Origin of the sequence: Burkholderia sp. 4M9327F10, assembly GCF_005503145.1 — a bacterium.
In the GTDB taxonomy this organism is placed as follows: domain Bacteria; phylum Pseudomonadota; class Gammaproteobacteria; order Burkholderiales; family Burkholderiaceae; genus Paraburkholderia.
Genome location: NZ_SCNV01000004.1, coordinates 57672 through 113658, shown reverse-complemented (window position 1 = coordinate 113658; position 55987 = coordinate 57672). Strand labels below are relative to the sequence as shown.

Genomic DNA, 55987 nt, shown 5'->3' with positions numbered 1-55987 from the left:
GCGAGTGGATGAAGGTGTGTATTGGTCAGCCGGCAGTACCCGCGGCGTGTCGGGTCATTATTTGAAGCCGTGTTCGCATGTGCCCTGCGGCACCGTGTCCTTTTTTATGGGCCGGGCCCTCTCAGGCAATTCTCCCCGCCATTTTTCCCGCTCCAGCGTGCTTGTGAAAACACAATAAAGCGCGGCATGCCGCTGCCCTGAAACGTCCTTTGCGTCCGACAAACGTAAGGCGTGGGCAGGCTTTGCCGCTCTGGAGCCGTTCAATGAAACGAATGTTGTTCAACGCGACGCAGCAGGAAGAGCTGCGCGTAGCTATCGTCGATGGGCAAAAACTCATCGATATCGACATCGAAACCGCCGGGCGCGAACAGCGCAAAGGCAATATTTACAAGGGCATCATCACCCGCATCGAGCCCTCGCTCGAAGCCTGTTTCGTCAACTACGGCGAAGACCGCCACGGTTTTCTGCCGTTCAAGGAAGTCGCCCGCCAGTATTTCCGTGACGGCGTCGACATGCGCTCCGCCCGTATCCAGGACGCCCTGAAGGAAGGTCAGGAACTGATCGTCCAGGTCGAAAAGGAAGAACGCGGCAACAAGGGCGCCGCCCTCACCACCTTCATCTCGCTGGCAGGCCGCTATCTGGTCCTGATGCCGAACAACCCGCGCGGCGGCGGCGTGTCGCGCCGGATCGAAGGCGACGACCGTCAGGAACTGCGCGAAACCATGGCGCAGCTGCAACTGCCGGAAGGCATGAGCATCATCGCGCGCACGGCCGGCATTGGCCGTTCCGCCGAAGAGCTGCAGTGGGACCTGAACTACCTGATGCAACTGTGGCGCGCCATTGAGGCCGCGTCGCAAAGCGGCTCGGCCGGCCAGCCGATGCTGATTTACCTCGAATCGAGCCTCGTGATCCGCGCGATTCGCGACTATTTCCAGCCGGATATCGGCGAAATCCTCATCGACACCACCGAAATCCATGACCAGGCCCGCGCCTTCATGGACATCGTGATGCCGGACAATGTCAGCAAGGTGAAGCGGTATCACGACGACGTGCCGCTCTTCTCGCGCTTCCAGATCGAACACCAGATCGAAACGGCGTACTCGCGCACGGTGCCGCTGCCCTCGGGCGGCGCGATCGTGATCGACCACACCGAAGCGCTGGTGGCGATCGACGTGAACTCGGCGCGCGCCACCAAGGGCGCCGACATCGAGGAAACCGCCGCCCGCACCAACCTCGAAGCCGCCGACGAAGTGGCCCGCCAGTTGCGTCTGCGCGACCTGGGCGGCCTGATCGTGATCGACTTCATCGACATGGAATCGGCCAAGAGCCAGCGCGAAGTCGAACAGCGCCTGAAAGACGCGCTGAAGCACGACCGTGCACGTGTCCAGATGGGCAAGATCTCGCGCTTCGGCCTGATGGAGCTGTCGCGCCAGCGTCTGCGCCCGGCCCTCTCGGAAGGCAGCCATGTCACCTGCCCGCGCTGTAACGGCACGGGCCATATCCGCGATACCGAATCGTCCGCCCTGCAGGTGCTGCGGATCATTCAGGAAGAAGCGATGAAGGAAAACACCGCGGCAATCCATTGCCAGGTGCCGGTCGAAGTGACCGCCTTCCTGCTGAACGAGAAGCGCGCCGAAATCAACAAGATCGAGTCGCGTTTCAAGGTCAATGTCGTTCTGATCCCGAACAAGCACCTCGATACGCCGCACTACAAGCTCGAGCGCCTGCGTCACGACGACGCGCGCCTCGACGATCCGCGCGCTTCGTGGAAGATGGCCGAAGAAGCGGCCCGCGAACTGGAATCGGAAACCGGCTACAGCAAGCGCACCGAGGAAGTGAAGCCGAAGCAGGAAGCAGCGGTCAAGGGCATTACGCCTGAAAAGCCGGCGCCGAGCGCACCGGTTCGCCCCGCGGCACCCGTCACGCCTGCGCCTGTCGCAGTTACGCCGGCTAGCGGTGGCTTTATCGGCTGGCTGAAGAAACTGTTCGGCGCGGCGCCCGCCGCACCGGCACCGGCAGCACCGGCCCCGGTTGAGCAACCGGCGCGGCAGGCGCGCGGCGATCGTCCGGAGCGCGGCGAGCGCAACGGTGAACGCGGCGGCGACCGTAACCGCAACCGCCGTGGCGGCGCGAGCGGCCGTGATGGCGCGGCACGCGGCGAAGGCGCAGCGCTCGGCGGCCGTCAGGGCCAGCCGTCGCAGCGTCGCGAGGAACGTGAAGGGCGTGAGGTTCGCGAGGGCCGTGAGGCACGCGAACCGCGTGGCGGCCGCGAGCCGCGCGAGGGTCGTGAAAACCGCGACAACCGTGGCGAGCGCGAAAGCCGTGACAATCGCGGCGAGCGCGGTCAGGACCGCGCGGACCGTGGCGAAGCCGTGGAAAACGCGCCGCGCGCCGAGCGTGGCGAGCGCCAGGAACGCGGTGAACGTCGCGAGCGAGGCGAGCGTCCGGAACGCGGCGAACGTCGCAAGCAGCAGCCGGAAGCCGCCGAAGCACTGAGCCAGGACGAAAACCAGGCGGATCTTCTGACCCAGAACCAGGCCGGTACCCTTGAAGGCGGCGCCCCCGCCGATCAGGAAGCCGTCGCCCGTGATGGCGAAGAGCGCCGTCGTCGCCGTCGCGGCCGCCGTGGCGGTCGTCGCGAGCGCGAGGAAGAAGGCGTGAACGGCAATCTCGGCGTTGAAGGTGTCGAGTCTGCCGAAGGTGTCGAAGCGGAAGGCGAGGCTACCGGCGCAGCAGTCGAGACTGTGGCCGAGGCGCCGCGTCACGAAGCGCCGGCAGCCGCACCGGTTGAAGCAGTCGTCGCAGCCGTGGCAACGGAAACCACCGTCGTCACCGAACTGCACGCTGCAGCCGAAACGCCGGCTCTGGCCGCTGAACAGGCTGCCAGGAGCGAAGCGTTTGTACCGGCGGCCGCAGAACCTGCTGTGTCCGAAGCACCGGTTGTTGCACACGCTGAGCCGGCACACGTTGCGTTCGCACCCGCGGCACCGGCAGCACCGGTTGCTCCCGTCGCACCAGTAGCACCAGCAGCACCGGTCGTCACCGAGGCCGCAGCCGCGCCCGTCGAAACGACGAGCGCAGCCCCTGTGGCGCCGGCGGTCGAAGCTGCGCCGGTTGAAGCGCCCGTGCACGCCCCGGCAGCGGTCGAGCCGGCAGTCTCGACGACCGTGGCAGCAGAACCGGTTGCCGCTCCGGCGCCTGTCACGCAAGCCGCCCCGGCCGCTCCCGCGGTCGAGGTTGCAGCCCCGGTGGAAGCACAGCCGGTGGCCGAAGCCGCTCCGCAAGCGGTAGCTGAGGCCAGCGCCCCGGCCGCACCGCAACCGGCAGTTGAAGCGGAAGCGGTACAGGCACCGGCATACGCCCCCGTGCCAGCACCGGTTCAAGCAGCCGAGGCGGCTCCGCTCGCGGCCGCTCCGCAAGCAGCCGCCCGCAACGGCCTGTCGCCGGAAGCCCTGCAGCCGGTGCTGGAAAGCGCCGGCCTCGTGTGGGTCAACACCGACGCCGCCAAGCTGCGTGCCGCCCAGGAAGCCGCTGCACAGGCCGTGAAACCGGCCCGCGTGCCGCGCGAGCGCAAGCCGCTGCCGCCGGTGGATAGCACGCCGATGCAGCAGGTCGAAACGGCAAAGCACCCGCAGTAAGCCGCCAAACCGGGCGCCGCAAGGCGTCCGCGTCGAGCCCAAAGCCCGCCCTCACCGGCGGGCTTTTTGCTGCCCGCCCTGCGGGTATTCGCCCCAATGTAGGGGGGCGGCCCTTCCGCTAAAATGGAAGACTGCACTCATTTGAAGCAATCCATGTCCCGACGCATCATCCCTGTTGCCGATCTCAGCGCGGTGCCGGTCATCTCCGGCCCCGTGCAGACGCCGAGCGGCGTGCTGCGCGATACGTTGTCGCGCCCGCTGCGGGATCTGCGCATCTCGGTGACGGATCGCTGCAACTTCCGCTGCGTCTACTGCATGCCGCGCGCGGTGTTCGACAAGGATTACTTGTTCCTGCCGCACAGTGCGCTCCTGAGCTTCGAGGAAATCGAGCGGCTCGCCGGCTTATTCGTCGCGCATGGTGTGGAAAAGATCCGCCTGACCGGCGGTGAGCCGTTGTTGCGCAAGAACCTGGAATTCCTGATCGAGCGGCTCGCCCGGCTCACCACACCAGAGGGCCGGCCGCTCGATCTCACCCTCACCACCAACGGTTCGCTGCTGGCGCGCAAGGCGCGTGGCCTGAAGGACGCCGGGCTGACCCGCGTCACCGTGAGTCTCGATGCGCTCGACGACGAGCTGTTTCGCCGCATGAACGACGCCGACTTCGCGGTAGGCGACGTGCTCGAGGGCATCGCTACCGCGCAGGCGGTCGGCCTTGCGCCCGTGAAGGTCAACATGGTTGTCAAGCACGGCACCAACGACTCGGAAATCGTGCCGATGGCGCGCCATTTCAAAGGCTCCGGCAGCGTGCTGCGCTTCATCGAGTACATGGACGTGGGCACCTCGAACGGCTGGAACATGGCCGAAGTGCTGCCTTCCGCCGAGGTCGTGGAAAGGATCGCCGAGCATTTCCCGCTAGCGCCGCTCGAAGCGCACAGCGCGGCCGAAACCGCGCAGCGCTGGGGCTATACGGACGGCAGCGGCGAAATTGGCGTGATCTCCAGCGTGACGCGTGCGTTCTGCGGCGCCTGCACGCGAGCCCGGCTTTCCACGGAAGGCAAGCTGTACCTGTGCCTGTTCGCCTCGGCGGGACACGACTTGCGTGCGCTCTTGCGCAACGGCTCGAGTGACGCCGAGATCGCCTCCGCGGTGGCCCAGATCTGGCAGGCCCGCACCGACCGTTACTCGCAGTTGCGCGGCAGCGGCGAAGCCGCGTCCCCCGCGCCGCAAGAGCGGCGCGTCGAAATGTCGTACATCGGCGGCTGAGGCCGTCTTGCCAGCCGCTCTCAATCCCACGCCCGCCAACCTCACCGGCCTCGTCCTCGCCGGTGGCCGCGGCACGCGCATGGGCGGGGTCGACAAAGGCCTGCAAACCCTGCACGGCGAACCGCTGGCGTTGCACGTCGTCAGGCGGCTCGCGCCGCAGACTGGGGCGATGCTCATCAGCGCCAATCGCCATCCCGAGGTCTATGCGGCGCTCGGCGCGCCCTTCGGGGCGACCGTGGTGGCCGATACCCTGGCGGACTTCCCCGGGCCGCTCGCGGGTTTACTGGCCGGCTTGCGCGCCGCCCGCACGGCGTTCGTGCTCAGCGCACCGTGCGACTCGCCCGGGCTGCCCGCCGATCTGGCAGCCCGTCTCGCGCAGGCCCTCGACGCGCAGCAGGCCGATATCGCCACCGTCACCACCACCGATGCGAGCGGAAAGACATCCATTCACCCGGTCTTCGCGTTGCTGCGCACGAGCCTCGCCGACGACCTCTCAGCCTTTCTGGAGGCGGGTGAACGCAAGGTCCGCGCGTGGTACGCGCGCCACAGGACGGTCGAAGTCGCCTTTCCCGATGAGCGCGCGTTTTACAATATCAATTCTTTGGAAGAACTTGCCGAGCTCGAACGTCATTGAGACGTTCCAGAGATCGTAGCCGTTGTCCTGCTCCAGCCGCACGGCAACCACCGGATCCGTATCCGGCCAACCGCATCCGGCCGCGACGCTTCTCCATTCATGACCACGCTTAACGAATTTTCCAGTTGCGTCGCGCAGTACGATCCTCATGCGTTGCCGGTCACGGCCGCTCAGGCGATCGTGCGGCAGTGGGCCACGCCGGTCAGCGCCGTCGAACGCGTGCCGCTGCACGATGCGCTCGACCGCGTGCTGGCCGCCGACATCGTGTCGCCGAACAATGTGCCCGCGCACGACAATTCGGCTATGGACGGTTATGCATTTCAGAGCACCGCGCTCGCCAGCCAGGCCGACGCTTCTGCCGATGCTATTGAACTGACCGTCGCCGGCAAGGCGCTGGCCGGGCACCCGTTTGGCGGTACCGTCGCAGTATCCGAATGCGTGCGGGTCATGACCGGCGCCTCCATGCCGGCCGGTTGCGACACCGTTGTGCCGCAAGAGCTGGTCACGCGCAGCGGCGAGACGATCCGCTTTGCCGCTTCCGCCGTGCGCGGCGGGGCCAACCGGCGCCTCGCCGGCGAGGACCTGGCGCTGGGTAGCGCGGCACTGCGCGCCGGCCGTGTCCTGCGTGCCTCGGACCTCGGCCTGATCGCTTCGCTCGGGATCGGCGAAGTGCCGGTACGGCGGCGCCTGCGGGTCGCGTTCTTTTCGACCGGCGACGAACTGCGCTCGCTTGGCGAGCCACTCGATCCGGGCTGCGTGTACGACAGCAACCGCCACACGCTGTTTGCCATGCTGCGGCGCATGAACATCGACACGCTCGACCTCGGCGTGGTGCGCGATCAGCCCGCCGCGCTCGAAGCCGCGCTGCGCAACGCGGCAGCCAGTGCCGACGTGGTTCTGACCTCAGGTGGCGTATCGGTCGGCGAGGCGGATTTCACCCAGCAGTTGTTGCAGACCTTTGGCGACGTCGCATTCTGGAGTCTGGCGATGCGCCCGGGACGCCCGCTCGCCTTCGGCCGCGTGTGGTCGGGCGAGCGCCCCGGTCTCGGCCTGCCTGCGCTATTCTTCGGACTGCCGGGCAATCCCGTCGCCGTGATGGTGACGTTCTATCAGATCGTGCGCGAAGCCCTGCTGGTCATGTCGGGCGCCACGCCGCAAGCGGCGCCGATCCTGCCAGCCCAAAGCCGCGAGCTGATCCGCAAGCGCGCGGGCCGCACCGAGTATCAACGCGGCATAGCCGAGCGCGATGCACGCGGCCAATGGCATGTCGCGCCAACCGGTTCGCAAAGCTCGGGCGTACTTAGCTCGATGAGCGAAGCCAACTGCTTTATCGTGCTCGAGCACGAGCGCGCTGACGTAGCCGCTGGCGAAAGCGTCGCTATCATGCTGTTCGACGGCCTGATCTGACACGCGCACCGGCTGCCCGGCCTGTACCCTTACCCTCTACTCTCACTACGACCAACGGGTTTGATCTACATGAAAAAACAGATCTCTTTCATCGCGCCGGGACAGACCGCCAAGGCGCTGATTCTGGTGTATCTGACCTTTAGCGTGCCGATCGTGTTGCTCGGCGTACTGGTCGCGTTTATCCGCTATCACTCGCTCGAGCTGAGCACCGTGTTCAGCGCGCTGTTGCTGAATGCGATTCTCGGTTTCGTGCTGCTGTGGATTGCCTGTCATGCGTATAACTGGGTGGCGTCGCGCTTCGGCGGCATTGAGATCCAGTTGAGCGACGTGCCCGAGGAAGCGTAATGGGCACCACAATCCGTGCCGCCACGCCCGCCGATGTCGGCGCGATTTTCTCGTTGATGCTCGAGCTGGCTGAGTTCGAAAAGCTGACGCATATGTTCGTCGCCACCGAAGCCGGTGTGCATGATGCATTGTTCGGCGCGCGGCCCGCCTCGGAAGCGATGGTCGCCCAGGAAGAAGGTGGCCGCATCGTCGCTTATGCGCTGTACTTCCATAACTTTTCGACCTTCCTTGGCCGGCGCGGTCTGTATCTGGAAGACCTGTATGTGCAGCCGTCGCAGCGCGGCACCGGTCTCGGCACGCGCATGCTGCGGCAACTGGCGGCGCTCGCCGTTGAGAGGCAATGCGGCCGCTTCGAGTGGACCGTGCTCGACTGGAACCAGCCGGCAATCAGCTTCTATGAAAAGCTGGGGGCGACGGTGTTGCCCGACTGGCGCGTCGTGCGCATCACGGGTGACGCGCTGGAGGAACTGGCGGGAACGGCAACGCTGAAGGCCGAGTGAGAGCGGACCGCAAGGACCGTCCTACTCGTCCGCATCCCCGCCAAGCAGCGCATCTCCCAGCAGGCCGCTCGCCTCATCCCCCGGCAACGCTTCGACGTCGCGCAGCTTGCGGTTCATCACCCGAGTGCGCGTTTCCGCCGCTTCGATCGAACGCGTCACCGTCTCGAGCTGCGACTTCGTCTTCGCCAGCACATCGCCGAACTTGCCGAATTCCGTCTTCACCGCGCCGAGCACCTGCCACACTTCGCTCGAACGCTTCTCGATCGCGAGCGTGCGAAAGCCCATCTGCAAGCTGTTGAGCAGCGCGGTAAGCGTGGTCGGCCCGGCAATCGTCACGCGGTAGTCGCGCTGCAGCAGGTCGGTGAGGCCCGGCCGGCGCAGGACTTCCGCATAGAGGCCTTCCGTGGGCAGGAACAGCAGCGCGAAGTCCGTGGTGTATGGCGGCGCGACATACTTCTCCGCAATCGTACGGGCCTCGGCGCGAATGCGCGCCTCCAGCGCCCGCGACGCTTCTTCGACCGCCAGCGGATCGGCGCGCTCCTGGGCATCGATCAGACGCTCATAGTCCTCGCGTGGAAACTTGGCGTCGATCGGCAACCATACCGGCACCGCTTCGCCGTCCGCTTCGCGACGGCCCGGCAGCTTGATGGCGAATTCGACCCGGTCGGCGCTTTTCGGCACCGTCGCGACATTCTTTGCGTACTGATCCGCGGTCAGCAACTGCTCCAGCAGGGCCTCGAGCTGCACCTCGCCCCACGTGCCGCGCGTCTTGACGTTGGTCAGCACCTTCTTCAGATCGCCGACACCCGCGGCCAGTGTCTGCATTTCGCCCAACCCGCGATGCACCTGCTCCAGACGGTCCGACACCTGCTTGAACGATTCGCCGAGACGCTGTTCAAGCGTGGCGTGCAGTTTCTCGTCGACCGTGCGGCGCATCTCTTCGAGCTTGGTCGCGTTGTTCGCCTCGATGTCCTTCAGACGCTGTTCGATCGTCGCGCGCACTTCGGCAAAGCGGCGGTCGTTCGTCTCCATCAGTTGTCCGAGCTGTTGCGCGAAGCCGTCGATCTTGCCGTTCTGCAGCGTCGTCATGCTGGTGAACTGCGTGGCGAGCGTCTGCTGAAACTGTGAAAACCCACCATTCAGTTCCGTGCGCGAAACGCGGGCGGTTTCCTTGATCTCGCTGCGCAGCTCGCGCTCGAGACGCTCAAACGCGCGCGCCTGCGCCTCGGCGGTCGAACCGATGTGATCGCCCAGATCGTCGAGATGCGCCTCCAGATCGCGGTGGCGGCCGCCACGCATCAACACGAGTAAGGCAATCAGCAACGCGACGGCCAGCACCGCGACCGCCGCGAGCAAACCCATCATCATCATGAACGCGCCTTGCCGATGACCTCGGGATTGATCGGGTTGGCCGGACGGCCGGCATGCGGCCCTTCGCCCAGCGCGGCGATCAGGTTGTCGGCGGCGAGATTCGCCATGGCGCGCCGCGTCGCTTCGGTTGCGCTTGCGATGTGCGGTGTCAGCACGACGTTCGGCACGGTGAGCAACGCGGGGTTCAGCTTCGGCTCGCCTTCGTAGACATCGAGACCGGCCGCGGCAATGCGCTTTGTACGCAACGCCTCGACAAGCGCCGCGTCGTCGACGATGCCGCCGCGTGCGATATTGGTCAGCGTAGCCGTCGGCTTCATCTGCGCGAGTTCCGCTGCGCCGATCGTATGGTGATTCTCCTTCGTATAAGGCAACACCAGCACGACGTGATCGGCCCGCCGCAACAGATCCGCTTTCGACACGTACTCCGCGTTCAGCTCGGCTTCGATCTCAGGCGCAACGCGCGAGCGGTTGTGATAGATCACCTGCATGTTGAAACCGCGCGCGCGGCGCGCCAGTGCCTGACCGATGCGGCCCATGCCGATCACGCCAAGCGTCGAGCCGTACACGTCAGTGCCGAGAAAACCGTCATAGGCCCACTTCTGCCACTGCCCGGCGCGCAGCCAGTGTTCAGACTCGGCAATGCGCCGGGCGGCCGCCATCATCAGCGCCCAGCCGAAATCGGCGGTGGATTCGTTGAGCACGTCCGGCGTATTGGTGCCGAGCACGTTCGCCGCGTTGAACGCGGCCATGTCGAAGTTGTTGTAGCCGACCGCCATGTTCGACACCACCCGCAAGCGCGGCGCCGCTGCCAGCACGGCCGCGCCGATCGGGTCGCCGGCGGTCAGCGCGCCGTCCTTGTCGGCAAGACGCCGAGTCAGTTCGTCGGCGGGCAGCACCTCGCCGTTGTTCCAGTCGACCTCGAAATGCTGTTTGAGGCGTTCGATCACATCCGGAAAGATCGGACGGGCAACAAGGATCTTCTGCATTGCAATTCTCCGAATAGCGCAGCGGGACCGTCGGCGGCTCCGCCGTCGTCAAGCGCTGAAGACTAAAAGAACAGCCAGGTGGTCAGCAGAAACACCGGCACGAGAATAACGACCGACCACGCAAGATACGCAAAAAAGCTCGGCATGCGCACGCCGCGCGACTCCGCGATGGCCTTCACCATGAAGTTCGGCGCGTTGCCAATATAACTATTCGCGCCCATGAACACCGCACCGGCCGAAATCGCGGCCAGTGTGGTGGCGCCCGTGGTCATCAGGGTCTGCGCATCGCCGCCGGCCAGGTTGAAGAACACCAGATAGGTAGGCGCATTGTCGAGGAACGACGACAGCAAGCCCGTTGCCCAGAAGTACATGGCATCGTGCGGCTTGCCCGATGCATCGTTGACCAGATGCACGATGCCGGCGAACGCGCCCGCGTCGCCCGCGCGCAGAATCGTGATGACCGGCGCGATGGTCACGAAGATGCCGGCGAACAGTTTCGCCACCTCTTCAATCGGCGCCCAGTTAAAGGCGTTGCCCGCGCGCGCCGCACGCGGCGTCACTGCCAGCGAAAGCAGCGTGACGCCGATCAGCGCCACGTCGCGCAACGCGTTTTGCAACGCCACGTGCGTGCCAAAGACGTCGAACTCGATACCCGGCTTCCACAAGCCGCTCATCAGCACGAGCGCGATCACCGCGCCAAGCAATACGAAATTGACCTTGCCGTCGATGCCGAGCATTGGCGTGTCCGGCGTGGGATCGAGAAACGGCGAGCGCTCTTCTTCGCGGCGATGGAAATAGTACGAATCGAGCACGTAGAACATGACAAGCAGCACACCGCATACGAACAGCATCGGCAACGCCAGATGCGTGGTGGTCCAGAAAAAGCCTACGCCATTGAGAAAGCCGAGAAAGAGCGGCGGGTCGCCGAGCGGCGACAGCGAACCGCCGGCATTGGCAACCAGAAAGATGAAGAACACCACCACATGCACGACATGCTTGCGATTGTCATTGGCGCGCAGCAGCGGGCGGATCAGCAGCATGGCCGCGCCGGTCGTGCCCATGATGCTCGCGAGCGCGGTGCCCAGCGCAATGATGGCCGTATTGGTGCGCGGCGTGCCGTGCAGATTGCCGCGCACGCAGATACCGCCCGCTACGGTGTAGAGCGCGGTCAATAGCACGATGAACGGCACATACTCTTCGAGCATGGCATGAACGAAGGAGCCGAACGCGATACCGGCGCCGAATGTCACAGCAAACGGGACGAGGAACACGATCGCCCAGGCCGCCGCGATCTTGCCGAAATGGTGATGCCAGAAGCTGGGCGCGACGAGCGGAAACACCGCGATCGACAGCAGCACGCCGGCAAACGGCAAACCCCACCACGCCGACAGCGTCGCGCCGTCGAGCGTCGCAGCCGCTGCCAGTCCGGGCCATAGCGCCATTGCGGTGACGAGCCCCATGCTCGTCCACACGGCATGTCGCTTCATATTCGAATCCTTTGGTTGTACGGGCCAATACGGCCCTAAGCGGCTCTAAGCGAAGCGCGCTACGAACAGCGCGCGGGAGATACGGAAGGTAGATAAGCCAGCCGGGGCCGGTTCATGCGCCGCGCACAATGATCGCGTGGACCCGGTACGGCCCGTGCGCGCCGAGCACGATGGTCTGCTCGATATCACCGGTACGCGACGGTCCCGAGACGAAATTGACCGCGCGCGGCAGTTCGCCCCGCTCTGCGCGAATCAGGTTGAATGCGTCTTCATGACCGGCGACGATGCGCGATGCCGGCACGATTGCAATATGCGTTTCGGGCAGCAGGCCGGCAGACGCATAGGTTTCCGGTCCCGACAACAGCACGAGTGTGCCGGTCTCCGCCGTCGCGCAGAAACAACCGGTCATGCCGACCACGTCGCCATCTGCCGGTTTGCGAAATTCCACGGTAAGACCCGCTTCGGTCCAGTTGAGATCCTGCAGCGTTTGCCATGCGATCGCGCGCAGCGGCAGGCTGTGCTGCGCGAGATAGCGCTGCGCGGCGGCGGGCACATCGCTCAACGCTTCCACAGTCTCGACGGTAGTGGCCATCTCCTGCGCTTCAGCGGCAAAGCGTGCGGCGAGATCCTCGGGCATGGCGGGCCGTGGGCCTTGCGGATGGCGTTCGAGATAGCCGGCTGCGGCTTCGCGCTCGGAGGCGGCCGGCTCGGCTTCGCGGCCCTGGGCTGCGCGGATGCGCGCCAGGATGTTGCGGCGGGCGATCGATGTATCCATGGGCCAAATCCTCGCGAATGTCTCGTTACGATAGCCATGCGGCATCGCAAGGATTATACCGGCCACCTCGCGCGCAAACACTCGGCCAGATGGCTAAAACGGGCGCCTCGACGGCGCCCGCCGCACTGCTTACTTCGAGACCTCTTCCTCGTCCGGTTGCGCGATGCCGAACACCTGGCGCAGATAGGCAAGATAGGCCTTGTCGTCGCACATGTTCTTGCCCGGCGAGTCGGACAGCTTGGCGACCGGCTGCCCATTGCAGCGAACCATCTTGATGACGATCTGCAGCGGGTTATAGCCGAGGTCGTTGGTCAGGTTGGTGCCGACGCCGAAGGCAAGTTTGCAGCGGCCACGGAAGCGTTCGTAAAGTTGCAGGACCTTCGGGATGTCGAGCGCGTCGGAGAACACCAGGATCTTGGTGCGCGGGTCGCAGCGGTTCGCCTCGTAGTGCTTGAGAAGGCGCTCGCCCCAGTCGAACGGGTCGCCCGAATCGTGGCGGGCGCCGTCGAACAGCTTGCAGAAGTACATGTCGAAATCGCGCAGGAACGCCGCCATGCCGTACACGTCGGAAAGCGCAATGCCGAGGTCGCCGCGATACTCCTTCGCCCACATCTCGAAGCCGTAAATCTGCGAGTCGCGCAAGCGCGGCCCGAGCGCCTGACAGGCCTGCAGATACTCGTGCGCCATCGTGCCGAGCGGCGTAAGGCCATGCTTCATGGCGTAAAAGACGTTGCTCGTGCCGGTGAACTGTTCGCCGAGGTCGTCTTTGAGCGTCAGGATCACCTCTTCGTGCCAGCGCTTCGAGAAGCGGCGGCGTGTGCCGTAGTCGGCGATCTTGCAGGCCGCGAACTCGGGGCGCGCACCGAGCAGCTTGATCTTTTCGGACAGACGCTCGCGGCCTTCGCCATAGGCCGGCTCGCGCTGTGTGTTGCGGAAGTAGACCTCGTTGACGATCGCCAGCACCGGGATCTCGAACAGGATCGTATGCAGCCACGGACCCTTGATGTCGATCTCGATTTCGCCATTTCCCTTCGGCGACGCGGTGACCGAAATGTACTTTTCGTTCAGATGGAACAGCGCGAGAAACTCAATGAAGTCGCCCTTGATGAAGCGCATGCGCCGCAGATAATCGAGCTCGTCGTCGGTGAAGCGCAGATCGCACAGCTTGCGCACTTCGTCGCGAATCTCATCGATATACGGCACGAGATCGACATTCTGGGTCCGGCAGCGGAAGCGGTATTCCACGCTCGCGGCAGGGAAATGATGCAGAACGACCTGCATCATCGTGAACTTGTACAGATCAGTATCGAGCAGCGAAGTAATAATCATGATGGTGCGAACCGGACTGCAGCAATAACGGAAGGCCCGAACGGGGAGCCCATGCGCCTGCGGCACGCCCCTGCGCGCCGACCGTATGCATGTTACCCGAATGCGCACACCGGCATGGCGCAGGCGGGTTGCCCCGGGACCATAAACTAATCACAAAAACGTCTAAACCGGGCGGACCACTCCTGCATACGCTACTTGACGTTACGTTACAATAGCGCTTTTGGCGTCTCGCCTCCCCGATACCGCATGCAGGAGCTGCCTGAATGACTCACGTTGTGACCGAAAGCTGCATCAAGTGCCGCTATACCGACTGCGTCGATGTGTGCCCGGTGGACTGCTTTCGCGAAGGTCCCAACTTCCTCGCGATCGACCCCGATGAGTGCATCGACTGTGCTGTGTGCGTCGCCGAATGTCCGGTGAACGCCATCTACGCCGAAGAAGACGTGCCAGGCGACCAGCAGGACTTCATCGCGCTGAACGCGGATCTCGCCAAGAACTGGCCGAGCATCACCAAGACCAAGGCTCCGCTGCCCGAGGCCGACGAGTTCAAGGACGTAAAGGAAAAGCTGGCCCTGCTGGCTCGCTGAACCTGTACGGTCGGTGGCAACAGCCAGGCCGGGGCGCCCCGCAGCGGCACTCCGGTTCAACACACGGACTCGCTGCGGCCCAAGCGCCCAAGCGGTTCGGATGAAATTGGGATACGCCTAGGGTATTGACAGGTTCCCGAGCACCTCCTACAATTTCGTCTCTCTGCTGTTGTTGTTCCCCGATAGCTCAGTCGGTAGAGCGCCGGACTGTTAATCCGTAGGTCCCTGGTTCGAGCCCAGGTCGGGGAGCCAAGAATTGCAAAGGCCCGTTAACCAAAACGGGCTTTTTTATGTAAAGGTTGTACTGCTGTTCCTCGATAGCTCAGTCGGTAGAGCGCCGGACTGTTAATCCGTAGGTCCCTGGTTCGAGCCCAGGTCGAGGAGCCAAAAAATTCGAAGGCCCGCATCCGTGCGGGCCTTTTGTTTTTTGCGCTACCCGTATCACGCGGGCGTCTCACCGTCAGTCCGCTCTCCTGAACAGTGCGCGCCGCACTCACCCGCGTCATGCTTGCCGTTATACGATGGCGCTTTCCCTTCGCGATCATTCCGGTATGCCGATGAACTCCTCCTTGTTGCGTGTCACGTTCGCCCTTGCCGCCGCGTCCCTCGTCAGTCCGCTCGCACACAGCGAGGAAGTGGGCAGCGTCAACACCAATTTCCACGTGACCGGCTCGGACCGCGTGGTGGTCGAAGCCTACGACGACCCGCTTGTTCAGGGTGTCACCTGCTATGTGTCGCGCGCCCGCACCGGTGGCATCAAAGGCACGCTTGGCATCGCGGAAGATCCGACCGAAGCGTCGATTGCCTGCCGCCAGGTTGGGACCATCAAGTTCACCGGGCCGCTCAAGCAGCAATCCGACGTGTTCTCTGTCAGCATGTCGTTGATCTTCAAGACCCTGCATGTGGTACGTATCGTCGATCCGAAGCGCAATGCGCTGGTCTATCTGACCTACAGCGATCGTGTCGCCAGCGGTAGCGCCAAGAACAGCGTGAGCGCCGTATCGATGCCGGCCGGCACCACCATCCCGCTCAAGTAAAGGCCAGCCTTGCGCTAGCACCCAAAATACCCGGAGCACCCCATGCCCGGCTCGCGCTAAACTGACGAGCCAAGCTGGATTTTCATCATGACCGTGACCCGTTTTCGCGATTCCGCCCACTACTGGCGCACGCCGCTGTTGCCGGGCGCGGATCTGCTCACGGCCGAATATCACGATCACCAGTTCTCGCCGCACTGGCACGACGCGTACACCATCCCGGTGATTGTCGCGGGCGCCGAGGGCTATCGCTATCTGGGCACGGACTATGTTGCCGAGGCAGGCAGCGTGCCCATCATCAACCCGGGCGAGCTGCATACCGGCGCACGGGCAATCGAGGAAGGCTGGCGGTATCGCGTGCTGTATGCACCGGTGGATTTTATCCAGCAGCTCGCCACCGACGTCGCCGGCCAGCCCCAGGCGCTGCCGTGGTTCGAACCCGGTGTGATCCGCGATCTCGACCTCGCCCAGCGGCTTGCGCGGGCACATCGCCTGCTCGAAGCGCAAGCCGACCCGCTCGCAGCGCAAGCCGCGATGCTCGACGCCCTGTCGATGCTGCTGGTGCGCTACTCAGGCAACCGGACCAGGCCCGCCAGCCTCGCCGCCGACGACGCACGCGTGGCCACCATGAAGGAATGCCTGACCGGCGACCTTGCCGCCCCACTGTTATTGGCCGAGCTGGCGGGCGCGGTCGGCTTGTCGCCGTTTCATGCGGCGCGCCTCTTCACCCAGACGACTGGCTTGCCACCGCATGCGTGGCGCAATCAGGTCCGGCTGCAACGGGCGCTCGCGCCGTTGCGCGCGGGCGTCTCCGTCACCGAGGTGGCCGCGGCGAGCGGCTTCACCGATCAGAGCCATTTCACCCGGCACTTTAGGCGCATGTTCGGGGTGCCGCCGGGGCGCTGGCAGTCGGCCTGAGCGGCGGATCACACAAGCGCCCGGCGCGGGCCGCACGCACTGCCCAAGCGGCAAAAGCACACTGCAGAAGCACAAGCGGCGCGCCGGGTCCGACACCGGAACGCGCCGCCAGCTCACGCCATAGCAAGAACGTACAAGCCCTCCCTGCCCGGCAGCCCTTATGCTCGATGCACCAAGGAGGCAAGATTGACCCATCCCAAGCACCCAGCCCGATTCCAGGAATTGACCGCCGGCGCGCGCGACATCATCCCCATGATGGTCGGCGCGGCGCCGTTCGGCGTGATCTTCGGCACACTCGTCACGTCCGGCCCGCTGCACCTGTGGCACGGGCAATTGATGTCGCTCGTCGTCTTCGCCGGTTCGGCGCAGTTCATTGCGTTAGGCCTGATTGCCGGCCACGCGAGCTTTGCCGTAGTGTGGGCAACCACGCTCGTCGTCAATCTGCGCCACGTGCTGTACAGCGCCACGCTCGCGCCATACGTCTCGCATCTGCCGTTGCGCTGGCGCCTTGCGCTCGGCGGCGTGCTCACCGACGAAGTCTTCGCGGTCGCCTGGGCGCACTACCGGCACCATCCGCCCGGTTCGGTAAGCCCGTACTACTTCCTCGGCGCAGGCCTCGCCATGTACTTCAACTGGCAGGTCTGGACCCTGGCTGGCCTGCTGTTCGGCGCGGCATTCCCCGGCTTGCAGTCGCTCGGGCTCGATTTCGCCATGGTCGCCACCTTTATCGCGATCGTCGTGCCGCAGCTCGTCGCGCTGCGTTATTTCGCCGCCGCCGTCACAGCCGGCGCGCTGGCGTTCTTCTGGCAGGCGTGGCCGTACAAGCTCGGACTGCTCGCGGCCGTGCTGGCGGGGGTCGCGGTCGGCGTGCTGCTGTCCCTGTCGCACCCCAGCCGCTCGCAGCGGCGCACGGCGGGGGTGGCGCAATGAGCTACGTCGCTTTGATTCTCGGCATGGCGCTCATCACGTGGATGATCCGCGCCGCTGTGTTCGTGCTGGGCGACCGGCTGGTGTTCCCACCGCTCGTGCGCACCGCCCTCGGTTTCGTGCCGGTGACGGTGCTCACCGCCCTGATCGTGCCCATGGCGGTCTCGCCGCACGGTGGCGGCGCCGAACTCACCTGGCGCAATCCGCAACTGGTTGGCGCGCTCGCCGCAGTGGCCGTCAGCGCCCTCACACGCCGGCCGCTCCTGACCATCGCCGTCGGCCTGACGGTCTTTTTCGTCTGGCAAGGCGTCGTGCTGAAGTAGAGCGCGCCGCCTGGGTTCCGCCATCAGCCTTGTGCAGCGCCGCAAACGGCGCTGCACCCTGCGGCAAAAGCACGCTGCGCCCTCAAGTTTTACCCCGGTTCGCCGTTATGCAGTCGAGGTCCGCGCTTCGGGAAGTGACTCCCGCTGGTACGCGGCAACGAGCAGAAACAAGCTGGGTCAACCGCGTCGAGCATCGACGTCGCCCTCTCACGGGGGCTGTTCGCAGAAGGCGGCACTTTTGCGGTGCAGCGCGGGAAGACCAAACGGGATAACACATGGGTCAGATCACCCTTTCACTCAAAGACGAAACCGTCGCCAACTTGCGCAAGGACTTCGACGCTTTTTTGCGCGTCTCGCTCAAGCTCGACCCGCAATTCGCGACACCGTCGTTTGAGGACTTTCTGCGCGCCAAGCTGCTCGACAACATGGTGCCGCTCACCGAACACGCGGTGAAGCGGATGTTGCAGGGCGGTCAATACGCGTGGGCCAAACGCACGCTGGACAAGGAATTCCCCGATGTTGTCGCGATCCTGATGCAGCAGGCGACCGAGTTCGGCTTTGGTTTCGCGTCGCGCTCCGAGTGGACGCCCGAGGAGCTTGCGAAGCAGTGCCGCGACTGGGCGGCGGCGATCGTCAAGGAATCGGAGGGCGATGAGTCGCTGGTGGATCCGCTTGCGGCGCAGATCAAGGGGGCGGCTCAGGACATCCAGGCGCTGGAGGAAGCCATGCAGACACCGGCGTGGCGCCTTGTCGAGTCGCTGCGGCAGCGCGTGTACGAAGCGAAGGTGGCCTGCGAGACCAGCATCGGCAGCACGGCGCGCGAAAAGCTCGGCGAACTGCGCGGTCTGCTGCGCCTCGGCATCTCGCACGGCTCGTTCCAGAAGCAGGAAGCGCAGCAAATCATGGAATATCTGCGCCTGCTAAAGCCGGAAATCTTCGTGGAAGAGCCCTACGATGTCTTCTCGCGACTCGCCGCCTGGCTGCGCAATTTCTTTACACCGCCGCCGCGGCAGCAGGCACCGCAGCAACAGCAGCCCCGCCAGTCGCGCTAGGTTCGCCGGCGACGCCCGATGTATCAGGCGGGCTCAGGCGGGCATGAGGCTGGCAGCGGCAAGCTGCCCCGCTCCCGTCCACCGCCTGCCTTCAGTCCCACATTTTCCTCAGCTTTGCCGCAATCTCGAGCTTCGCCTGCGCCGCGGCGGCGAGCCCGGCTGCGCTCGGCGCCACCGGTTCGGGCACGCGCGGCCACGCATAGGCGTCGAAGAGCGGCAGCAGGTGCACCGGGATGAACCGCGTGCGCGACGCCCAGACGTGGCGGTCGCCCAGATGCGTCTGGTTATGCACGTAGAAGCGCTGCGGCACGACGATATGCAGATCCTCCTTCGCGCGCGTCATGGCCACATAAAGGAGGCGGCGCTCTTCGTCGATCTCCTCTTCGCTGCCGGTGCCGAGATCGGAAGGAATGCAGCCGTCGACGCCATTCAGAACAAATACGTTGCGCCACTCCTGACCTTTCGCCGAGTGAATCGTCGAGAGAATCAGGTAGTCCTCGTCGAGTAGCGGCACGCCCGATTCGCCACTGGTGGCGTCCGGTGGGTCGAGCGTCAGCTCCGTCAGGAAGCGCTCGCGCGATGCGTAAGTGCCGGCAATGCTCTCCATTTGCAGCAGATCCGCGTGACGGATGGCGGCGTCTTCGTGATTGCGCTCGAGGTGCGGTTCGTACCAGCGGCGAATCAGCTCGAACTCGGCCGGCCACGGCGAACTCCGGTTGCACAGGCTCGACATCAGCGCGACAAAGGGCCGCCAGTCTTCGAGTGCACGCGGTGGCGGCGCGAAGGCTGCGAGAGCGCCAGCAGCCGCATCAGGTGACGCTGTGGACGTGCCGGTGCCGGTGCCGGTGCCGGTGCCGATGGCCGCCACCGCATCGAGCGCCCGCGCGGCCGTTGCCGGGCCGACGCCGGGCAAAAGCTGCATGACCCGGAACCCGGCCACCCGGTCGCGCGGATTCTCGGCAAAGCGCAGCACCGCGAGCAGGTCTTTGACATGCACCGAATCGAGAAACTTGAGGCCGCCGAACTTCACGAACGGAATATTGCGCCGGGTCAGCTCGATTTCGAGCGCGGCGCTGTGGTGCGCCGCGCGAAACAGCACCGCTTGCGCCTTGAGCTTCATGCCGGCTTCGCGTGCTTCGAGCACCTGCTCGACCACATAACGCGCCTGCTCAGGCTCGCCGGCCACGCTCACGAGACGCGGGCGCTGCGCCGAGGCCTTGTCGGTCCAGAGATTCTTGGTGAAGCGCTCGCTGGCGAGTTCGATCACCGCATTCGAGGCGGCCAGGATCGGCTGCGTGGAGCGGTAATTGCGCTCGAGGGTGACCTGCCTCGCGGGCGGATTGAAATGGCCCGGAAAATCGAGAATGTTGCGCACCGTCGCGCCGCGAAACGAGTAGATCGACTGGGCGTCGTCGCCCACCACGGTCAGGCCGCGGCCGTCAGGCTTCAAGGCGAGCAGGATCGACGCCTGCAGGCGGTTGGTGTCCTGATACTCGTCGACCAGCACGTGGTCGAAGCGGCCGGCAAGGTCGTCGGCAATCGCCGGTTGTCCGGCCATCAGCGACCAGTAAAGCAGCAGATCGTCGTAGTCGAGCACGCTCTGCTTCTGCTTGGCTTCGACATAGTTCGCGAACAGCATGCGCAGATCCGCCTCCCATTCACGGCACCACGGAAACGCGCTCGCCAGCACATCGGCGAGCGCCGCGCCAGTATTGACGACGCGCGAGTAGATCGCAAAACAGGTGCCCTTCGACGGGAAACGCCGCTCTTTCGCCGACAGGCCGAGCTCGTGCCGAACCAGGTTCATCAGATCGGCGGAATCCTCGCGGTCGTTGATCGTGAAGGTGGGCGCAAGACCAATCAGGTCCGCATATTCGCGCAGGAGGCGCGCCCCTATCCCATGAAACGTGCCGGACCAGCTTAGCCCCTGCGCAACCGGAGCGCGTGCACCGAGCGCCTGGGTGGCGATGCGCGTAACGCGGCGGGTCATCTCGAGCGCGGCCCGGCGCGAGAACGTCAACAGCAGGATGCGGCGCGGATCGACGCCGTTGACCACCAGATACGCAACCCGATGCGCCAGCGTGTTGGTCTTGCCCGAGCCAGCACCGGCAATTACCAGCAAGGCGCCGGGTGGCTGCGTGAGATTGCCTGCACCGTATTCGACGGCTTCGCGCTGGGCGTCGTTGAGCCTGGCCAGCCAGGCGGCGGTATCGGACGGCGCGGGTTCGGCGACGGAGAGCACAGGGGTCCGGGGCAACAGGTCGGGAAACGGATGAAGAAACACGCCGGAAATCGAACTCGAAAACCAGCGGAACGGGTCAGCGTCGCATACTGTATATCCATACAACCCGCGTCGACAAGCGCCCTTTTTTCAGCGTGCCGGGAGCAGCCCCTCGAACTGCGCGTCAGGCAAAACGAAGCGGCCCGGGCGCTACCGCGCTCCGGGCCGCCAGGGGCCGGCGAGTGTGGCGGCGGGCAAACCCGCCGCCCCGTACAGCATGCTCAGTGCTTGACGTCCGAGCTGTCGTCCTGGGCCGGCGTCTGGCCTTGCATGTTCATCTTCATCTCGTTGTTGGCAGTCTGCTTGTCAGCCTTCTGGTTCAGCTTGGCGTCGCGAACCTGTTCCTTGTATTGCGACTTCGCGGCGGCCTGCTGTTCCTTCAGTTGCTGCTTCGACGCCTTCTTCGAGGCGCGATACTCGGCGTTGGCCTTCGCGTCGGCATCGCGCTTTTGCACCAGCGGATCGGTCGAACCCTGGGCCGTCAGGCGCTGCGGCGCCGACGGAGCCGGCTGGACGCCTTGCGCTGCCGGGGCTGCGGTGTCGGCGCCGGGCGCCGTCATTTGCTGGCCGGCTGCGGCGGCATCCGGTTGCGCGGCGGTCTGCGCAAACGCGGCGGTGGCGCCCAACGTGGTCAAGGCGGCGCTCAGGGCGGTACCGATCAGGAGCGAACGAATCTGGGTCATGGCTATCCTCTCTAAAATTGTTGTCAGGACCTGGGCGCGGGCGCTGAACTGCCAATGCAGTGCCAATGCAGTGCCGCGGCAGCAAGCCGCTGTCAGCGATGCGCTACCGCCTTGCGCCCAGTCTGTTGTTGCCAGCCACTAAATGCAGCAGGCCCTTCTACAGACACCCACTTTACGAGTGAAGTTCGTGATAAACCGCCACTGTTACGGAACGTTTCATTTTCTGACAATCAGATAACATTCGCTTGCAGTTACCCGATTCACCTGTGGACCGGCCTGCGGACAGGCTTCTGGCTTATCATGCGAACCCTTTTCACCATGCCGCAATCGCCATGCCCAATCTCGATTTCACGCTGACCGGCGACTACGTCGAACTGCACAATCTCCTGAAGATCACCGGGCTGGCCGATAGCGGCGGCTCCGCCAAGCTGATGGTGGCCTCGGGCGCCGTCACCGTGGACGGTCAGGTTGAGCTGCGCAAAACCTGCAAAATCCGCGCGGGCCAGGTCGTTTTGCTTGGGGACACCCGAATCGCCGTGCACGAGGCCTAGCGCCGCCGCAGTTGCCTGCGCGGCCGCCGTCCGCGCAGCCGCTGCATGACCGCTGCATGACCGCTGCATGACCGTTTGGCCCCGCCAGCCGGCGCGCCAAAAAATCCGCACCAAAAATGTGCTTACAGATCGACAACAGCACGCCTACACAATAAGCTGTCAGCTTTCACAGAGAAAACCACGCGGGCGCAGCCCGCATCGTGTCCCGTTCATGACCCAATCCGGCCTCTCCCGGGTGGCCGTCCCGCCGCCTACCCTTACGCGCCACGCCGCCGACACCGCCCGCCTCGCCGCCCCGCTCGCCATTGCCCAGCTGTCGCAGATGGCAATGGGCGTCACCGACACCATCCTGCTCGGCTCGCTCGGCCCGGACGCGCTGGCCGCCGGCGGCCTCGGCGCCAACCTGTTCTTCGTGGTCGTCACGTTGCTGCAGGGTGTGCTGACCTCGGTGAGCGTGAGCGTCTCGCACGCCCGTGGCGCTCAGGCCGAGGAGCGCGTGCCGCACATCTACTGGACCGGCCTTGTGATGTCGGTGCTGTTGTCGATTCCCGCGTTCGCGCTGCTGTCGTTTGCGAGCCCCATCCTGCTTGCCTTCGGCGAACCGCCCCTGCTTGCGCACAACGTCGGCGAGTACGCCGCCGTCCTGCGCTGGGGCGCGCTCGGCAGCCTGATCGGCATTGGCCTGATGCGCTCGTTCCTGCCGGCCATCGGCGCGGCAAAGCGCCTGCTGTGGGTGTCGCTGGCGGGGGTTTTCGTCAACGGTTTCCTGAACTACGGCCTGATCCACGGCGCGTACGGCCTGCCGCGCCTCGGCTTTCTCGGCTCGGCGTGCGCCACCACGATCACGGTCTGGATCACGGCGCTGGTGCTGATGGCGTGGCTGCATCTGCGGCCGCGCTATCGCCATTTCGTCACGGCGACCCGGCCGAAATTGCCGTTGATGGGCGAGCTGTTCGGCATCGGCTGGCCGGTCGCAATCACCTATGGCGTCGAATCCACGCTGTTTCTGGCCACCGGCCTGATGGTCGGCCTGCTCGGCGAAGCGCAGCTCGCGGCGCACCAGATCGCGCTGAACGTCGCCTCGGTCGCCTTCATGGTGCCGCTCGCAATCGGCCAGGCGGCCAACGTGCGGGTCGGCTACTGGTCGGGCGCCGGGCAGCCGCTCGCCGCGCGCCATGCCGGCTTCGTGGCGATCGCGCTCGGCGTGGCCTTCATGTCGTTATCGGGGCTCGTGCTGATCCTCGCGCCGCACTGGATTGTCGGCCTCTACCTGCATCTGGACGATCCCGCCAACGCCGCCACGGTCGCACTCGCCAAGTCGCTGCTCGGCGTGGCCGCCATCTTCCAGATCGTCGACGGCATGCAGACGGTCGGCTCCGGTTGCCTGCGCGGTCTGAAGGACACCCGTGTGCCGATGCTGGCCGCGGCGTTCGGCTACTGGGGCATTGGCTTTCCGACCGGCTACACGCTGGCGTTCCACTTCGGGCTCGGCACCAGCGGTTTGTGGTGGGGCCTCGCGGCCGGCCTCGCGAGCGTCGCGCTGCTGATGACGCTGCGTTTCCACAAGCTCAGCCTGCGCAGCGTTGCACCCGTGCCGCAGCCCTCGGCTTGACGCCTGCCGCAGCATGCGGCCCCGCTCTTGCCATGCGCTCCAACCGGACAAGCTAAGCAAAGCAGGTATCGTTAGTTGGGGCGGCTCACGCCGCGCGATACGATAAGACCGTCTTCTTGACACTCCTTCCTCTGACGGGGAATGAAACTGGGTTTGAACCCGCGCACTGCGCGGGTTCTTTTTTTCCGGCGCTGTTTCGAGCCCAGGTTCCGGCTCAGGTCCCCGTTCAGGCAACGCGTTCGCGCGAACGGTAAAATACGCGCCGGTTGCCTCGCAGACCCACTCCGGTTACCCGGCAGCCCGCCGCGTCTCATAAGGACGCGCGCCGCCTCACGGCCAGCGATCCGCTGTCCCATCATGCGCCGCACCGCAGGCCGGACCCTGCGCCGACGTGTCGGCGCTAGCCCGCCTGCACCCAGCGGGCACGCACACACGCGACACGCGCGTCGCCATTCAAAAACAGAACCAAGGACCTTCCTGACATGCTTGCCCGGGTTACCCGTCTCTTTCCGCTGTGGGCCGTACTGATCTCGCTCGCCGCCTATTTCTCGCCGGCGTCGGTCAGCCCCATCGCGCCGCACGTCACCACGCTGCTGACCCTCATCATGCTGTCGATGGGCGTGACCCTCTCCATTGCCGATTTCAGGCGGGTCTTCACGCGGCCCGCGCCGGTCATCGCCGGCATCGTGCTGCACTACCTCGTGATGCCGCTTGCCGCCTGGGCTATCGCCAGGGTGCTGCATATGCCGCCGGACCTGACGGCCGGCATGGTGCTGGTGGGCAGCGTCGCTAGCGGCACGGCGTCGAACGTGATGATCTATCTGGCACGCGGCGACGTAGCGCTGTCGGTGACGATCAGTGCGCTATCGACGCTGGTCGGCGTGTTCGCCACGCCCTTGCTCACGCGCCTCTATGTCGACGCCTCGATCGCCGTCGATGTGCACGGCATGCTGATGAGCATTTTGCAGATCGTCGCGCTGCCGATCGTGGTGGGTCTCGTGGTCAATCATCTGTTCGGCAAACTGGTGCGCGTGATCGAACCGGTTTTGCCGCTCGTCTCGATGGTCGCCATCCTGCTGATCATCTCGGCGGTCGTGGGCGGCACGCAGAAGAGCATTGCCTCGGTTGGCCTCGTAGTGATGCTCGGTGTCGTCCTGCACAACGGCATCGGCCTTCTCGGCGGCTACTGGGGCGGCCGGCTGCTCGGTTTCGACGAAGCCGTATGCCGCACGCTCGCCATCGAAGTCGGCATGCAGAACTCCGGCCTCGCTGCGACGCTCGGCAAGCTGTATTTCTCGCCGCTTGCGGCCTTGCCGGGCGCCTTGTTCTCGGTGTGGCACAACCTCTCGGGATCGTTGCTGGCAGGCTACTGGGCCGGCCGCCCGGCGAAGGGCTCCACCCATCCGGACGGTGCAGTCCCGTTCAAGGCGGAACGCGGTTGACAGGTTGTTGACGCACGGTTGATAGCCGGGCAGCGCGCTCGTCATCGACGAGCGCGCATCGCTACGCAAAGCGATCCATTCTCGCCGCCGTTTTCAACCCTCTCATCATTCGCATAACGAATTATTTCCCTGAGGCTACCGGGGCGAATGGCCTGCGCCGATCGCCCCGGCCGAACCTCCGCACCGCCCGCATCCACGCACCCATCCACCCTGCGCACCTCGCAGACCCATTCGCGCAATTCCCCTTAGAATGCTTTCCTCGACGGAGCACAGATGCATCGGGTGCACGCCTTTAGCATTCGGGCGCGCGCAAACCGGATCCAGCGGAGAAATAGCGTGTCGGTGTACGGCAGCATCAGCAAGATCGCGACGCAAGATCATCGGGAAACGGCAAGGATGGTAGCCGCGGCAACGATGACGCGTCATGCTGCGCGCACGATCAGGGACATCGGCAAGCGTTGCCTCGTTGCATGCACGCTAGCGGCAGTTCTGACCGCTTGCGCGAGCCGCCCGCCTGCGTCCGCGTTCGACCGGCCGGTTACTCACGCGTTGCCGGTCTCCACCACGACCGCCCTGAGTACCGCTCTTGCCCCCGTCGAGCAGGCACATCCCGGCGAGTCGGGCTTTCGCGTGCTGTCCAACGGCGCCGAAGCGCTGCAGATGCGCATCGCCCTCGCCCGCGCCGCGACGAAAACGCTCGACATGCAGTACTACATCGCCAACGAGGACACCACCGGCAAACTGCTGCTCGGCGCCGCGCTCTACGCGGCCGATCACGGCGTGCGGGTGCGCATGCTGGTCGACGACCTGAACTTCAAGGACATCGACGACATCATGGCGGGTCTCAACGCGCACCCGAACATCGAGGTGCGCGTCTTCAATCCGTTCGGCAGCACGCATCGCAGCGTGTTCGAGCGCACCACCGATCTGTTCACGAAGATCGACCAGTTCACCCGCCGCATGCACAACAAGGCCATGATCGCCGACAACCAGTTGGCGATTGTCGGCGGGCGCAACCTGGGTGACGAGTATTTCAGCGCAAGTCCGACACTGCAGTTCCGCGATCTCGACGTGCTCGCAGCCGGCCCGATCACCGCGGACGTCTCGGCAAGCTTCGACGAGTACTGGAACAGCAGCGGCGCGTATCCGCTGCGGGCGCTGAACCATCAGACCTTCTCGCCGCAGGAACTGGACGCCACGCGCGACGCCTTGCGCGCGCACTGGCGCGCCAACGCCGATCCGTATAACGCGAAGCCGCTCAATGCGACGCCACTCGCCACCCAGATCGCCGACAACACGCTTGAACTCACCTGGGCGCCGGCGGAATTCAAGGCCGACACGCCTGGCAAGATCGACCATCCGTCGCCCGATTATGTGAGCCCGCCGCTGCAGCGGCTGATCGAATTGACCAACGGCGCGCAGCAGGAATTCCTCGTGATATCCCCCTACTTCGTGCCGCACGATGCCGGTGTGCAAGCGCTCGCGGCACTCACGCAGCGCGGCGTGCGGGTGGCGGTTCTGACCAATTCGCTCGCCGCCACCGACGCGGTCGCCGTGCAGGCCGGCTATAGCCCGTATCGCGTGCCGTTGCTGCAACACGGTGTCGAGCTTTACGAGTTCAAGCCGGAACAACGCAGCCCGCGCCTCTCGGTGGGCGGTTCGAGCTCCCGTGCCAGCCTGCACGCGAAAACTTACGTGATCGATCGCAAGATTCTCGTCATCGGTTCAATGAACCTCGATCCGCGTTCGGCGAACCTGAACACGGAACTGGCCCTGGTGATCCATAGCCCCGCGCTCGCCGCCGAAGTCGCTACCCTGTTCGACCGCGCCACCGCGCCCGAATCGAGCTACCGTGTCACGCTCGCCACGCCGGCGCAACTCAACGGGTCCAGCTATATCGGCCCGCCGCAGTCGCAACTCGCGTGGACCGACAAGGAAGACGGCGCATGGCACACCTATAACGTCGATCCGCAAGCGGGTTTGTACCGAAATCTGCTGACGGGTCTATTCTTGCTATTGCCAGTCCAGGGACAGCTTTGATGCACCTGATCCAACGCTAGCGCCGCCGCGCGCCAGCCAAACCACGCAGTGATCCACATCACCCTTTAATCGAGTTAGGAGCGGAGCCAACCATGACCGAAGACGTACGAATGGAGCGCGACACATTCGGTGAAATTGCCGTGCCGAATGCCCAGTTGTGGGGGGCGCAAACGCAGCGTTCGCTGCAGAATTTCCGGATTTCGACAGAGAAGCAGTCGCCCGAACTGATCACGGCGCTGGCCGTCATCAAGCGAGCGGCGGCCGAGGTCAACCTGGGCCTGGGCGTGCTCGACGAGAACAAGGCCAAGGCCATCATGCAGGCCGCCGATGAGATCATCGACGGCAAGCACCCCGGCGAATTTCCGCTGGCGGTCTGGCAGACCGGTTCCGGCACGCAGACCAACATGAACCTCAACGAGGTGATTGCGAACCGCGCGAGCGAACTGCTCGGCGGGCAGCGCGGCGAGGCGCGCCTCGTGCATCCGAACGACGACGTGAACCGCGGACAGTCGTCCAACGACGTGTTTCCGACCGCCATGCACGTGGCCGCTGCATACGGCATCGTCAAGCATCTGCTGCCGGCGTTAAAGACGCTGCGCGACACGCTCGACACCAAGGCAAAGGCTTTCGCCGGCATCGTCAAGATTGGCCGCACGCACTTGCAGGATGCAACGCCGCTTACGCTCGGACAGGAATTCTCGGGCTATGTCGCGCAGCTCGACCACGGCATTCGCCATGTCGAAACGACGCTGCCGCATCTGTACGAACTCGCCCAGGGCGGCACCGCGGTCGGCACGGGGCTGAACGCGCATCCGCAATTCGCGGACAAGGTCGCGGCGGCGATCGGCACGCTGACCGGCCTGCCGTTTGTCTCGGCGCCCAACAAGTTCGAGGTGATGGCCGCGGCCGACGCGCTGGTGTTCGCGCACGGCGCCCTGAAGACGGTGGCCGCCAGTTTGATGAAGATCGCCAACGACATCCGCTGGCTCTCGAGCGGCCCGCGTTGCGGACTCGGCGAGCTGTCGATTCCGGAGAACGAACCGGGCAGCTCGATCATGCCGGGCAAGGTCAATCCGACCCAGTCCGAGGCCATGACGATGCTGTGCTGTCAGGTGTTCGGCAACGACGTGGCCGTGAACCTGGGCGGCGCAAGCGGCAACTTCGAGCTGAACGTGTTCCGTCCGATGATTGCGCACAACGTGCTGCAATCGATCCGTCTCATCGCCGACGGTGCGCACAGCTTCAACGACAACTGCGCGGTGGGCATCGAGCCGAATCGCGAGCGTATCGACACGCTGCTCAACGAATCGCTGATGCTGGTGACGGCGCTCAATCCGCACATCGGCTACGACAAGGCCGCCAAGATCGCCAAGCAGGCGCACAAGGAAGGCACCACGCTGAAGGCAGCGGCGCTCGCGCTCGGCTTTGTCACCGAGCAGCAATTCGACGAGTGGGTGCGCCCGCACGACATGGTGGGCAACAAGGCGGGCTGAGGCTGCGCTGATCGCCGCGGGGCATGCCTAGATCTTGCCCCGCGCCACCTCTTCCGGCTTGAGTTCGACGATCGCGTCGAGCGCTTCTTTCACGTCCAGCGCGTACTTGGCGAGTTGCTTCTGTTCGTCGGTCTCCGGCACGAACGCCGGCACGGGCACCGGATGGCCGTTCTCGTTGACGGCGACCATCACGACCAGGCAGTCGGTGGTCTGCATCAGCTCGCCGCCTTTCGGATCGCCCGCTTGCACCGACACGTGAATGTGCATGCTGGTACGGCCGGTATTGACGACGCGGGCGCGCAGTTCGACCAGATTGCCGACAAGGATCGGCCGGCGAAAGCGGATATTGCCGACGCTCACCGTCACGCAATAGCGCCCCGACCAGACCGCGGCGCACGCGTAGGCGGTTTCGTCGATCCACTTCATCAACGCGCCCCCGTGCACCTTGCCGCCGAAGTTGACCGAGGTGGGTTCGGCGAGAAAGCGGAAGGTGGTTTCGGAACGGTCCAGCGGCGCTGCGGATGGGGTGCTCATCTTCACTCCGATCAAACAATGTGTCGAAAGGAGCCGATTATACGAGGGCAATTTTGACTGCGCAGTGCAATGAAGGCCGGTAATTCTGTTTTGCCGCCAGCGAATATGCGCGGATACGGCATTTCATTTGTGATAGGAAATGCCCTCGTCGATCGTGCCGTACATCGTGATACCGCTCGAATCCGCGCTCGGCGGGGCCGAGCCGCCTTGTGCGCAGCCAGCGCAGAACAGCAGGGCAGCGGCGATAGCAAGCAGGAGTTTCATGACTGCGTTGTTCCAGAAAACAGATTTTTATTCTAGCCTGGCAGCGCCTAGCTACGCACAAGCCGCGCGCCCCGTGCCTTGCACGACCTTCCTCGTCCGCATGGCGCAAGCCGTGGCTGCATTCGACAATTCACGCTAACCTGAAACATCGAATACCGCAGCCCGGTAAAGTGACCACGATGGCGAGCGCACGAGCGCGCCGCAACCTGGAGGCCCCTATGTCTGCCCCGCTTTCCGACGAACACAATCACTTTCCCGGCCTGAGCCGCATCGGTGCGCTGCTCGCCGATCCTGGCCGGGCCGCCATGCTGTGGGCGCTGATGGACGGCAGCGCGCGCCCGGCCGGCGAGCTGACGATGGTCGCGGGCCTGTCGCCCTCCGCAGCCAGCGCGCATCTGGCCCGCTTGACCGAAGGCGGCCTGCTGGCCGTCGAGGTGCGCGGCCGGCACCGCTACTTCCGGATCGCGTCGGCCGATATCGCCGCCTCTATCGAAGCGCTCGCCAATGTCGCCGAGGCGAGCGCGCCGCAGCGCACGACGCCGCGCCCGGCTCGCACCGTGCCGGTCGAGATGCGCTACGCCCGCACCTGCTACGACCACATGGCAGGCGAACTCTCGGTGCAGCTCTTCGAACGGATGCTGAGCCACAAGCTGCTGACCCTGCACGGCAGCACGCTCGAAGCCACGCCTGAGGGCGCCGCGCGGCTTGCCGCCTGGGGCATCGACGTGGCCGGCCAGCGCAGCCGCCGGCGCCGCTTCGCCTGCACCTGTCCGGACTGGAGCGAACGGCGCCCGCACCTGGGCGGCGCGCTGGGGGCGGCCCTGCTCGAAGCGTGGTCGTCGCATGGCTGGGTGGAGCGCACCGACCGGCCGCGCATCCTCCGGATCACGCCCGGTGGTCATCAGCACTTCAACGACTTCTTGACGAACTGACTGCCAGATGGCCGCGCTGACCATTCAATTTCATTACAAACTGGCCGCTTAACACTTTTTGTTACACGGGAGGTAAGGAGGCTTACAAATGTGGGCGCCTTGAAACAGGCGCCAACGCTAGAGTGTTTTCACGGATGCAACACAACCAAGTGTCCGCTCGAGAGACAACATGAAAACACTTACCGCACCAAGCCGTTCATTGCGCCGCGCCACCGGTTATACCCTGATCGCGGCGGCCGCATTCATGCTCGCTACCCAGGCTTCGCTGGCTCAGGAAGCGCCTCCGGATAACGCGCCCGCCGCGACCCAAAATGCCCCCGCGGCCGACCCGCCGGGACGCGTCGCACGCCTGAACTACACATCCGGCGCCGTGACTACCGAACCTGCCGGCGCCACCGACTGGGCCTACGCACAGGTCAACCGGCCGCTCACCACCGGCGACCAGCTCTGGGACGACCAGAACGCGCGCTCGGAATTGCACATCGGCTCGACTGCGGTGCGGCTGGGCGAATCGACCAGTCTCGACGTGCTCAATCTGGATGACACGAGCACCCAGTTGAAGGTGGCACAAGGCACGCTGTCGACGCACGTGCGCGAACTCGCGCCGGGCTCGACCTACGAGATCGACACGCCGAATCTCGCGCTCGGCATCGGCGGCCCTGGTGACTACCGCGTCGACGTCGCACCGGACGGCAGCAGCACGACCGTGACGGTGCGCAGCGGCAGCGCCACCGTGTATGGCGACAGCGGTCAGGTGCCGATTGCCGCCGGCCAGCAGATCCGCTTTGCCGGCACGGCCTTGCAGCAGGTCGCCGACAACGCCGCGCCGGGCCTCGACGGCTTCGATCAATGGGCCGCCGGCCGCGATGCCGATGAAGACCGTTCGGTGTCGGCCCGCTACGTCTCGCGCGACGTGCCCGGTTACGAAGACCTCGATGCCAACGGCACGTGGCGCAGCAGCCCGCAGTATGGCGAAGTGTGGGTGCCGAATGCGGTGCCGGCCGGCTGGGCGCCGTACCACGACGGCCACTGGGTCTGGCAGGCGCCTTGGGGCTGGACCTGGGTCGACGACGCGCCATGGGGCTTCGCGCCGTATCACTACGGCCGCTGGGCGTATGTCGACGACACGTGGGCGTGGGCGCCTGGGCCGGTGGTGATCGACGCGCCGCCGGTTTATGCGCCGGCGCTGGTCGCGTTTGTCGGCGGCGGGGGCGGTTCGTTCGACTGGGGCGTGAGTCTCGCGATCGGCGGTGCGGCTGCGGTCGGCGTGGCCTGGTTCCCGCTCGGCCCAGGTGAGCCGTGGCACCCGCGCTGGGGCGACTGGAGCCCCGGTTACTACAACCGCGTGAACAACTACAACCGGGTGAATGTCACGAACATCAACAACGTGACGAATATCACCAACATCAACAACATTCACAACACGTACATCAACTACCGCGCGCCGGGCGCCGTCACCGCCGTGCCGGCGACCGCCTTCGTACACGGCCAGCCGGTCGGCCAGTTCGCGCAGAAGGTCAACCCGGCGCAATGGCACAACGCGCAGATCAACCCGGGCGGCCCGGGCATCGCGCCGGTGCGTCAGAGCTTCCAGTCCGGCATGCGCAATGCGAACTACCGGCCGCCCGCTGCGGTGATGTCCCGTTCGGTCGTGGCGACGCGCAGCCCGGCGGTGCCTGCGGCCTATCACGACACGCTGGCGCAACGTTTTGCGCAGGGCGGCGGCCGCGTGCCGGGCGCGGGCGACCCGATCGTGCGCACCTCGGTGCCGGCGCACTTTGCGGGCGCCGAGTCCCATGGTGGACCGGCTGCCGCCGCGCTGCAGAACGTCAGGGTGGTTCAGGCCAACTCTCCACGCATGGCCGCGGGCGCCGCGCCGCATGTCGCACAGGGCGCCGTGCGGCCGGATGAACCGGCGGCAAACGGTGCTCGTCCGGGCTTCGGCGCTCCGAACCAGGCTCAGGCAGCGGCACAGGCTCAGCATGCGATGCCGGAGCAAGGCCGGCCGGGGACCCCGGGTGCACCTGGTACGTCCGCTCAGATGGCCAATGAAAGAGCACCGGAGCACCCGCAAAACAACGGCGTGCCGCGTCCGCCGCAAGCGCAAGCCGTGGGCGCCGCGCAGAACAGCTTCGCGCAGCGTGGCGGCGCACCGGTGAACGGCCAGCAGGCCGCAGCCGAAGCACGCCACGAGCCTGCCTGGACCCAGCCGCATACGCCGATGGCGCTGCAGGCTCAACAGGCACAAGCGCACGGTGCGCCTCAGCAGGCCGCCAACCGTTCGCCGTTCGCGCCGCAAGGCGAGCCGCAGAACCGTCAGCAGCCGGGGGGCTTCAACGCCGCGCAGGAAGCGCAGCAACATGGCGTGCCCCATCCGACGGAAAGCCCGTCGATGGCGCAACGCTCGCCTGAGCAGGCCCAGCATGAGCCGCACGCACCGGCATTCGGCGCAGCGGCGCAGCAGCAGCCAGGTGCAGTGCGCGCAGCGGAGAACCACCCGCAGGAGGCTCAACAGGCGCCGCGTGAGGAATTCCGTCCACAGCCGCAGGCTCAGCCCCAATATCATCAGCCGCAGCAGCAGGCCCAGCAGGCGCCGCGTCAGGAATTCCACCCGCAGCCGCAAGCCCAGCCGCGGCCGGAATATCACCCGCCGCAACAGGCCCAGCAGCGACCGGAATACCATCCGCCGCAGCAGGCCCAGCAACCGCGCCCTGAGCCGCGTCCGGCACAACAGGCCCAGCAGCGTCCGCAGCCGCATCAGGAGCAGCACTCGAACAACGGCGGCCACGACGAGCATCGCAGAGGCTAATGACTGACGGCGCTACCTAGCGGACCCGATAGCCCGCAAAGCAAGCCAGCAAACAAAAAGCCCACGCATTTTTTCTGCGTGGGCTTTTCTCATTACGGCGCACCGCAAGCGCCGTGCGCGGAGTCAGCGTATCAAACGGCCATCGGCGCGGTCAGCGGCTCGTGATGCCGGTAGCCGACCAGCGAGAAGTCCGACGGCTCGATTTTCTCGAGCCACTCCGGCTCATACACGCCGGTTTTCGCATACTCAGGCACCCGCTCCGCAATCGCCAGTTGCGGGCTCTCATACGGCTCGCGGCCAATCTGCCGCTGCAGCATGTCGAGCTGGTTCTCGTAGATGTGGGCATCGCCGATGAAGTACGTGAACCAGCGCGGCGTATAGCCGGTCAGCCGCCCGACCAGATGCAGCAGCGCCGCCCCTTCGGTCAGGTTGAACGGCGTGCCGAGGCCCACGTCATTGCTGCGAATGTACAGGCACAGGGAGATTTCCCGGCGCGCTGCGTTCGGCAGGAACTGATACAGCAGGTGGCACGCCGGCAGCGCGATCTCCTCCAGCACCGCAGGGTTCCACGCATGAAACAGAATGCGGCGGTCGGCGGGGTTCTGCATGATCGTGTCGAGGCACTGGCGCAACTGGTCGATTGCCTTGTAGAGCAATACCTTGCGGCTGCCGTCTTCCTCGAATTCGGTGATTACCCGGTAGCCGCGCCCCGTCGCATCCTCGATCCGCGCGCTCGCCGACGCGTCCAGCACCTTGTAGGCCGGCCATTTGCGCCATTGCACGCCATACACGTCGCCGAGGTCGTCCGGGCCCTCACGATACGGATTGGCCAGCCACTGCGGATTCTGATTGGCATTCGCGTCCCAGACCTTGCAGCCGAGATCGCGGAAGTCCGCCGCGCTACGCGAGGCGCGCAGGAACCCAACGAGTTCGCCAATCGCCGATTTGAAGGCGAGCTTCTTGGTGGTGACGGCGGGGAAACCCTGCTGGAGATCGAAGCGGAGCATCGCGCCCGGCATGCTGATGGTACGGATGCCGGTACGGTTCTCCTGCCACGTGCCGGTGTCGAGAATCGAGCGGACGAGGTCGAGGTATTGTTTCATTCGGGTTCCTTCAGCCCGGCGCCGAGCGCCCAGGATTTTTTGCGACAAAACCCGATTCTAGCAAGCGTGGACGACCGGTGCGCCGGCCCGCCTTTTCTGCCGCATCAGCACCTGTTTGCAAACGCTCTCAACCACGTCTGCCAGAACCGCGCCGAGGCTCACTGCCACAGCTATGTCTGCCGCTCAGATATGCGGCATGGTGGCGGGCTCAGCATGCGCGCCGATCGGTTCGCCTTCCATATGGCGCATGCCGTGCGCGCACAGCAAACGGTACAGCGTGACCCGCGAGATGCCCAGTTCCTGGGCCGCATCGCCGAGCCGGCCGCGATGGCGCAGCAGCGCCAGTTCGATGGCCTGGCGCTCCGCCGCTTCGCGCGCCTGAGCGAGCGACACCGGCACGATCTCCACGTATTCCGCAAGCTCGAGATCGCGGGCAGTGATTGCGCGCCCTTCCGACATGACGATCGCGCGCCGCACCCGGTTGATCAGTTCGCGCACGTTGCCCGGCCAGCTGTAGTTGTGCAGCGCGGCGATTGCGTCGGGCGCGAAACCGCGCAGGCGGCGGCTTGCATCTTTTCTGAAACGTTCCAGCATGTGCCGCGCAAGTAGTTCGATATCCTTACCACGTGCGCGCAACGGCGGTTCGTCGATCTGCAGCACGCACAGGCGGTGATAAAGATCCGAGCGGAAGCGTCCTTCGATCATCGCCGCGTTCATGTCCACGTGGGTAGCCGAGATAATGCGCACATCGACATCCACCGCACCATGGCCGCCCAGGCGCTCCACCTTGCGCTCCTGCAGGAAGCGCAGCAGGCTCGCCTGGCTTTCGAGCGGCAGGTCGCCGATTTCGTCGAGGAACAGCGTACCGCCATTGGCGGCCTCGACCCGGCCGATCTTGCGCTGGTTGGCGCCGGTAAAGGCGCCGCGCTCGTAGCCGAACAGCTCCGATTGCAGCAGGTGAGGCGGAATCGCACCGCAATTGATCGGCACGAACGGCGCGCCGCGCCGTGCCGAGCGTTCGTGGATCGCCACTGCGGTGAGTTCCTTGCCGGTGCCCGATTCGCCCGAGATAAACACCGGTGCGTCGGTCATTGCCACCTTGCGGATCGAGCGGAACAGCGCCAGCATAGCGTCGCACGAGCCGACCATTTCGCCTTCCGTGCCGTTCGGCGTGCCGTCGTTGGAAGCGGGCTCGCCGAGCGAGATCATGCCGTAGGCGTGGCCCACCGAGTCGACGATCCTGTCGCCCGAGTAAGGCACCGTTACGTAGTCGAAACAGTAGTCGCGCACGAGCCGGCGCAAGGCCGCGTCCTGCAGCTGACCGGGCATGGTGGCAGCCACCCAGCCGACGTTCGGCATCGTCAGGCACGACTCGAACGCGGCGATCTCATGCTGCTGGAAATGGCTCGACAGGTCGAGCAGGCCACCCGCGGCCATACCGGCGCGCACGGCGCGGCGCACGTCGCGCGCCGAACCGACCACTTCGACGTGCCAGCCACGCTGGTTAAACCTGGTATTCAATTCCGCGCTAGGGTCACGCGAAACGTAAATCAGTTGCCGCGTTGCGGGTTCCATTATTCAGATCCTCTCGTCAACGAACGTTAAGGATGACGGCACGCACCTGAACATGTTTCAGACACGTTGACTCACTTCGGGATTCGCGCATAGCAAATACCGAACGGCCATTCCATTCCGTGCGGACAGCTGATCCCCGAAAAGCGGCGTGTGTGATTGAGACGGCCCAACCTCGGGCTTTTTTTAAATGTGACTCTGTTTTCGAGAGCTTACTATACGCGCGCCGCTTCGAAAACAAATATGCGAATTTAATCGCTCCTTTCGCCGTCCAGCAAGGCTGGGCGGGCGTTAGGCAAGTCTGCGCAAGCTGAATAAAACCGTTTCCAGGGTCGCTAGCTACGTGTCTACCCTGACGTTTAGCGTACAGCTGCCAATTGCGAATTATCGGTATTTCCTGCCGCCCGTTTCAGGCCTGAAACGTTTTTGCCTGTTTTTCGCATATCGGCTCTTCATCGCCATCCTCGCACCCAATCACATCAACGGATTGCGGCCCATGGCACATGTTTCGCTAAAAGTCCTGCACCAAGGAGACACACCATGCGACTCGCTTTCCGCATCGATCTGCGCCACTTTCAGCCTCACGCCGCATTATGCGCCGCGCTGTTGCTGGCGGCGCTGCCCCCGGGTGTCAACGCCCAGGAACCCGTCACAGCCAGTTCCCCCGATACCGGGTCCGTCACCCTCGCGAGCGTGTCGCCCGCAGCGGTAGCGGCCCCGGATACGGTGGTCAGCGACGCAGCCGACACCGTGAATCCCGCTGACACCCGCAGCGATCTCACCGGCGATGCGCTGAGCATTCCCGCGGACGCGGCGGCCGTCGATACGGTCAGCGTCAACGACCCGGCGCTCGACGACCAGGCGCTCTCGCAGCAGCGCGGCGGCTTCAGCGGCATGTTGATGGTGGCCGCCACGCCGCAACTGATGCGCAGCGCCGGCAACGGTGGCAACGGCGTGACGCTGTGGGACGAAATCGTCCCGCCGTCGCCGCTGCCGATCCCTGTCGACGTGGCCCGCTCAGCACAGGGCAACGTGACGAGCTACCAGCGAAATTAGGTATATGGCGCGCGCCGGCTGCCCGTAGCCACCCACGCCCGCCGTCCGAACGCGAAGGTCCGAAGGTCCGTCCGCCAGCAAGGAGCCGACATGACCGCCTCAACCCAGACGCCGCGCCGCACGCTCATCTGCGGCACCCGCCGTCCCCGCACCGCCGCAATCGGCGTGCTGCTGAGCGTGCTCGCCGCCGGCGCCGCTGTGCAGGCGGCCGCGCAGGAGGTCAGCCAGCCGGGCAACCTGATCATCGAGCGCGATGTCACGCCGCGTGACGCCTTCGTGTCGGTGCCGAAGAGCGCAGATCCGATCGCCGTGCAGGTGGAAACCTTCCCGGCAGCCACGTTCGATGCGGCGCTCGGCGCAATGGCGAGCGATCTCGACCTGCTCGGCGCACACGGCACCGCGGGCGTCGCCGGCAACGGCGCACTGCCCGGGTTGACGGGCGCCAACGGCGTGGGCGGGCTCGAGCATCTGCTCACGGGCAACGGCAGCGGCGCGCCGGTGGGTGCGGCTGCAGGGCTCGGCGGCGCCGGTGGGATCGGCAGCTCGATTGCCCAATCGGTAAACGGCGCACTCGCCCCGCTCGGCGCGGCGATGGGAGCGCTGAAATGACAACTTCAAACACACAGGCCAAACACATCATGCCATCACGTCTGCGGTTACGCCGTCCCTTGATCGTCCTCGCTTCGCTCGGCTCGCTGGGCCTCGCGGCTCAGGTTCAGGCGCAGGCTCTCACGCCGCCCGCCCAGGTCGACGTGCAGTCGCTGATCGGCAGCGGCGTGGCCAACGGCGCGGTTGGGGTTGTCGCGATCAACGAGGCATCGGGCCTCGACAACGCGCAAACCAATCAAGGCGCGCTGACCAACGGCCCTGCGCCGCTCCTCGGCCTGATCGGCAGCTCCCAGAGCGCGTCGACCAACGCGAAGACGACGGCCGCGCGCAGCGACATCGATAACAACGCATTTTCAAACACCTCTGGCCTTATCGAAGTGAATCAGTCGGCGGGTGTAGGGAATCTTCAGCGGAACAGCGCCTTGATCGGCTCTGCTCCGGTTGAAGGGGAGATCGTAGCGGATGGGGTGCTATCCGCTACGACCGCCAAAAACAGCAGCTCAGTCGGTTCTGGTCAAAACCACGACGCACGCGAAGTGTCCATCGGTTCGGATGCGCTCAAGAGCGTCAGTGGCATCGTCCAGATCAACCAGGCTGCTGGCACAGGCAATGTCAGTTCAAACAGTTTTGTGCTCCGTCCCCCGGCGGGCACCTTTTTCTAACGAGCCACACTCTTTATCGGAGCGTCATCATGAAGCGCACTCTCATTGCAGCAGCTGTTCTTTCGACGATGGCAGCAAGTTCGGCCTACGCCGAATGCACGGCCGGCTGCGACCCGGCTGAGCTCTTTACGGCAACCAACGTCTACACCGACATCGGCGAATTCGGCTTCATCACGCTGCGTGGCCATGTCGACGTGTCGAGCAGCTCGGGCGCCACGGTCAACAACACGCAAAACGTGGACGTCGGCGGTGTCGACCTGAAGACGCCGCCGCAGAGCTACGTCTCCGGCAATGTCACGACCAAGATCAACACGTCGAATAGCTGGAACGACGCCAGCGGCAGCGGCAGCGGCTGGCACGCCAGCCAGTCGTACGACGCGAGCGCCTACGCGTACAACAAGACCAACACGCAGACGAAGACCGCGTCGTCCAGCGCCGGCTTTATCGCAGGGGGCGGCTTTGCCACCGGCATCTCGACGGCCTATCAGGGCTACAACTACCTGAACACGCACGCTTCGGCGAACGGCTTCCTCGCCGCCGGCTTTATCGCCGGTCTCGGCGGCGGCCCTGGCGTGATCTTCGGCGGCCTGGCAGCGGGTTTCGCCGCAGCCCTGAACACGCACGTCTCGGATAACTACGGCGGCGGCTTCGCGGCAGCAGCAGCGGGCTACGGCGTGGCTTACGGCGGCTACGCAGCGGCCAGCACGAGCACGGCAACCGAGACCTACAGCGGCAGCGGCAGCAAGGAAGCCGCCAGCGTCTCGGAAGGCAGCTACGCCTACGGCTGGACTCATGACTCGTCCGACAACAAGGGCACCGTAACCGTGACGGGCAGCATCACCCAGCACATCAACACCGAAACCCCGACCACCATGTCGGCTGGCATCGGCGACGGTGCACTGGGCCTCGCGAACGGCAACATCGGCGTCAACGTCGCCACCGGCGTGGACAACGCACAGTCCAACGACGCTGCCCTGTCGAACATGGATGTGGGCCCGGTATTCGGCACGGCGCAGATCTACTCGACCCAGGCTTCCAGCGGCAAGGCGACAGTGGGTGACTTCAACTTCGTCTCCGCCGTCGGAACCGATGCACTGGCAGGCGCCACCGGCAACATCGGTGTGAACGTCGCATCCGGTGTAGGCAACGTGCAGAACAACAGCCTCGCTGCCTCGGCCACGACGGCCGACCCGAGCGGCAAGGGCTGGTGGGGTCATGACAGTGGCAATGGCGGTGAAGTGATCGCCAGCGATCAGAACTGCCAGACCGCCGCAGCTGAAGTGAACGGTGAATTTACCGGTTCGGCATCGCTCGGCGCGGGCGCTCTCGCCAACGCAAGCGGCAACATCGGCGTGAACATCGCGTCGGGGGTAGGCAACCTGCAACACAACGGCCTCGCAGTCGCCAGCGTGTCGCTCAGCAAGTAAAGCATCAACGCAGGAAGGCACCGGTCAGCCCTCGGGCTGACCGGCTGTCTCCGCAGGGGGAAATACCATGTTCGGGGTGAGCAGGGTAACGCTTGGATTTTTTCTGGCGCTAGGAATGGGACTGGTTCTGTCACCGGCAGGCCACGCCCAGAGTGCGCTCAACATGTACGCCGCCGCGGGTGTGCCTTTCGACATGAAGGTGAACTCGATCCGCGATCTGCGCTACAACCACATCGTCTCGCAGCGCTACGACTATAGCTGCGGCTCTGCGGCACTCGCCACGCTGCTGAAGTACGGCTACGGCATCGACATTCCCGAAACTGAAATGATCCGCCGCATGATGGTGTTTTCGACACCGGAAGTGGTGGTGAAAAACGGCTTCTCGATGCTCGACATGAAGAAGTTCGTCGAGACGCTCGGCCTGCGCGGCCGCGGTTTCCGGGTCGCACCCGACGCGCTCTACCACCTGCAGATTCCTGTCCTCGTGCTGATGAACAGCGACGGCTACGAACACTTCGTGATCGTCAAGCATGCCGAAAACGGCCGCATCTTCGTGGCCGATCCTGCGCTCGGCAACCGCATCATCATGGAAAAAGACTTCGACGAGAAGTGGAACGGTCTCGTGTTCGCTGTCGTCGGCAAGCCATTCTTGGAGGATTCACCGCTATTGCAAGGCAACGAGTCGATCGCGCTCAAGCTGCGCGAACGTGCGCTCGAAAACGGCACGGCAACGACACCCTTTGTTGAATACGGTTTGATCAAGGCAGAGTTGTTCTGACTCATCATGGATCGAAACTTTCTCTCCGTCGGCTGCGCGTTATGTTTCGCAACGTGCAGCCTTGCCACGGTCGCGCGCGCTGCCGAGCCGACCTCCCCTGTCTTTGAAGACGTCGCCGCCGTCAATCTGCAACCGGTCGACGACACCGTCCTCGCATCGCAAAGCGGCAAAGGTGTTGCCGGCGACATCATTTCCGGCCTCGTCGTCAACCTGCTGTCGCAATGGAGCCTGCCCAACGGCACCACCGCCGTCGCCCAGGGGGCACTTTCCATCGTCACCAACGCGCTCAACCAGGTGAGCGTGCAGGTGAGTTCGTCGGCCGCCGTGGTCGGCCCGAACAGTTCAGCCGGCAACGGCGCCAATCCGAACGCCAGCGCCACGGGCGGCCAGAACACCAGCGTCAACGGCGTCTCGCAGATCACCCAGGTGGCCGGCAACGGCAACACCGGCACCAACCAGGCGGTGATCGATTTCAACCCGTCGACGGGCAGCCTCTCGGGCGGCACGTATAACAACGAAACCGGCGCCTTCGCCAGCAACGCGAACGGTTCCGTAAAAGCCGGCATCACGTTCGGCAACGGCGGCGTTTCAATCACGCTACAGACGCCGGCGGGCCTCGCCACACAAACCATCATGCCGGGTGCGTCACAACAGGCCGGCACGATCGCTCAACTATTACAGATTGCAGGCAACAACCAGCAAGTCGCCAACGCGTTGCAACTGAATTTGCAGACGCAACAGATGTCGGCCTCGATGCTCCGCCAGCTAGGCGTATTACAAGCTCTGCAAAACACCGTGAGGAGATGATGCGGGCCGCCACTCGCTAAAAACGAAGGAAAACGAAGTATCGAGAGCGACCGCGCAATGCACAAGGAGACATGCGACGCGCGGTCAGAATACCGGGGGAACACAAAATGAACAGATTCTCAACGACCGGGGTACCGCGCGTGATGTTAGCGGCCATCCCTGCAGCAGTCATGCTGTTTGCACTTTCACAAGGGGCCAGCGCGCAGGCGCTCGCAGATCAATCGCTCGAGGACCGGCTGAACACGTTGATGCGGGTGGTCGACGAACAGCAGAAGCAGATCAATTCGCTCGAACAACAGGTCACCAACCTCGAAATGTCGCAGCGCGGCAAGGGTGCGCCGGGCTACGGCGCACCGTCCGACAACGGCACGGTCGCCGAACAACCCGGCGCCGACGGCCTGCCGGTACCGCTGCCGCCGCTCGCCCAGGTGAACCCGGGAACGCCCGCGCCCGGCAGCGGCACGGGCACCGCGACCGGCGTGCCGGTCAATCCTCCGACGCCGGACAACAGCACGAGCAGCGGCACAAACAGTGGCACAAGCGGCAGCACCGCCGGCGGCCTGCCGGGCGCCACCGATGGCTCGGGCAGCGTGGGGCAAACCCAGAAAGCGGCGCAGCCGGTGCGCACGCAATCGGAGGATGCCGTGGTACAGAGCCAGCAGCACACGCCGCTGTTCGACCACAAGCTCACCTTCGACTGGGGCATCAGCGATACCTATTACGATCGCCGCCAGTTGCAACTGTCGGGCTTCCTCGCTCTCGATGCGATTTTCCTCGGCAACATCAACCTGGGCGAGACCAAGTCGCACCAGGTGATGGCGGATCTCGACACGCGCTACGGCATCAGCGACCGCCTGAGCGTCGATCTCGACGTGCCGTATATCTACCGGCACAGCAATTTCATCGTCGGCGGCGCGGGCGGCGCGGCGAGCCAGGTGTCGGACGCGTCGGCCAATTCGAGCGATATCGGCGACATCAACTTTGGGCTGTACTACGAGATCCTGAAGGAAACCAACAGTCTTCCCGATCTCGTCGGCAGTCTGCGCATCAAGACGCCAAGCGGTTCGTCGCCGTTCGGCATCAAGCTGCAGCAGGTCGACGCGGACAATACCAACCTCGTCGCGCCCAGCAAGCTGCCCACCGGCACCGGCTTCTGGAACGTCACGGCGGGCCTGTCGGTCCTGAAGACCTACGATCCGGTCGTGCTGTTCGGCAGCCTCTCTTACACCTACAACATTGCGCGTTCGTTCGCGGATATCTCGTCGGTCATCGGCCAGACCGAGCCGGCGACGGTCAAGCTCGGCGACGTCATCCAGTTCGGCGGCGGCGCAGCGCTTGCATTCTCGGACAAGGACTCGGCCAGCGTGTCGTACACGATGGCGCTGGAACCGGAATCGCAAACCAAGGCGCCCGGCGGCTCCTATTCGAAGGTGCCCGGCAGCGAGACCACTGCCGCCGCGCTGACATTCGGCTTGAATCACGTAGTGAACAAGCACCTGACGATCAACGGTTCGGTTTCGGTCGGCCTTACGCCCGACACGCCGAACTTCGTGGTCGGCGTGCGCTTTCCCTACACCTTCTGACGTGCTAACGATACGAGGTTGATCGTGCGCGAATCACCCCATCTTTCCAGTGTTACGCCGCCCTCAGGCACGCACCTGTCGTTAGCCCGCCCGAGCGAGCGAGCCGTGGGACGAGCGCAGGACGTGCAAGTGGTGCGCCCGAACGAAGTGGCTCTGACACGCGCCGCGGAAGTGCTTGCGGCGCGTCCGCAGGACGCTTCGGCAGGACGGGCGCAGGCTCCGTCAGTCAGCACCCGCGAGGCGCCAGGGACACCGCATGCGCAAACCGAGCGAACGCTGCTCTACGTCGCCCGCACGCCGGACGAGACACTTTCCGCTCATCTGAAAAGCCGCGGCTGGAACGTGCTGGTCGCGCGCTCGGCGCATGAGGTCGCACGCCTGCTCAAGCCCGATATGGTGTGTGCAGGCATCGTCGATCTGGCGAGTTTCGCGCTGCGCGACCTGGGCAGCCTCGAAGCGGGACTGCGGCAACAGCAGATCGGCTGGATCGCGCTCTCCACCTCCGAGCGCCTGACCGACCCGGAAGTGCGCCGCCTGATCCGCCACTACTGTTTCGACTTCGTGAAGACGCCGGTAGCCAACGCCACCATCGACTATCTCGTCAGCCACGCCTTCGGCATGGTCACGCTGTGCGATCCCGACGATGTTATCGCCAGCGCCGCGCCCAGTGAAGAAGACGAGATGGTCGGCACCTGCGAGGCAATGCAGCAACTGTTCCGCACGATCCGCAAGGTCGCCAATACCGATGCGAGCGTGTTCATCTCCGGCGAGTCGGGCACCGGCAAGGAGCTCACCGCGCTCGCCATCCATGAACGCTCGCGGCGCCGCAAGGCGCCGTTCATCGCGATCAACTGCGGGGCGATTCCGCATCATCTGCTGCAGTCCGAGCTGTTCGGCTACGAACGCGGCGCGTTTACCGGCGCCAATCAGCGCAAGATCGGCCGGGTCGAAGAGGCCAACGGCGGCACGCTGCTGCTCGATGAGATCGGCGATCTGCCGCTCGAGAGTCAGGCGAGCCTGCTGCGCTTCCTGCAGGAAGGCAAGATCGAGCGGCTGGGCGGGCGCGAATCGATTCCGATCGACGTGCGGATCATTTCGGCCACTCACGTTGACCTCGAAATCGCGATGCGCGACGGGCGCTTTCGCGCCGACCTGTTCCACCGCCTGTGCGTGCTGCGCGTCGACGAGCCGCCGCTGCGCGCGCGCGGCAAGGACATCGAGATTCTCGCGCATCACATCATGCACAAGTTCAAGACCGACAGCGCGCGCAAGATCCGCGGCTTCACGCCGTCGGCGATCGAGGCCATGTACAACTACAACTGGCCCGGTAACGTGCGCGAGATGATCAACCGGGTGCGCCGGGCGATCGTGATGGCGGAAAACAAGCTGATTTCGGCGGAGGACCTCGATCTCGCTCATTACACCGCGCAGCAAAGCATGAGTCTCGCGCAGGCTCGTGAGGCAGCCGAGAAGCGCGCCATCGAAGCGGCCTTGCTGCGCCACCGGCACCGCCTGAACGAGGCCGCCGCGGATCTCGGCATCTCGCGCGTCACGTTGTACCGCCTGATGGGTACGCACGGTCTGCGCGAGATGATCTGTGCAGATGAGGACGGTTTGCCCGACGGCGAGGCCGGTGCGGGCGAATGACGGTGCTGCGGGGCTGCGGGGCTGCGGGGCCAGGCGCCCCGCGTCCACCGCCTCATCGCCTCACGGCCTCATGGCCGGGACTGCGCAGGCGTCAGGTAGAATCGGAGCGATTACGTTCCCGTGTTCATTCGATGACGACGCTGACCCTGATCGTCGCTCGCGCCCGTAATGGCGTGATCGGCCGCGACAACCAGTTACCCTGGCGCCTGCCCGAAGATCTCGCGTTCTTCAAGCGCACGACGATGGGTGCTCCTATCATCATGGGCCGCAAGACCCACGAATCGATCGGCCGGCCGTTGCCCGGACGGCGCAATATCGTCGTTACGCGCGACGCGAAGCGCCGCTTTGCCGGCTGCGACACCGCTACCAACCTCGACGACGCCCTCAGGCTCGCAGCCCAGGACCAGGCGCCGGAGGCCTTCCTGATCGGCGGCGCCGAACTGTACGCCGAAGGGCTGCGCCACGCCGACAAGCTGATTGTCACGGAAATTTCGATCGACTTTGAAGGCGACGCCTACTTTGCGACGCTCGACCCGCAGGAATGGGAAGAAGTGGCTCACGAGACGCATCGGGCTCACGCGCCCAACGAGTTCGACTATGCGTTCGTGACGTACCAGCGCACGCCGGCGGCAGCGGGCGAGCAACACTCGCCAGCCTGACCGCGCGCAGGCCGCGGGCATAAAAAACGCCGGGGAAGCGCTCTTCCCCGGCGTTTCTGTTTGCGGCATTCGAGTCCGGCTCGCTGGCCTTGTCGGGCCTGGCCTTGATCTGAACCGGCCGGTCTGGTTTAGCCTGGCCTAGCCTTAGCCAACCTTACTGCCCGGCAATCGTCATGCGTTCGATCAGCACCGAGCCGGTCTGCTTCGTGCCACGCACCAGCGTGTCCGCGCCGATCGCGACGATATGGTGGAACATCTCCTGCAGCGTGCTCGCCACGGTGATTTCCTCCACCGGGTACTGGATCTTGCCGTTCTCCACCCAGAAGCCCGACGCGCCGCGCGAATAGTCGCCCGTCACGTAATTGACACCCTGGCCCATCAGTTCGGTCAGCAGCAAACCCGTGCCGAGTTTCTTCAGCATCGCCTCGAAGTCGTCCTCGGGACGCGTCTTCGAGCTCAGCAGCGACAGGTTGTGCGAGCCGCCGGCGTTGCCGGTGGTCTGCATGCCGAGCTTGCGCGCCGAGTAGGTGGACAGGAAGTAGCCTTCCACCACGCCGTCTTTCACCACCGAGCGCCGTTTGGTGCGCACGCCCTCTTCGTCGAACGGTGCGCTGCCCATGGCGCGCGCCACATGCGGGTCTTCGACCACCTGCACGTGCGGCGCGAACACCGGCTTGCCAAGGCTGTCGACGAGGAACGAGGTCTTGCGGTACAGCGCACCGCCGCTCACGGCCTGCACGAATGCGCCGAGCAGCCCCGCTGCCAGCGGCGCTTCGAACAGCACCGGCACCTTGCGGGTGTCGAGGCCGCGCGCGCCGATGCGCGCCAGCGCCCGTTGCGCCGCGTACCGGCCAATCGCTTCCGGATCGGCCAGTTCCTCCGCGCTGCGCTTCGAGGTGTACCAGTCGTCGCGCTGCATGTTGCGGCCGCTGCCGGCGATCGGCGCGCACGCCACATAGTGGCGCGAATACGGATAGCCGGAGAGGAAGCCGCGCGAAGTTGCGAGCACGAACTGCGAATGCTGCGCCGAAACGCTCGCGCCTTCCGAATTGCGAATCTGCGGGTCGGTGGCGAACGCGGCATCTTCGGCGCGGCGGGCGATCTCGACCGCTTCGTCGGCCGTGAGGTTCCACGGATGATACAAATCCAGGTCCCGCGGCGCGGTCTCGAGCAGTTCGCTTTCCGCGAGGCCCGCGCAGTCGTCTTCCGCCGTGAAGCGGGCGATGTTGTAGGCGGCCGCAACCGTATCCTTCAGCGCCTGCGTGGAAAAGTCCGAGGTGCTCGCGTTACCGCGCTTGTTGCCGATAAAAACCGTCACGCCGACCATCTTGTCGCGATTGTGTTCGATCGTCTCGACCTCGCCACGCCGCACGGAGACGGACAGGCCGTCGCCTTCGGAGATTTCAGTCGCGGCGTCGGTGCCGCCGAGCGACTTTGCGTGACGCAGGATGTCCGAGGCGATTTCCTTCAGTTCATCCTGGGTATGCGGGAAAAAGCGCTGTCTGACGTCGATGTCTGCTGCCATATTCATTGCCGTCCTTCGTTGCGTCCTGGGCGGGGCCGCGCACGGCCCTCCGGTGTGTTCTCGAGTACGTCGCTACGTATCCCGCGATCATAGCAAGGTCCGCGCCGCCGCACCTGGCATTCGCTGGGGCGCGGCACGCTACAATAACGGTATGACACGTAAAACCCGCATTCAACCGATGGAACCCGCCGCCGAGCCAGAGATCGACGAGAACGGGTATGACCGTCCCAGCAAATCCCAGCTCAAGCGCGAAATGCATGCGCTGCAGGAACTGGGCGAGGCGCTGATCGCGCTGCCGAAAGACGCCCTGAAGCGCATGCCGATGCCCGAAAAGCTCGACGACGCCGTGCGCGAAGCCCGCCGCATTACCGATCACGAGGGTAAGCGCCGCCAGGTCCAGTACGTGGGCCGCGTCATGCGCTCGCTGCACGAGGATGAAACGGCCGCCCTGCGCACCGCGCTGGATTCGTACAACGGCATCAACAAGGCCGAAACGGCGCGCATGCACTGGATCGAGCGCACCCGTGAAAAACTGCTCGCCGACGACGCCGCGCTGACCGAATTCATCCGTCAGCACCCGGCAGCCGACCCGCAGACCGGCCGCACGCTGATCCGCAACGCCCGCAAGGAAGCGCAGCAGAGCAAGCCGCCGCGCTATTTCCGCGAGCTGTTCCAGTGGATCAAGAACGCCGACGGCCCGGCAGCAGCGGCCACGGACGACGCGCACGACGCTGGGGATGACGACGATGACGAAGATCGCGCGTAGCCATCCTGACGAACTCGTGGTCGGGCTGGTCTCGATCAGCGACCGGGCCAGCACCGGCGTCTACGAGGACAAAGGGATTCCGGCCCTGCAGGACTGGCTGGGCGCGGCGCTCGCCTCGCCGTGGCAAGCCACAACCCGGTTGATTCAGGACGACGCGCCGACCATCTCCGCCACGCTCATCGAGCTGGTGGACGAAGCCGGCTGCGATCTGGTCCTGACTACGGGCGGCACCGGGCCGTCGCGCCGCGACGTGACGCCGGAGGCGACGCTCGCCGTGGGCAGCAAGGAAATGCCGGGGTTCGGCGAGCAGATGCGCCAGATCAGCCTGAATTTCGTGCCGACGGCTATTTTGTCGCGGCAGGTGGCGGTCATCCGCGAGACGCCCGGGCATGCGGCGCTGATTGTGAATCTGCCGGGCCAACCCAAGTCGATCCGGGAAACGCTGGAAGGTTTGCGCGACGACGCGGGAGCGGTGAAGGTACCGGGCATTTTTGCCGCGGTACCGTACTGTATCGATCTGATCGGCGGTCCGTACATGGAAACGAACGACGCCGTGGTGAAAGCGTTCCGGCCTAAAAACGCCGTGCGTGCGCCGCGTCAGGACTGAGCGGCGCGGTCTTCACTCTTCCGTCACCGGGGCGCTGGCCGCCGGAATCAGGAAATGCTCGCGGTAGTACTTGAGCTCGTCGATCGATTCGTGGATGTCCGCCAGCGCCGTGTGCATGGCGCGCTTCTGGAAGCCTTTGTAGATGGCCGGCTGCCAGCGGCGGCACAGTTCCTTCAGCGTGCTCACGTCGAGATTGCGGTAATGGAAGAAGGTTTCCAGATCCGGCATCCAGCGCGCCATGAAGCGGCGGTCCTGGCAGATGGAGTTGCCGCACATCGGCGACTTGCCCGGCGGCACGTACTGGCCGAGGAACTCGCGGATCTGCGCGGTGGCGTCCGCTTCGCTGACGCTCGAAGCGCGCACCCGGTCGATCAGCCCCGAGCGGCCGTGGGTGTTCTGGTTCCACTGATCCATCTTGGCGAGCGTTTCGTCGCTCTGGTGGATCGCGAGCACCGGCCCTTCGACTACCTTGTCGAGCGTGGAATTGGTCACGACCACGGCGATCTCGATGATGCGGTCGGTATCGGGCTCGAGCCCGGTCATCTCCATGTCCAGCCAGATCAGGTTCATGTCGCTGCGCACGAGCGTAGGCTCGCCAGCGGATTCGAGGATGTCAGTCATGAAGGCAGCCTTGGTTGAACAGCGCCGCGCGGCCCGGCAGGACGCGCCCTGGCGCCGTTGAAACAGTTCGTTTGAGCGTGGCCCCGCCAGCCGGCGGGAAGAAACATATAATTCTCGCATAGATACCACGGATTCCCCGGATGCCTACCCTGTACTTCACCGTTCTGATCGCAATTGCCGTCGTGGCGATGGTCGGCACCAAGCTCTGGCTCGCGTCGCGGCAAGTCCGCTTCGTCGCGGCTCATCGCGGGCAGGTGCCGGGCCGGTTCGCGGCAACCATCGCGCTCACCGCGCACCAGCGCGCCGCGGACTACACCATCGAACGCACCCGGCTGACGATGCTCGAGATCGTCGTCAGTGCGGCCGTGCTGATCGGGCTCACGCTGCTGGGCGGCGTGCAGGCGCTCGATCTGACCATTTCCGACTGGCTCGGCCGCGGCTACCTCGGCCAGATCGCCCTGATTGCGGCGGTGGTTGCGATCACCGGTGTGGTGGACCTGCCGTTCGACTACTACCGGCAGTTCGTGATCGAAGAGCGCTTCGGTTTTAACCGCATGGGCAAGGGCATCTTTTTCGCCGACCGTATCAAGGGCCTGCTGCTCGGCGCGGCCTTCGGCCTGCCGCTGCTGTTCGTCGTGCTGTGGCTGATGAACCAGGCCGGCAGCCTGTGGTGGGTGTGGACGTGGGTCGTGTGGGTGGTGTTCCAGTTGCTGGTGCTGGTGCTGTATCCGTCGTTCATCGCGCCGCTCTTCAACAAGTTCGAACCGCTCAAGGACGAAGCGCTGAAAAACCGCATCGAAGCGTTGATGAAGCGCTGCGGTTTCGCGGCCAAGGGCCTGTTCGTGATGGACGGCAGCCGCCGTTCCGCGCACGGCAATGCGTATTTCACGGGCTTCGGCGCGGCCAAGCGCATCGTCTTCTTCGACACCCTGCTCGCGCGCCTGTCGGGCAGCGAAATCGAAGCCGTGCTCGCCCACGAGCTCGGCCACTTCAAGCGCCGCCATGTGATCAAGCGGATGATCGTGATTTTCGCCGTCAGCCTCGCGATGCTCGCGCTGCTCGGCTGGCTCATGCAATGCGTCTGGTTCTACGAGGGGCTTGGTGTGCGGCCGTCGCTGCTGGGCGGCAACAGCGGGCTCGCACTGGTGCTGTTCTTCCTCGCGCTGCCGGTGTTCCTGTTCTTCGTGACGCCGCTTAGCAGCCTCAGCTCGCGCAAGCACGAATTCGAAGCCGACGCGTTTGCCGCTACCCAGACCGATGCACAGGATCTGGTCAACGCGCTCGTGAAGCTGTACGAAGACAACGCCTCGACGCTCACCCCCGACCCGCTCTACACCGCGTTCTATTACTCGCATCCGCCGGCGTCGCAGCGGATCGACCGTCTGCTGCGGCACGCATGAGGGCGCGCTCCCCGAAAGCGGCGCGCGCGCCGTCCGGCACGCGCGTGGGCGGCCTTGTCATCGCGGCGCATGGGCGCCACTACCTGGTGGCGCCGGAAGACGGCAGCGCCATGTTGCAGTGCTTCCCGCGCGGCAAGCGCAGCGAGGTGGCGGTCGGCGATCGTGTGATCTACGAACCGACCTCGGCCGATCAGGGCGTGATCGTCGAGATCGGCGAGCGGCGCAACCTGCTCTACCGTTCCGACCAGTACAAATCGAAGCTGTTCGCGGCGAACCTCGATCAACTGCTGATCGTGCTCGCCACCGAACCGCACTTCAGCGAGGATCTGCTCGGCCGTGCGCTGGTGGCGGCCGAGGCGAACGAACTGAAGCCGCTGATCGTGCTGAACAAGACCGACGTCACGGCCGCCTTGCCCGGCGCGCGCACCCGGCTCGCGAACTACCAGGCGCTGGGCTATACCGTCGTGGAACTGTCGATCAAGACTGAGCCGGAAGCCGCCCGGGCGGCGCTAGACGAGCACCTGCGCGGCCATGCGACGCTGTTGCTGGGCCAGTCGGGCATGGGTAAATCGACGCTGGTGAACCTGGTGGTGCCCAACGCCGAGGTCGCGACCCGTGAGATCTCGACGGCGCTGAATAGCGGGCGCCACACGACCACCTTCACACGCCTGTATCCGTTGCCGGATGGCGGTGCGTTGATCGATTCGCCGGGGTTTCAGGAATTCGGCCTGCACCATCTGACCGAGGGCAAGCTTGAGCGCGCGTTCCCCGAATTCCGGCCACTGCTGCCCAATTGCCGCTTCTATAACTGCCATCACCTGCAGGAACCGGGATGTGCGATTCTTGAAGCGGTCGCCGATGGGCGCATCACGCCAGCCCGGCATGCGTTGTATGCGCAACTGGTTCATGAGGCGAGCCAGATCGTTCGCTGAGCGCTGAGCGGCGCCTGATCTACCCCAGGCGTCTCCCCTACCTTATCCTCCACACCCCGCCGCCACGGATCTCCAGCCATGATGAAACTGATGCGCGCGCCGAATCTGCTGATCGGACAGCATTGGATCAACGTGCTGGCGACGGCGGGGATTGCATGTGAGTTGCACAACCGCTACCTGAACGGCGCGCTAGGGGAGATTCCAGCGGATCAATGCGCGCCCGAGTTGTGGCTCGTCGACGAACGTGACGAGACCATGGCGCGCAAGCTGATCGATATGGCCGCGCAGGGACCGGGCGCGGGCGCACCGTCCTGGCGTTGCAGCCAGTGCGGCGAGACGCTCGAAGCGCAGTTTACGGTGTGCTGGCAATGCGGGACCGCGCGCAATCCGCTTGACGATTAAAAGAGAAGTGACGCTGACGGCGCTTCGTCTCGGTTGTAAGCGCCGACTTCCTGGCCTCGTGCGTCAGGCGACCCACACGGCGATCGTCAGCATCAGCAGCAGGATCATCCACAGGATCACGGCGCGCCACACCAGGCCCACCGCCGATTGCAGCGTGCGCGGCGTGCAGTCGTCGCCGACCGGCAGCGCATCGCCGTCGCCGGTAGCCAATGCGTCGAGGCTCGACGGCTCGGCGAGCGGTCCGCTCAGGCGCGCGCCCAGCGCGCCGCTGCCGGCCGCGAGCAACACGCCGTCATTGGCGTCAGGCCATTGGCGCGCATGGTTGCGCCAGGCGTAGATCGCGTCTTCGAAATTGCCGACAATCGCGAAACCCAACGAGGTGAGCCGCGCCGGAACCCAGTCGATCACGAAGAATGCCCGCTGCGCGAAACTCGAAAAAGCTACGGTACGGTCATCCGCCGGGCGCGACCAGGCGCGTGCAAGGTATTCCGCGATCCGGTACAACACCGCGCCCGCCGGCCCAACCGGCACAAGGAACCAGAAGAACACACCGAACACATGGCGGTGCGAAGCGACCACCGCATGAATCAGCGTATGGCGCACGATCTCGCTGACCGGCATGTCGACCGTATCGAGGCCGGTCCATTCCGTCAGTATTTCACGCGCGCGCGGCACGTCATCGTTGTTGAGCGCGAGGTGAATATCCGTAAAGTAATGGCTGAACTGGCGAAAGCCGAGCGTGAAATACACGATCACCACGTTCCACAGAAACGCCAGCACGAAGTTAATGTGATAGAGCACGTAGTAGACGAGCGCGACGGCCAGCGTCCAGGGCACCACCACCACGAGCCAGGCAAGCAGGCCATGCTTGGGCTTGCCGGCATCGAACCCGTGCGCCGCCGACTCCGCATGATATTGAAGCAGCGCAGACACCGGATTATTCGGCGATAGCGCGCGGACCTGTTCAATAATCAGAGCCAGCAATACGGAGAAAAAAGTCATGCGATGCGCCGTGCTTTTTAAGTTTTTACGATTGTTTTATAACGATAGCACAGGGTCGGATGCGACTGAGCGCGGCGAAGGTTGCAAAGGCGCGACACTGCGGCTCGCTCCGTGACATTCACGCGGCCAGAAAGCGATAAAAATTGCGTAGCATGCCGGCCGTTGCGCCCCAGATGAAGTAGTGCCCAGCCATGTCGCCACGTGGATAGGGCATGGCAAAAAAGCGACGCTCGCCGCCGTCCCAACGAAACACCCGCACCTCATGATGGGACGGGTCCATCAGAAAACCCAGCGGCACTTCAAAGACTTCCGCCACCTCAAGCGAGTCGGCTTCGAGCGTAAACGGCGGATGCACCAGCCCGACCACCGGCGTGACGCGAAACCCGGTGCCGGTCAGATAGTCGGGTAGACAACCGAGCACCTCGACGCGTGCGGGATCGAGGCCGACCTCCTCCTGCGCCTCGCGCAAGGCGGTGGCCGTTGCATTGGCATCCGACGGCTCGTGACGGCCGCCAGGAAAACTCACCTGGCCAGCATGGTCGTTGAGATGATCGGCGCGCTGGGTCAGCAACACCGTGAGGCCGCCGTTGCGCACCACAAGGGGCACCAGCACCGCCGCGACGCGCGGATCGCCGAACTCTTTCCAGCGTGCATCGCCCGGTTGTTCGGGCGTCCACGCGAGGCGCTGCTCGAAGCGTGCGCGCAACCCGTCGGGCGTCAGACGTGCGGGGGCAACCGGTGGCAGGTCGTTGCCGGTCGATTCGACAGGCAGGGTTTCGGGCTGGAAGACAGGGCGGGTCAACGGGTCTCTCGGAACGAGCGTGTGTAGGGCATGCCGCTATTTTGACCCAACAAACAAAAAAGCACCCGGGAAGGGTGCTTTTTCTTACAGCTTTTACGCCTGGGAAGCAGCGCGGTCTTTCGAGACCAGCTTTTCCTTGATCCGGGCCGACTTGCCCGAACGGTCGCGCAGGTAGTACAGCTTTGCACGGCGCACATCGCCACGACGCTTCACGACGATGCTTGCCAGCAGCGGCGAGTACGTCTGGAACGTACGCTCGACGCCTTCGCCCGACGAAATCTTACGGACGATGAACGACGAATTCAGACCACGGTTACGCTTGGCGATAACGACGCCTTCGTAAGCCTGAACACGCTTACGCGTACCTTCAACCACGTTCACGCTGACGATCACCGTGTCGCCGGGGGCGAATTCGGGGATGGTCTTCTCGCCGAGGGCGCGCGCGATTTCTTCCTGCTCGAGTTTTGCAATCAGATTCATCACTGACTCCTAATGCCATCTTGTCGGCGTTCGTACCTGCCTCGCAGAAAACTGCTTGGCTACGGCCCCGATAGAGGATGGGTTCACATCAGGCGCCGTACACGCATGTGCGGCGCCGCCTATTCGCTAGTGACACCGGGGCTTTACGCCTTCGATGCTTCCTTCGCGAGACTTGCAAGCCATGCCTCGTCGGCACGGCTCAACATCTTGTTCTTTCTGGCCTTCTCGATCAGATCGGGCCGCTTGTGCCACGTGTTGCGCAGCGCTTCGCGCCGGCGCCACAGCTCGATCTCCGCATGATGGCCGCCGAGCAGCACATCGGGCACCCGCACGCCTTCGTATTCCTCGGGGCGCGTGTAATGCGGACAATCGAGCAGCACGTCGACAAAACTATCCTGCACCGCCGATTGCGAGTCGTTCAGCACGCCGGGCAACTGACGCACCATGGCATCCATCAGCGCCATGGCGGGCAACTCGCCGCCCGACAGCACGAAGTCGCCGAGGCTCACTTCTTCGTCCACGCAACGATCGATCAGACGCTGGTCGATCGCTTCATAGCGGCCGCACAGCACGATCAGGCCGGGTTCGGCGGCAAACCGCATGACCCGTTCGTGATTGAGCGTCGCACCTTGCGGGGACATCATCACGACGCGCGAGCCGGTAATGCCCTGCTGCGCCTGCGCGGCTTTCGCCGCACCGATCGCGTCTTCCAGCGGCCTGCCCAGCATCACCATGCCCGGGCCGCCGCCGTAGGGGCGATCGTCGATCGTACGGTAGTTGTCAGTCGTGAAATCGCGCGGATTCCACGTACGCAGACCGTAGCGCTCCTGCTTCGCCGCGCGGCTGGTGATACCCCAGTCGGTCAGCGCACGAAACATCTCGGGAAAGAGCGTGACGACATCGAACTGCATCGCTCTCTCCGGTCAACGAGCTCGTTTAATAGTCAGCTTCCCAGTCGACGGTGATCTGCTTCGCCTTCTGGTCAACCGTTTTGACATAGACACCGACGAACGGGATCAGGCGTTCGGCAGTCACCGGTTTACCGTCTTTGCCGATAGCCGGATATTCGATGCGCAACACCGAGTGCGCACCGTTGTCGATCATGTCGGCCACCTTGCCGAGGGACACCCCGGTGAGGTTCACGACATCCAGGCCGAGCAGGTCGACCCAGTAGAATTCGTCAGCTTCGAGCGCCGGGAAATCGCTACGGCAGATGTACACGCGGGTGCCACGCAGCGCGAGCGCCGCGTCGCGGTCAGCCGTGCCGCCCAGATGGGCCACAATGCTGTCGCTATGCATCTTTGCCTGCAGCGCCGGCGCCGAACTGCGCTCGCGGCCCTTCATCAGCCACCAGCGCTTCGCGCTCAGCAACGCGTCGCCGCCACGTCCGGCATCCGCATGCGCGGCTACCTTGACCCAGCCCTTAAGGCCGTAAGCGTCGACGATCGCGCCCACTTCGACCGCGTCGTCCGGCCAGCTTTCGGCCGTTTCCGCGCGCACTGCGGCAACCGCCGCTGCGGAAGCCGCGTCGGCGGCACCCGGATTGGCCTTGCCCTGGGCACGCTCGACCGGCTTGCGGACGAATGCGCCAAACGATGCTTGCCTCGATGCCTGGGCACGCGGCGCGGCCTTGGCGCGACCTGAACTTCCTGAATCACGCTCAGACATGAGAGAGCCTCATAGCGCACATCAGGGCGAACCGCGGGGCAAACCTCAGGGCGAATTTCGCCGCCTGCGCTTTTGCTAAAACCTGCTGCAAAACTCGCGCATCGGACACCTCGCGCAAGCTGCGCGAGCCGCCGGCGATGCACATGCTGGCTACCATTAAGCAGCCGGCTGCGCCTTTTGCGCTTCCTTCACGAGACGCTCGACGGTCGGCGACAGCTGTGCGCCAACGCCTTGCCAGTACGTCAGGCGGTCTTGAGCGATACGCAGCGACTCACCCTTCGTAGCGATCGGGTTGTAGAAGCCAACGCGTTCGATGAAGCGGCCGTCACGACGGTTACGCGAATCGGTTGCGACGATGTTGTAGAACGGGCGCTTCTTGGAGCCGCCACGAGCCAAGCGGATGATGACCATACTAGAATCCTTGAAAACCGGGGTTCGGAACCACTGAAACACGCGATTATAGCGGGAAACTGAAGCCATAACAAACACTTACGGGGATAAACTGAGATTCGCGGTTGCGCTGGCCATACAGTCCAGCCAGCCGGGGTCCGCCAAAGCGCCTGAATAACCCGATGGAACGCCCGTGAAACCTGCCCTCACTCCGGTCTCGCCCATTGCAAGGTTCGCACGGTTCCGGCTTGTCATGCAAGCTATTGGGGCGC

The 55987-nt window shown here is 64.8% G+C and carries 52 protein-coding genes and 2 tRNA genes; 35 read left to right on the top strand and 19 right to left on the bottom strand.

What is annotated here, in order from left to right; genetic code table 11:
* Window positions 1-263 precede the first annotated feature (263 nt).
* From FFS45_RS06315 to FFS45_RS06290, 6 genes are all read left to right on the top strand, one after another.
* Window positions 264-3638, top strand: coding sequence for an Rne/Rng family ribonuclease (locus FFS45_RS06315; protein ID WP_137953858.1), 3375 nt, complete (start codon window positions 264-266; stop codon window positions 3636-3638).
* A 153-nt stretch (window positions 3639-3791) separates the two neighbouring features.
* Window positions 3792-4901 carry a GTP 3',8-cyclase MoaA gene (moaA, locus tag FFS45_RS06310; protein ID WP_137953857.1) on the top strand — a complete coding sequence of 370 codons (1110 nt, stop codon included), beginning with the start codon at window positions 3792-3794 and terminating at the stop codon, window positions 4899-4901.
* Between the two features lie 79 nt (window positions 4902-4980).
* Window positions 4981-5535, top strand: a complete 555-nt coding sequence (gene mobA / locus FFS45_RS06305) for a molybdenum cofactor guanylyltransferase MobA (RefSeq protein WP_249362696.1) — start codon at window positions 4981-4983, stop codon at window positions 5533-5535.
* Between the two features lie 99 nt (window positions 5536-5634).
* The gene (gene glp / locus FFS45_RS06300; protein WP_137953855.1) at window positions 5635-6942 is read left to right on the top strand and encodes a gephyrin-like molybdotransferase Glp; all 1308 of its coding nucleotides are present in this window, start codon (window positions 5635-5637) and stop codon (window positions 6940-6942) included.
* 69 nt (window positions 6943-7011) lie between these two features.
* Window positions 7012-7287, top strand: a complete 276-nt coding sequence (locus FFS45_RS06295; protein WP_137953854.1) for a hypothetical protein — start codon at window positions 7012-7014, stop codon at window positions 7285-7287.
* Window positions 7287-7787 (top strand): GNAT family N-acetyltransferase, encoded by a 501-nt coding sequence (locus FFS45_RS06290; RefSeq protein WP_137953853.1) that lies wholly within the window; start codon window positions 7287-7289, stop codon window positions 7785-7787. Before FFS45_RS06295 ends, FFS45_RS06290 begins: the two co-directional genes overlap by 1 nt.
* 21 nt (window positions 7788-7808) lie before the next feature.
* Here the strand turns inward: FFS45_RS06290 and rmuC are convergent, their stop codons facing one another.
* From rmuC to pncB, 5 genes are all read right to left on the bottom strand, one after another.
* Complete coding sequence (gene rmuC / locus FFS45_RS06285) at window positions 7809-9155, bottom strand: DNA recombination protein RmuC (RefSeq protein WP_137953999.1); 1347 nt, start codon at window positions 9153-9155, stop codon at window positions 7809-7811.
* Window positions 9155-10144 carry a D-glycerate dehydrogenase gene (locus FFS45_RS06280; protein WP_137953852.1) on the bottom strand — a complete coding sequence of 330 codons (990 nt, stop codon included), beginning with the start codon at window positions 10142-10144 and terminating at the stop codon, window positions 9155-9157. The genes rmuC and FFS45_RS06280 overlap by 1 nt, the downstream gene beginning before the upstream one ends.
* Window positions 10145-10206: 62 nt before the next feature.
* The gene (locus tag FFS45_RS06275; protein WP_137953851.1) at window positions 10207-11631 is read right to left on the bottom strand and encodes a sodium:proton antiporter; all 1425 of its coding nucleotides are present in this window, start codon (window positions 11629-11631) and stop codon (window positions 10207-10209) included.
* 112 nt (window positions 11632-11743) lie between these two features.
* Window positions 11744-12406: a lactate utilization protein C gene (locus FFS45_RS06270; protein ID WP_137953850.1), complete on the bottom strand. Its 663-nt coding sequence runs from the start codon at window positions 12404-12406 to the stop codon at window positions 11744-11746.
* Between the two features lie 129 nt (window positions 12407-12535).
* The gene (pncB, locus tag FFS45_RS06265) at window positions 12536-13735 is read right to left on the bottom strand and encodes a nicotinate phosphoribosyltransferase (RefSeq protein WP_137953849.1); all 1200 of its coding nucleotides are present in this window, start codon (window positions 13733-13735) and stop codon (window positions 12536-12538) included.
* Window positions 13736-13998: 263 nt separating this feature from the next.
* On the opposite strand from pncB, the gene fdxA reads away from it, so the two are divergent.
* From fdxA to FFS45_RS06225, 8 genes are all read left to right on the top strand, one after another.
* Window positions 13999-14322 (top strand): ferredoxin FdxA, encoded by a 324-nt coding sequence (gene fdxA / locus FFS45_RS06260; protein ID WP_090684436.1) that lies wholly within the window; start codon window positions 13999-14001, stop codon window positions 14320-14322.
* Window positions 14323-14498: 176 nt separating this feature from the next.
* A tRNA-Asn gene (locus tag FFS45_RS06255) sits at window positions 14499-14574 on the top strand.
* A gap of 59 nt (window positions 14575-14633) precedes the next feature.
* Window positions 14634-14709 (top strand) — tRNA-Asn (locus FFS45_RS06250).
* 170 nt (window positions 14710-14879) lie between these two features.
* Window positions 14880-15359: a CreA family protein gene (locus tag FFS45_RS06245; protein ID WP_137953848.1), complete on the top strand. Its 480-nt coding sequence runs from the start codon at window positions 14880-14882 to the stop codon at window positions 15357-15359.
* An 87-nt stretch (window positions 15360-15446) separates the two neighbouring features.
* Entirely contained in the window at window positions 15447-16274 is an 828-nt protein-coding gene (locus FFS45_RS06240) for an AraC family transcriptional regulator (protein WP_137953847.1), read from the top strand.
* Between the two features lie 252 nt (window positions 16275-16526).
* Window positions 16527-17204 (top strand): AzlC family ABC transporter permease, encoded by a 678-nt coding sequence (locus FFS45_RS06235; RefSeq protein ID WP_171029594.1) that lies wholly within the window; start codon window positions 16527-16529, stop codon window positions 17202-17204.
* Window positions 17201-17524, top strand: coding sequence for an AzlD domain-containing protein (locus FFS45_RS06230; protein WP_137953845.1), 324 nt, complete (start codon window positions 17201-17203; stop codon window positions 17522-17524). Before FFS45_RS06235 ends, FFS45_RS06230 begins: the two co-directional genes overlap by 4 nt.
* A gap of 275 nt (window positions 17525-17799) precedes the next feature.
* On the top strand, window positions 17800-18576 hold the full coding sequence (locus FFS45_RS06225; RefSeq protein WP_137953844.1) for a DUF4088 family protein: 777 nt from the start codon (window positions 17800-17802) through the stop codon (window positions 18574-18576).
* 91 nt (window positions 18577-18667) lie between these two features.
* Here the strand turns inward: FFS45_RS06225 and FFS45_RS06220 are convergent, their stop codons facing one another.
* A complete protein-coding gene (locus FFS45_RS06220) occupies window positions 18668-20818 on the bottom strand; it encodes a UvrD-helicase domain-containing protein (RefSeq protein WP_137953998.1) in 2151 nt (716 codons plus the stop codon).
* Window positions 20819-21078: 260 nt separating this feature from the next.
* Complete coding sequence (locus FFS45_RS06215; RefSeq protein WP_137953843.1) at window positions 21079-21540, bottom strand: hypothetical protein; 462 nt, start codon at window positions 21538-21540, stop codon at window positions 21079-21081.
* A gap of 332 nt (window positions 21541-21872) precedes the next feature.
* Between FFS45_RS06215 and FFS45_RS06210 the strand changes: the two genes are divergently transcribed.
* From FFS45_RS06210 to fumC, 5 genes are all read left to right on the top strand, one after another.
* On the top strand, window positions 21873-22091 hold the full coding sequence (locus tag FFS45_RS06210; protein WP_074265967.1) for an RNA-binding S4 domain-containing protein: 219 nt from the start codon (window positions 21873-21875) through the stop codon (window positions 22089-22091).
* 211 nt (window positions 22092-22302) lie between these two features.
* A complete protein-coding gene (locus FFS45_RS06205) occupies window positions 22303-23703 on the top strand; it encodes an MATE family efflux transporter (RefSeq protein ID WP_137953842.1) in 1401 nt (466 codons plus the stop codon).
* A 482-nt stretch (window positions 23704-24185) separates the two neighbouring features.
* Window positions 24186-25145, top strand: a complete 960-nt coding sequence (locus FFS45_RS06200; protein WP_137953841.1) for a bile acid:sodium symporter family protein — start codon at window positions 24186-24188, stop codon at window positions 25143-25145.
* Window positions 25146-25559: 414 nt separating this feature from the next.
* A complete protein-coding gene (locus FFS45_RS06195; RefSeq protein WP_249362694.1) occupies window positions 25560-27185 on the top strand; it encodes a phospholipase D family protein in 1626 nt (541 codons plus the stop codon).
* Between the two features lie 92 nt (window positions 27186-27277).
* On the top strand, window positions 27278-28678 hold the full coding sequence (fumC, locus tag FFS45_RS06190; protein ID WP_137953840.1) for a class II fumarate hydratase: 1401 nt from the start codon (window positions 27278-27280) through the stop codon (window positions 28676-28678).
* A gap of 27 nt (window positions 28679-28705) precedes the next feature.
* Here fumC and FFS45_RS06185 read toward each other — a convergent pair whose 3' ends face one another.
* Complete coding sequence (locus tag FFS45_RS06185) at window positions 28706-29212, bottom strand: acyl-CoA thioesterase (RefSeq protein WP_137953839.1); 507 nt, start codon at window positions 29210-29212, stop codon at window positions 28706-28708.
* A gap of 123 nt (window positions 29213-29335) precedes the next feature.
* Complete coding sequence (locus FFS45_RS41595; protein WP_171029582.1) at window positions 29336-29476, bottom strand: hypothetical protein; 141 nt, start codon at window positions 29474-29476, stop codon at window positions 29336-29338.
* 218 nt (window positions 29477-29694) lie between these two features.
* Here FFS45_RS41595 and FFS45_RS06180 point away from each other — a divergent pair, with 218 nt between their 5' ends.
* Both FFS45_RS06180 and FFS45_RS06175 read left to right on the top strand, forming a co-directional pair.
* Entirely contained in the window at window positions 29695-30408 is a 714-nt protein-coding gene (locus FFS45_RS06180; RefSeq protein WP_137953838.1) for a helix-turn-helix transcriptional regulator, read from the top strand.
* A gap of 169 nt (window positions 30409-30577) precedes the next feature.
* Window positions 30578-33217 (top strand): DUF6600 domain-containing protein, encoded by a 2640-nt coding sequence (locus tag FFS45_RS06175; RefSeq protein ID WP_137953837.1) that lies wholly within the window; start codon window positions 30578-30580, stop codon window positions 33215-33217.
* 131 nt (window positions 33218-33348) lie between these two features.
* Here FFS45_RS06175 and FFS45_RS06170 read toward each other — a convergent pair whose 3' ends face one another.
* Entirely contained in the window at window positions 33349-34320 is a 972-nt protein-coding gene (locus FFS45_RS06170; protein ID WP_137953836.1) for a thymidylate synthase, read from the bottom strand.
* Window positions 34321-34503: 183 nt separating this feature from the next.
* Window positions 34504-35895, bottom strand: a complete 1392-nt coding sequence (locus tag FFS45_RS06165; protein WP_137953835.1) for a sigma-54 dependent transcriptional regulator — start codon at window positions 35893-35895, stop codon at window positions 34504-34506.
* 537 nt (window positions 35896-36432) lie between these two features.
* Between FFS45_RS06165 and FFS45_RS06160 the strand changes: the two genes are divergently transcribed.
* The 9 genes from FFS45_RS06160 (at window position 36433) to FFS45_RS06120 (ending at window position 45120) form a co-directional block, all read left to right on the top strand.
* Window positions 36433-36948 carry a hypothetical protein gene (locus FFS45_RS06160; protein ID WP_137953834.1) on the top strand — a complete coding sequence of 172 codons (516 nt, stop codon included), beginning with the start codon at window positions 36433-36435 and terminating at the stop codon, window positions 36946-36948.
* 90 nt (window positions 36949-37038) lie between these two features.
* The gene (locus FFS45_RS06155) at window positions 37039-37557 is read left to right on the top strand and encodes a hypothetical protein (RefSeq protein WP_137953833.1); all 519 of its coding nucleotides are present in this window, start codon (window positions 37039-37041) and stop codon (window positions 37555-37557) included.
* Window positions 37554-38219 carry a hypothetical protein gene (locus tag FFS45_RS06150; protein WP_249362681.1) on the top strand — a complete coding sequence of 222 codons (666 nt, stop codon included), beginning with the start codon at window positions 37554-37556 and terminating at the stop codon, window positions 38217-38219. The genes FFS45_RS06155 and FFS45_RS06150 overlap by 4 nt, the downstream gene beginning before the upstream one ends.
* Window positions 38220-38248: 29 nt before the next feature.
* The gene (locus FFS45_RS06145; RefSeq protein ID WP_137953832.1) at window positions 38249-39646 is read left to right on the top strand and encodes a hypothetical protein; all 1398 of its coding nucleotides are present in this window, start codon (window positions 38249-38251) and stop codon (window positions 39644-39646) included.
* Between the two features lie 115 nt (window positions 39647-39761).
* Complete coding sequence (locus FFS45_RS06140; protein ID WP_249362679.1) at window positions 39762-40424, top strand: C39 family peptidase; 663 nt, start codon at window positions 39762-39764, stop codon at window positions 40422-40424.
* Window positions 40425-40430: 6 nt separating this feature from the next.
* On the top strand, window positions 40431-41231 hold the full coding sequence (locus FFS45_RS06135) for a peptidase C39 (RefSeq protein WP_137953830.1): 801 nt from the start codon (window positions 40431-40433) through the stop codon (window positions 41229-41231).
* A 107-nt stretch (window positions 41232-41338) separates the two neighbouring features.
* Window positions 41339-42814 (top strand): hypothetical protein, encoded by a 1476-nt coding sequence (locus FFS45_RS06130; protein ID WP_137953829.1) that lies wholly within the window; start codon window positions 41339-41341, stop codon window positions 42812-42814.
* A 24-nt stretch (window positions 42815-42838) separates the two neighbouring features.
* A complete protein-coding gene (locus FFS45_RS06125) occupies window positions 42839-44461 on the top strand; it encodes a sigma-54 dependent transcriptional regulator (protein WP_249362677.1) in 1623 nt (540 codons plus the stop codon).
* 131 nt (window positions 44462-44592) lie between these two features.
* Window positions 44593-45120 (top strand): dihydrofolate reductase, encoded by a 528-nt coding sequence (locus tag FFS45_RS06120; RefSeq protein WP_137953828.1) that lies wholly within the window; start codon window positions 44593-44595, stop codon window positions 45118-45120.
* Between the two features lie 154 nt (window positions 45121-45274).
* Here FFS45_RS06120 and pmbA read toward each other — a convergent pair whose 3' ends face one another.
* Window positions 45275-46645 (bottom strand): metalloprotease PmbA, encoded by a 1371-nt coding sequence (pmbA, locus tag FFS45_RS06115; RefSeq protein ID WP_137953994.1) that lies wholly within the window; start codon window positions 46643-46645, stop codon window positions 45275-45277.
* Between the two features lie 151 nt (window positions 46646-46796).
* On the opposite strand from pmbA, the gene yjgA reads away from it, so the two are divergent.
* Window positions 46797-47411, top strand: a complete 615-nt coding sequence (gene yjgA / locus FFS45_RS06110) for a ribosome biogenesis factor YjgA (RefSeq protein WP_137953993.1) — start codon at window positions 46797-46799, stop codon at window positions 47409-47411.
* Window positions 47383-48018 (top strand): molybdopterin adenylyltransferase, encoded by a 636-nt coding sequence (gene mog / locus FFS45_RS06105; protein WP_137953827.1) that lies wholly within the window; start codon window positions 47383-47385, stop codon window positions 48016-48018. The genes yjgA and mog overlap by 29 nt, the downstream gene beginning before the upstream one ends.
* 12 nt (window positions 48019-48030) lie before the next feature.
* On the opposite strand, the gene orn is transcribed toward mog, so the two are convergent.
* Window positions 48031-48639 carry an oligoribonuclease gene (orn, locus tag FFS45_RS06100; RefSeq protein ID WP_137953826.1) on the bottom strand — a complete coding sequence of 203 codons (609 nt, stop codon included), beginning with the start codon at window positions 48637-48639 and terminating at the stop codon, window positions 48031-48033.
* A gap of 140 nt (window positions 48640-48779) precedes the next feature.
* On the opposite strand from orn, the gene FFS45_RS06095 reads away from it, so the two are divergent.
* The 3 genes from FFS45_RS06095 (at window position 48780) to FFS45_RS06085 (ending at window position 51373) form a co-directional block, all read left to right on the top strand.
* Window positions 48780-50039, top strand: a complete 1260-nt coding sequence (locus tag FFS45_RS06095; RefSeq protein ID WP_137953825.1) for a M48 family metallopeptidase — start codon at window positions 48780-48782, stop codon at window positions 50037-50039.
* Window positions 50036-50971, top strand: coding sequence for a ribosome small subunit-dependent GTPase A (gene rsgA, locus FFS45_RS06090; protein ID WP_137953824.1), 936 nt, complete (start codon window positions 50036-50038; stop codon window positions 50969-50971). Before FFS45_RS06095 ends, rsgA begins: the two co-directional genes overlap by 4 nt.
* A gap of 81 nt (window positions 50972-51052) precedes the next feature.
* Window positions 51053-51373 (top strand): DUF2007 domain-containing protein, encoded by a 321-nt coding sequence (locus FFS45_RS06085; RefSeq protein WP_137953992.1) that lies wholly within the window; start codon window positions 51053-51055, stop codon window positions 51371-51373.
* A gap of 63 nt (window positions 51374-51436) precedes the next feature.
* Here the strand turns inward: FFS45_RS06085 and FFS45_RS06080 are convergent, their stop codons facing one another.
* The 6 genes from FFS45_RS06080 to rpsP all read right to left on the bottom strand — a co-directional run bounded on the left by FFS45_RS06080 (window position 51437) and on the right by rpsP (window position 55736).
* The gene (locus FFS45_RS06080) at window positions 51437-52375 is read right to left on the bottom strand and encodes a CobD/CbiB family protein (RefSeq protein ID WP_137953823.1); all 939 of its coding nucleotides are present in this window, start codon (window positions 52373-52375) and stop codon (window positions 51437-51439) included.
* 118 nt (window positions 52376-52493) lie between these two features.
* Window positions 52494-53177, bottom strand: coding sequence for a CoA pyrophosphatase (locus tag FFS45_RS06075; protein ID WP_137953822.1), 684 nt, complete (start codon window positions 53175-53177; stop codon window positions 52494-52496).
* A gap of 93 nt (window positions 53178-53270) precedes the next feature.
* On the bottom strand, window positions 53271-53657 hold the full coding sequence (rplS, locus tag FFS45_RS06070; RefSeq protein WP_020069334.1) for a 50S ribosomal protein L19: 387 nt from the start codon (window positions 53655-53657) through the stop codon (window positions 53271-53273).
* Window positions 53658-53800: 143 nt separating this feature from the next.
* A complete protein-coding gene (trmD, locus tag FFS45_RS06065) occupies window positions 53801-54568 on the bottom strand; it encodes a tRNA (guanosine(37)-N1)-methyltransferase TrmD (protein WP_137953821.1) in 768 nt (255 codons plus the stop codon).
* A gap of 25 nt (window positions 54569-54593) precedes the next feature.
* Window positions 54594-55325 carry a ribosome maturation factor RimM gene (gene rimM, locus FFS45_RS06060; RefSeq protein WP_137953820.1) on the bottom strand — a complete coding sequence of 244 codons (732 nt, stop codon included), beginning with the start codon at window positions 55323-55325 and terminating at the stop codon, window positions 54594-54596.
* A 156-nt stretch (window positions 55326-55481) separates the two neighbouring features.
* Window positions 55482-55736: a 30S ribosomal protein S16 gene (rpsP, locus tag FFS45_RS06055; RefSeq protein ID WP_074263786.1), complete on the bottom strand. Its 255-nt coding sequence runs from the start codon at window positions 55734-55736 to the stop codon at window positions 55482-55484.
* Window positions 55737-55987: the final 251 nt, after the last annotated feature.

What these genes read in the sequence shown, in the direction of transcription:
- FFS45_RS06315 (WP_137953858.1), top strand. Translation starts at nt 264, where the DNA reads ATGAAACGAATGTTGTTCAACGCGACGCAGCAGGAAGAGCTGCGCGTA.
- moaA (WP_137953857.1), top strand. Translation starts at nt 3,792, where the DNA reads ATGTCCCGACGCATCATCCCTGTTGCCGATCTCAGCGCGGTGCCGGTC.
- mobA (WP_249362696.1), top strand. Translation starts at nt 4,981, where the DNA reads ATGGGCGGGGTCGACAAAGGCCTGCAAACCCTGCACGGCGAACCGCTG.
- glp (WP_137953855.1), top strand. Translation starts at nt 5,635, where the DNA reads ATGACCACGCTTAACGAATTTTCCAGTTGCGTCGCGCAGTACGATCCT.
- FFS45_RS06295 (WP_137953854.1), top strand. Translation starts at nt 7,012, where the DNA reads ATGAAAAAACAGATCTCTTTCATCGCGCCGGGACAGACCGCCAAGGCG.
- FFS45_RS06290 (WP_137953853.1), top strand. Translation starts at nt 7,287, where the DNA reads ATGGGCACCACAATCCGTGCCGCCACGCCCGCCGATGTCGGCGCGATT.
- rmuC (WP_137953999.1), bottom strand. Translation starts at nt 9,155, where the DNA reads ATGATGATGGGTTTGCTCGCGGCGGTCGCGGTGCTGGCCGTCGCGTTG.
- FFS45_RS06280 (WP_137953852.1), bottom strand. Translation starts at nt 10,144, where the DNA reads ATGCAGAAGATCCTTGTTGCCCGTCCGATCTTTCCGGATGTGATCGAA.
- FFS45_RS06275 (WP_137953851.1), bottom strand. Translation starts at nt 11,631, where the DNA reads ATGAAGCGACATGCCGTGTGGACGAGCATGGGGCTCGTCACCGCAATG.
- FFS45_RS06270 (WP_137953850.1), bottom strand. Translation starts at nt 12,406, where the DNA reads ATGGATACATCGATCGCCCGCCGCAACATCCTGGCGCGCATCCGCGCA.
- pncB (WP_137953849.1), bottom strand. Translation starts at nt 13,735, where the DNA reads ATGATTATTACTTCGCTGCTCGATACTGATCTGTACAAGTTCACGATG.
- fdxA (WP_090684436.1), top strand. Translation starts at nt 13,999, where the DNA reads ATGACTCACGTTGTGACCGAAAGCTGCATCAAGTGCCGCTATACCGAC.
- FFS45_RS06245 (WP_137953848.1), top strand. Translation starts at nt 14,880, where the DNA reads ATGAACTCCTCCTTGTTGCGTGTCACGTTCGCCCTTGCCGCCGCGTCC.
- FFS45_RS06240 (WP_137953847.1), top strand. Translation starts at nt 15,447, where the DNA reads ATGACCGTGACCCGTTTTCGCGATTCCGCCCACTACTGGCGCACGCCG.
- FFS45_RS06235 (WP_171029594.1), top strand. Translation starts at nt 16,527, where the DNA reads ATGATGGTCGGCGCGGCGCCGTTCGGCGTGATCTTCGGCACACTCGTC.
- FFS45_RS06230 (WP_137953845.1), top strand. Translation starts at nt 17,201, where the DNA reads ATGAGCTACGTCGCTTTGATTCTCGGCATGGCGCTCATCACGTGGATG.
- FFS45_RS06225 (WP_137953844.1), top strand. Translation starts at nt 17,800, where the DNA reads ATGGGTCAGATCACCCTTTCACTCAAAGACGAAACCGTCGCCAACTTG.
- FFS45_RS06215 (WP_137953843.1), bottom strand. Translation starts at nt 21,540, where the DNA reads ATGACCCAGATTCGTTCGCTCCTGATCGGTACCGCCCTGAGCGCCGCC.
- FFS45_RS06210 (WP_074265967.1), top strand. Translation starts at nt 21,873, where the DNA reads ATGCCCAATCTCGATTTCACGCTGACCGGCGACTACGTCGAACTGCAC.
- FFS45_RS06205 (WP_137953842.1), top strand. Translation starts at nt 22,303, where the DNA reads ATGACCCAATCCGGCCTCTCCCGGGTGGCCGTCCCGCCGCCTACCCTT.
- FFS45_RS06200 (WP_137953841.1), top strand. Translation starts at nt 24,186, where the DNA reads ATGCTTGCCCGGGTTACCCGTCTCTTTCCGCTGTGGGCCGTACTGATC.
- FFS45_RS06195 (WP_249362694.1), top strand. Translation starts at nt 25,560, where the DNA reads ATGACGCGTCATGCTGCGCGCACGATCAGGGACATCGGCAAGCGTTGC.
- fumC (WP_137953840.1), top strand. Translation starts at nt 27,278, where the DNA reads ATGACCGAAGACGTACGAATGGAGCGCGACACATTCGGTGAAATTGCC.
- FFS45_RS06185 (WP_137953839.1), bottom strand. Translation starts at nt 29,212, where the DNA reads ATGAGCACCCCATCCGCAGCGCCGCTGGACCGTTCCGAAACCACCTTC.
- FFS45_RS41595 (WP_171029582.1), bottom strand. Translation starts at nt 29,476, where the DNA reads ATGAAACTCCTGCTTGCTATCGCCGCTGCCCTGCTGTTCTGCGCTGGC.
- FFS45_RS06180 (WP_137953838.1), top strand. Translation starts at nt 29,695, where the DNA reads ATGTCTGCCCCGCTTTCCGACGAACACAATCACTTTCCCGGCCTGAGC.
- FFS45_RS06175 (WP_137953837.1), top strand. Translation starts at nt 30,578, where the DNA reads ATGAAAACACTTACCGCACCAAGCCGTTCATTGCGCCGCGCCACCGGT.
- FFS45_RS06170 (WP_137953836.1), bottom strand. Translation starts at nt 34,320, where the DNA reads ATGAAACAATACCTCGACCTCGTCCGCTCGATTCTCGACACCGGCACG.
- FFS45_RS06165 (WP_137953835.1), bottom strand. Translation starts at nt 35,895, where the DNA reads ATGGAACCCGCAACGCGGCAACTGATTTACGTTTCGCGTGACCCTAGC.
- FFS45_RS06160 (WP_137953834.1), top strand. Translation starts at nt 36,433, where the DNA reads ATGCGACTCGCTTTCCGCATCGATCTGCGCCACTTTCAGCCTCACGCC.
- FFS45_RS06155 (WP_137953833.1), top strand. Translation starts at nt 37,039, where the DNA reads ATGACCGCCTCAACCCAGACGCCGCGCCGCACGCTCATCTGCGGCACC.
- FFS45_RS06150 (WP_249362681.1), top strand. Translation starts at nt 37,554, where the DNA reads ATGACAACTTCAAACACACAGGCCAAACACATCATGCCATCACGTCTG.
- FFS45_RS06145 (WP_137953832.1), top strand. Translation starts at nt 38,249, where the DNA reads ATGAAGCGCACTCTCATTGCAGCAGCTGTTCTTTCGACGATGGCAGCA.
- FFS45_RS06140 (WP_249362679.1), top strand. Translation starts at nt 39,762, where the DNA reads ATGGGACTGGTTCTGTCACCGGCAGGCCACGCCCAGAGTGCGCTCAAC.
- FFS45_RS06135 (WP_137953830.1), top strand. Translation starts at nt 40,431, where the DNA reads ATGGATCGAAACTTTCTCTCCGTCGGCTGCGCGTTATGTTTCGCAACG.
- FFS45_RS06130 (WP_137953829.1), top strand. Translation starts at nt 41,339, where the DNA reads ATGAACAGATTCTCAACGACCGGGGTACCGCGCGTGATGTTAGCGGCC.
- FFS45_RS06120 (WP_137953828.1), top strand. Translation starts at nt 44,593, where the DNA reads ATGACGACGCTGACCCTGATCGTCGCTCGCGCCCGTAATGGCGTGATC.
- pmbA (WP_137953994.1), bottom strand. Translation starts at nt 46,645, where the DNA reads ATGGCAGCAGACATCGACGTCAGACAGCGCTTTTTCCCGCATACCCAG.
- yjgA (WP_137953993.1), top strand. Translation starts at nt 46,797, where the DNA reads ATGACACGTAAAACCCGCATTCAACCGATGGAACCCGCCGCCGAGCCA.
- mog (WP_137953827.1), top strand. Translation starts at nt 47,383, where the DNA reads ATGACGACGATGACGAAGATCGCGCGTAGCCATCCTGACGAACTCGTG.
- orn (WP_137953826.1), bottom strand. Translation starts at nt 48,639, where the DNA reads ATGACTGACATCCTCGAATCCGCTGGCGAGCCTACGCTCGTGCGCAGC.
- FFS45_RS06095 (WP_137953825.1), top strand. Translation starts at nt 48,780, where the DNA reads ATGCCTACCCTGTACTTCACCGTTCTGATCGCAATTGCCGTCGTGGCG.
- rsgA (WP_137953824.1), top strand. Translation starts at nt 50,036, where the DNA reads ATGAGGGCGCGCTCCCCGAAAGCGGCGCGCGCGCCGTCCGGCACGCGC.
- FFS45_RS06085 (WP_137953992.1), top strand. Translation starts at nt 51,053, where the DNA reads ATGAAACTGATGCGCGCGCCGAATCTGCTGATCGGACAGCATTGGATC.
- FFS45_RS06080 (WP_137953823.1), bottom strand. Translation starts at nt 52,375, where the DNA reads ATGACTTTTTTCTCCGTATTGCTGGCTCTGATTATTGAACAGGTCCGC.
- rplS (WP_020069334.1), bottom strand. Translation starts at nt 53,657, where the DNA reads ATGAATCTGATTGCAAAACTCGAGCAGGAAGAAATCGCGCGCGCCCTC.
- trmD (WP_137953821.1), bottom strand. Translation starts at nt 54,568, where the DNA reads ATGCAGTTCGATGTCGTCACGCTCTTTCCCGAGATGTTTCGTGCGCTG.
- rimM (WP_137953820.1), bottom strand. Translation starts at nt 55,325, where the DNA reads ATGTCTGAGCGTGATTCAGGAAGTTCAGGTCGCGCCAAGGCCGCGCCG.
- rpsP (WP_074263786.1), bottom strand. Translation starts at nt 55,736, where the DNA reads ATGGTCATCATCCGCTTGGCTCGTGGCGGCTCCAAGAAGCGCCCGTTC.